The organism is Amycolatopsis suaedae (assembly GCF_004214935.1).
GTDB classification, from domain to species: domain Bacteria; phylum Actinomycetota; class Actinomycetes; order Mycobacteriales; family Pseudonocardiaceae; genus Amycolatopsis; species Amycolatopsis suaedae.
Window position 1 is genome coordinate 1 of the sequence record NZ_SFCC01000027.1, and the last position, 45889, is coordinate 45889.

Genomic DNA, 45889 nt, shown 5'->3' on the forward strand with positions numbered 1-45889 from the left:
CCGGAAGCTAAGCCCACCAGCGCCGATGGTACTGCACTCGAAGGGGTGTGGGAGAGTAGGACACCGCCGAAATCAACTTCGGAGAAGGCCCCCAACCAGCCGGTTGGGGGCCTTCTTCTGTTTATCAGCGCACCGCGGCGGCGGCGTTCACGAGACCGTGTCCGTAGAAGCTGGTCTGCTTGCCGCTGACCGTGCAGGTCGCGTTCGGCTTGCCGTCGCCATCCGGGTCATAGACCTCGGGACAGGGCAATGGCGTCGCGTCGGCGAACAGTTCACGCTTGATGCGCTCGGCGGACCAGAATGGGTGCCTGCTGACGATCAGGGCGGCGACGCCCGACGTGTGCGGCGCAGCCATGGAGGTTCCGCTGGCAGCCCGGTACTGACCGTTCGGCCACGTCGACCACACCCGCACGCCCGGAGCACCGACCGCGACCGGGCCAACCGCGTAGTTGGAGAAGCTGGCCTTCTGCAGCTTCTCGTCCACGGCGCCCGAACCGACGACGCCAGGGAGCTCGTGGGGCAGGCGGATACAGCTGTTGTCGATCTCCCGACGGACCGGCGTGCTGTCCCGTGGGCTCTCGGTGTCCACCGAGCGTTTGGTGAGGTCGATCCCGGCGTTGCCGGCAGATGCCACCACCAGCACGTCACGTCGCTGCGCGTAGGCGACGGCGCGTCCGATCGCCGTGGTGATGGCAGCCTGGTCCGGGTGGCTGGGGCAGTTGTAGTACCACGGCATCGTCCGGTAGCTGTTGCTGGTGATCTGGAAGCCGTGTTCCGCGGCCCAGACGAAACCGCACACCACCGCGTCGGCGGTCTCGGTGTCGTCCCGCTCAGCCAGCTTGACCGCGGCGAGGCGGACGTCCGGTGCGATGCCCAGCACGCCGGCGCCGTTGCGAGCCGCGGCGATCGTTCCGGCCACGTGCGTGCCGTGGCCGTCCAGCGACGGCCGCCACGCACCCGGGCTGCGGTCGGCCCAGCCGGACAGGCAGGACACGGATTGCCTGCGGTCGACGGCCCGGGTGAGGTCGGGGTGGGTGTCGTCGACCCCGGTGTCCAGTACGCCGACGGTGACGTGCCTGCTGCCGGTACTGGTCTGGTGCGCTTTGTCGACGCCGATCGCCGGAACGTCCCACGCGGTGCCCTCGGGCGGCACGTCACCACTGCCTGGCGAGCCCGGCCCGGTGTACTGGACGTCGCGGCGCGGAGCGAAGAACTCGACAGGGACCTTCGCGGTGCGGGTCGCGCCGACGGAGTCGATGCCGCGGGCCTGGCGGAGCCGGTCCGCGAACCCGTCGTCGGGTGAGAACGCCACCAGCACACCGATCTGCGGGTATGCCGACACCACCGTGCCGCCCGCGCGGCGGATGGCGTGCTCGGCCAGCCACGCCCGCAGCCGCCCGGTACCGGTGACCACGACGTACGGGGTCACCAGCTGGCCGGGTGGCGCGGTGATGGCCGGGGCGCTGGTCAGTTGAAGTGTTTCCTCGTCCGGTTGCGCGGCCTGCGCGGGCGGTGCGAGGAGTGCGGCAATCGCCGCCGTCGTGCAGATCGCCGAGATCCACCGTGTTCTGTGCATCGGCTCAGCCTAAGCAGCGGCCGCCGCTCCGGCTGCCGACGAATGGCCCTACCGTGGACGTATGTCCGCGACACGTCTGCTCGTCATCCAGCCCGACGTCACCGACCCGGTCGGCCCGCTCGGTGACTGGCTCGTGGGGGCGGGCGCCGAACTCGACATCCGGCTTCCGCCGAGCGACGACCTGCCCGGCTCGCTCGACGGTTACGCCGGCCTGGTGTGCCTCGGCGGTGGGATGGACGCCGAGGACGACGGCAACCACCCGTGGCTGCGTGACGTCCGCCGCCTGCTCGCCGTCGCGACGACCGCGTCACTGCCGACCCTAGGCATCTGCCTCGGGGCCCAGCTGCTGGCGGTGGCGACCGGCGGTGACGTGGCCAGGGGCGACAGCGGTCCCGAGGTGGGTGGCTCGCTCGTGTCCAAGAAGGACGTCGCGTGGACCGACCCGCTGTTCGCCGACCTGCCGCTGGTGCCGGACGTCATGCACTTCCACCAGGACTCCATCACGCGGCTGCCGCCCGGTGCCGAACTGCTCGCGTCCGCTCCGCTGTACCCCAACCAGGCGTTCCGGCTGAACCGCTGCGTCTACGGCGTGCAGTTCCACATCGAGACGACCACGGAGGTGGTTCAGCGCTGGGCAGCCGAAGAGCCGGCTCTCGCCGAGTTCGCCCGCCCCGGAGCGCTGGACTCCGACACCCTCACCAAGGTCCACGCCGACATGGCCGAAACCTGGCAGCCCTTCGCGGCCCGCTTCGTCCAGCTGGCCGCCGGCAAGATCACCCCGCCCCCGGACCCCCGCCGCTCCCTCCCCCTGGCCTGACCCGCACCCGAAGTGAGAGCAAGGGAGCTTTACTACCCTTCTTCGCTAGTAAAGCTCCCTTGCTCCCAGCTGCGGCGCGGCGAGAGGGAGGCGGCTACGGTGAGGCGTGATGGTTGAGCGATCCCGGCCGACGGCCTCAGTCGCGCGGTTCGGCCTCACCGACGACCGTGCCGCACAACAGCTGCGCGACGCCGGCTGGTGGTCACAGACGGGCCCCGCCGACGGCGTCGCCGACCTGCTGATCGCCCTGTCCCGCACCCCCGACCCCGACCTCGCCCTGCACGGCGTCGACCGGCTCAGGGAAGCCGATCCAGCCGGCTGGGCCGAGCTCGACGCCGAGCTGCGGCAGAACGCTGGCCTTCGCGGCCGTCTGCTCGCCGTTCTGGGCACGTCCACCGCCCTTGGCGACTACCTGGTCGGCGGCCCCGGCAGGTGGCGCCACCTCGACGGCGACGGCCAGGTGCCGGACCACTACACCGAGACCCTGCGTGAGGCCGTGACGGCCGAGGACAGCACCGGTCCGGCCACGCAGCGGCTCCGGACCGCCTACCGCGGCCTGCTCATGGAGATCGCGGCCGCCGATCTCGGCCACGTCGTCGAACCCTCCCTCGAACCGCTTCCCTACACCGAGATCGCCGGTCGTCTCACCACCCTCGCCGAAGCGGCCCTGCGAGCGGGGCTCGTCGTCGCCGAACGGGAGGTCTCCTCCTCGGCCGAGGCGCGGCTCGCCGTGATCGCGATGGGCAAGTGCGGTGGCCGCGAGCTGAACTACGTCAGCGACGTGGATGTCATCTTCGTCGGCGACGGCGATCTTCAGGTGGCCACTCGCATGGCGACCTCGATGATGAACGTGGTCGGCACGGCGTGCTTCGAAGTCGATGCCGCACTGCGTCCCGAGGGCAAGGCCGGCGCGCTCGTCCGGACCCTCGACGGGCACGCGGGTTACTACCGCCGTTGGGCACGCACCTGGGAGTTCCAGGCGCTGCTGAAGGCGCGGCCGATCGCGGGCGACGCCGAACTCGGCCGTCAGTACACCGAGCTGGTCGGGCCGATGGTGTGGGCCGCGGCGGAGCGGGAGAACTTCGTACCCGACGTCCAGCGGATGCGCCGCAAGGTGGAGGGCCACCTGCCTCCCGAGCTCGTCGAGCGGGAGCTGAAGCTGGGCCGCGGCGGGCTGCGCGACGTGGAGTTCGCGGTTCAGCTGCTGCAGCTCGTCCACGGCCGGGCGGACACGGCATTGCGGTCGGGATCGACCATGGAGGCGCTGACCGCGCTGGGAGCCGGCGGCTATGTCGGCCGTGCCGACGCCGCCGAGCTCAGCGCGTCCTACGAGTTCCTGCGCACGATCGAGCACAGGCTCCAGCTGCGGCGGCTGCGGCGCACGCACCTGTTTCCCGAGGACAGTGACACCGCCGAGCTCCGGTCGCTGGCCAGGGCCTGCGACATCCGGCCGGTGCGCGGTCGGCCGGAAGCGGAGATCCTGCAGGCCGAGTTCCGGCGCCACGTCCAGCGCATCCGCCGGCTGCACGAGAAGCTGTTCTACCGGCCGTTGCTCGACGCCGTCGCCAGGGTGCCGACCGCCGCGCTGCGGCTCACGACCGAACAGGCCGCCAGCAGGCTCAACGCACTCGGCTACGCCGCCCCGGACGGCGCGCTGCAGCACATCAAGGCGCTGACCTCGGGGGTGTCCCGGCGGGCGTCCATCCAGCAGGCGTTGTTGCCGGTGTTGCTCGACCTGTTCGCCGACACACCGGACCCGGACAGGGGGCTGCTCGCCTACCGGAAGGTGTCGGAGGCACTTGCCGACACACCGTGGTACCTGCGGGTGCTCCGCGACGAGGGTGCCGTCGTCGAGCGGCTCGCGTTCCTGCTGGGTACCTCGAAACTCGTGCCCGACCTGCTGGTGCGCGCGCCCGAGGTGCTGCAGTTGCTCGGCGACCCGGACCGGCTGGCGGGCAAGTCGCCCCGGGAGGTGGCGACGTCGCTGCGGGCGACCGTGCGGCGCCAGCCAGGGCTCACCGCCGCGGTCGCGGCCGCGCGGTCGTTGCGCCGGCACGAGTTGTTGCGGGTGGCGTGCGCCGACCTGCTCGGGCTGCTCGACGTGCCCACCGTGTGCGCAGCACTGTCGAGCGTGTGGGCGGCGGTCCTGCAGGGGGCGCTGGCTGCCGCCGTGCGCAAGCGGGTGGCCGACACCGGTGCCGAGCCCGCCGCCATCGCGGTCATCGGGATGGGCAAACTCGGCGGCGAGGAACTCGGGTACGGATCCGACGCCGACGTTCTGTTCGTCTGTGAGCCCCGGGACGGCGTGTCCGATCACGACGCCGTCAAGTTCGCGTCCGGTGTCGCCGAGAACGTGCGGCAGATGCTGGGGGCGCCGAGCCAGGACCCCGCGCTGGAGGTGGACGCGAACCTTCGGCCCGAGGGGCGCAACGGTCCGCTGGTGCGGACGTTCGAGTCCTACCGGGCCTACTACCAGCGCTGGGGTGAGGTGTGGGAGGCGCAGGCGCTGCTGCGGGCGCGGTTCGTCGCCGGGGACGGGGATCTGGGGGACCGGTTCGTCGAGATGATCGCGCCCATCCGCTACCCGGAGGGCGGCCTCGACGCCGGCCGGGTGCGTGAGGTGCGCCGGATCAAGGCCCGGGTCGACACGGAGAGGATGCCGAAGGGTGCCGACCCCACCACCCACACCAAGTTGGGCCGCGGCGGGCTGGCCGACATCGAGTGGACGGCGCAGCTGATGCAGCTGCGGTACGCCCACGAGTATCCGCAACTGCGCACCACCTCGACCACCGGTGCGCTGGCGGCGCTGGTCGACACCGGCCTGGCTGACGCCGGTGACGTCGATACGCTGTGCGAGGCGTGGTCGCTGGCGACCCGGGTGCGCAACGCCACGATGCTGGTGCGGGGGAAGTCCCACGACCAGGTGCCCGGGTCGGGCCGGGAGCTGGCTGCCGTGGCGCGGGTCCTGGGTCACCCCGCCGACGACGATCCGGGGGAGTTCCTCGACGCCTACCGCCGTACCACCCGCCGCGCCCACGCCGTGGTCGAGCGCCTCTTCTACGCCGACCCAGCCCACCCATGAGGGAGCAAGGGAGCTTTGCTACCGAAGAAGGGTAGTAAAGCTCCCTTGCTCTCACTTTGGCGGCGGCGCGGCGGCGGGCACCTAGAGTGGGGGACGTGAGTGATCGTGAACCGTTCCAGGTGCGGATCAAGGTGCGGCATTACGAGCTGGACACCCTCGGCCACCTGAACCACGCCGTCTACCACTCGTACGGGGAAGTGTCCCGGCTGGAGCTGGTCGAGAAGGCCGGCGGCTACGGCTTGGAGGAGACCGGGCTCGGGCCGGTCCTGCTCGAGTCGCACATCCGCTACCGCAGGGAGCTGCGGGGCGGCGACGTCGTGGACGTCAGCTGCGACACCACCTTCGGCGAGGGCAAGATTTTCCACATGCGCTCGGTGATCACCAAGGTGGACGGCACCGTCGCCGCCGAGATCGACTGCACGCTGGGGCTGATGGATCTGCGGCGGCGCAAGCTGGTCGACGACCCGCGCGGCCACTTCGAACGCGCGGGGATGGATCTCAAGATTCTCTCGACATCCGAGTAGGACCGCGTGAGTCAGCAGCTGCGGTCACACTGAGCTGAAGTTGCTATACAGGAACCGGGGTGGCCCTGCGGATCGCCGTATCGTCCGTGCCGAAGAACAGCCCACCCGCCCGTCCGGATCTGTGTCGGGCAGGGGACAGGGTGCAGGTCATGGGTGCCCGGCGCCACGGTCGCACGCGAACATCGGCACCACCTAGTGGAGTGCCATCATGGGTGGATGAGCCCCGTTAGCAAGGGACGGAAGCGAAAGCCCGGTAATAGGGCGCGGAAGACCGGAACACGCCGCGAGCGTCCAGGTGTGTCCGCCTCGCCGTTAGAGATGAAACTTCCGGAACACGGCGTCGACGTGGCGGCCTACCTCGAAGATCTGCCGCCGCAGGCGTCTGTGGACGAGATCCAGGAGGTTCTGGACCGCCGTATGTTCGTCATGCCCTATTACGGCACGACTATTCGCGGCGAGGATTACCCGAGACTCAACCCAGCCGATCCGGACGAGCGTCGTCTGCTCATCGAGGGCGAACATCCTGAATACCATGATGCGCTGGCGGACCCGGCCTGGGATGGTGAGATTGACGGTGTCAATCCTCGCCTGCACCTGGCGATGCACGAGGTGATTGCGAACCAGCTGTGGGCTGACGATCCACCCGAGGCGTGGCGGGCCGCGCGTCGGCTGCGCGGGCAGGGGACGGACCGGCACGATGTGCTGCATGAACTGATGGGTGTGATGGTTGAGCATATGCATCCCACCGTGGTGCGGCATGAGCCGTTCGATCCGGAGGCTTACCGGCGCGCGCTGAACGGGCTCGGCGGTGATTCCGCGGCGGTCGCTGGGCGGCCGCCGAGTCACAAGACCTACCGGATCAAGGTCAGTATCGCGGGCAGTGAACCGATGATTTGGCGACGCCTGTCGTTGCCCGGTGACACGACACTGGACGTGCTGCATCGTGTTATCCAGGTCGCGTTCGGCTGGGAGGATTGCCATCTGCATGCGTTCGAGGCGAAGGGCAGGCGCTACGCCGCCATGACCTACGAGCCGTTGGAGGGTGCGTTGGACGAACGCGCTGTGACGCTGGCCGAGCTCGCTCCCCGCAAGAGCAGCCGGCTGCGTTACACCTACGACTTCGGGGATGACTGGGTACACGACATCGTCGTGGAAGCCACCGAGCCGATGCGTGGTGAACCGACGGTGGTGTGCCTGGATGCCGGGCGAGCCGGGCCGCCTGAGGACAGCGGTGGTGTCTGGGGCTACCTGGATCTCCTGGAAGCGGTCGCCGACCCCGCCCATCCGGAACACGACGACCGCCTGGAGTGGCTTGGCGAGGGGTTCGATCCGGCCGCAGTTGACCGCGACGCGATCAACGCGATGCTGGCCGCGTGCGGGTCATCCATGACCGGAACAGCGCTCTGACCTGCGTTCCAGCAAAATCAGAGCCGCGCTCCTGTGCAACTGCTCAGCGAGTCCGGAAGCAGAGCTACGTGATTGCTGACTGATCGCCGGCACCGCAAGCTGCGCCGTCATCGCGGCTTGGTGAACACCTTCCGGGCGAATCGCTCCTGCGGCCAGAAGGTGTCTCCCAGCATCAGCTGATCGAAAAGCACGCAGACGGTTCCGGGAGTGTCCTCGGAATCCCACACGGCCGACACGTCTCGGCCGCGTTCGTTCCCGTGCCTGCTCAGCCAGTAGATCCTGTCTCCCGGCCTGAGCATGTAGGCCATTACGATCTCCCGGTTTGACGACATGCGAGTACTCGGTTTTCCGACCCGCGCGTCAAAACCGTATTCCGCCGTAGGCCGCGGGCATCGCCAGACGATCCGGAACTGCTCGTCGATCGGCAGCGCAGGCGCACCTACGTGTACTTCTTTGATCAGGTAGAATGTGACGAGCTGACGTCCCTTGTCCGACATGTCGTGCCACGGTTTCGAGAGTGCTTCGGCATATGCCTCGGCATCCGACTCCAACTCCGTGGCGGTGGTAGCCAGGCTGTGGTCGGTCGCGGTTTCGGTACGAAGCTTCTGGATCGACCGGGGCAACGCGTCGGGTTCGACCCAGAGACGGTGTGCAACCCGTCTTGCCACGTAATTGTCACGTGCATCGAGGTTGGTTCGAAGTGGCGGATCGCCGGCGGCGGGTTCGCGAGCCCACCGAGCCGCGTCGAAGCAGGCCGCCAGCCACATCGCCTCGGCCATGTCCAATATTGTGTTCGCCACTACAGGCGTGCCAGGAAACAGGTCCGGTAGACCATCGAGATGGAGATGCTCAGGACCGATGTGCTCCGGATGCCAGTCGAGATCGCTGTGGAGCAGGGTTGCGAACCCCTCACCACGGCGCTGCCAGAAGATCAGATCTTCGCCGTGCACGTTCACATAGTGTTGCACGATGTCCGACGGGCCGAATTCTACGCCCGCCATTTCGCCCAACTGGGCCTGGATGGTCCGGTTGCCGCGGTAGCGGCCCAGGTAACCTCTGACCTTGGCGACGAAGTCCGCCATGGACCCGTCGTCCAACTGCTGGTCCCGGCTGATGGTGATCGTCTTGAGCACCTTGCCGTCACGCCTCGCCGCCAGCAGTTGCTTGGTGGCATTGGCCCAGTAGAGACCGTCGGTATCCGGGTCGTGCACAACACAGAGCACCGGGATGTTGCCATCTGCCCAGGTGCTGCCGTGGTCACCGACCGGCACGGCGTACCCGCCGGCCCGGCGCCATGAACGACCGCCCTTGACCTGGATCTTGACCACGTCGCCGGTGACCTCGCCGTCCTCGGTGAACGTGACGTGCTGGTCCTCACCGAAGTCGTTCTGGCCGTCCACCTCTTGGACGATGTGATTGTGTCGCTCCAGGAGCGTCCGCAGCACGTTGACTGCCGCACGGCTGGGTCTGCGAGCGTCAGGCACCTTCGGCAACGGCCCCTCCATCATGGTACGCGGCGACCGGGCGGATGGTTCGCGGCGATTGGGGATGTTCGGAGGGTAGCGGTTACTGACTCATTTCAGTACGTCGGCCGTTGTTTGGGGTGCGGTAGGAATAACCATGGCCCGCCAGCGAGATCGGTGGCGGGCCATGATCTTTGATTCAGGGGCCTGGGGACCTGACCTGCGCTAACGCGGGTCAGGCCACTGTGGCCGTACGCAACCCTTACACGTCGTAGTAGAGCGCGAACTCGTACGGGTGCGGCCGCAGGCGCAGCGGGTCGATCTCGTGCTCCCGCTTGAACGCGATCCAGGTCTCGATGACGTCCGGGGTGAACACGCCGCCCTCGAGCAGGTAGTCGTGGTCGGCCTCCAGCGTGTCGAGCACGGTGCCCAGATCACCAGGGACGAGCTTGACGTCCTTGGCCTCCTCGGGCGGCAGCTCGTACAGGTCCTTGTCAATCGGCTCCGGCGGCTCGATCTTGTTCTTGATGCCGTCGAGGCCGGCCATCGTCATCGCGGCGAACGCCAGGTACGGGTTGCCCGACGAGTCCGGGCAGCGGAACTCGACGCGCTTGGCCTTCGGGTTGTTGCCGGTGATCGGGATGCGAACACAGGCCGACCGGTTGCGCTGCGAGTACACCAGGCTCACCGGCGCCTCGTAGCCCGGAACCAGGCGGTGGTACGAGTTGATCGTCGGGTTCGTGAACGCCAGCAGGCTGGGCGCGTGCGTCAGCAGACCGCCGATGTAGTGCCGCGCGGTGTCGGACAGACCGGCGTAGCCGGACTCGTCGTGGAAGAGCGGCGCGCCGTCCTTCCACAGCGACTGGTGGCAGTGCATGCCCGAGCCGTTGTCACCGAACAGCGGCTTCGGCATGAACGTCGCAGTCTTGCCCGCGCCCCACACGGTGTTCTTCACGATGTACTTGAACAGCTGCAGGTCGTCCGCGGCGTGCAGGAGCGTGTTGAACTTGTAGTTGATCTCGGTCTGGCCCGCGGTACCCACTTCGTGGTGCGCGCGCTCGAGTTCGAAGCCCGAACCCATCAGGTTCAGGGAGATCTCGTCCCGCAGGTCGGCGAAGTGGTCGACCGGCGGCACCGGGAAGTAGCCGCCCTTGAACTTGGTCTTGTAACCGCGGTTGCCGCCCTCCTCGTCGGCACCGGTGTTCCACCAGCCCTCGACCGAGTCGATCTCGTGGAACGAACCGTTCTCGGCGGAGTCGAAGCGGATCGAGTCGAAGATGTAGAACTCGGCCTCCGGGCCGAAGTACGCCGTGTCGGCGACACCCGACTCGGTGATGTACTGCTCGGCCTTGCGGGCGATGTTGCGCGGGTCGCGGCTGTAGGGCTCACGCGTGAACGGGTCGTGCACGAAGAAGTTGATCGACAGCGTCTTCTGCTTGCGGAACGGGTCGATCCGGGCCGTCGCGGCGTCCGGCAGCAGGAGCATGTCGGACTCGTGAATCGACTGGAACCCGCGCACCGAGGAGCCGTCGAAAGCCAGACCCTCCTCGAAGGCATCGTTGTCGAAGGCCTTCGCAGGGAGGGTGAAGTGCTGCATCACGCCCGGCAGGTCGCAGAACCTGACGTCGACGAACTGAACGTCCTCGTCGGCGATGATGCGCTGGACATCGTCTGGAGTAGTGGACACCCTCGGTAACTCCTTCGTGTTCGTTCTCCGCGGCATGACCTGGCGCGCGTTAGGCTGTTCGGTCACGCTAAGAGCGCGGTGTTGCCCGACCGTCACCCGTATGTTTCGCGGGTGTTAACGGGTCGTCCGTCGGCGGACAGTCGACCAGGGCGAACGGGTCGCGCGCCAGCGGCATACCCTGGACGGGTGGCTAGATGGACCGGTGAGTGGCTGCCCGGAACGCGTGAGCAGGAGGGCGACGCGCGAGCGGACCGTTGGCGCGGGGAGCGGTTCGGCCTTCCCGAGTCCGGGGTCGGCGCGATCGCGGCTGGCGGTCGCCGGCTGCTGGGGCTGCTGGTCGACCTGGTGCTCGCCTCGCTGGTGACCTCGTTGTTCTACCCGCCGAAGTTCGACCAGCCCGAGGTCATGCAGACCTTCAACCTGTGGAGCGTCGTCACCTGGGCGGCGATCACCATGATTCCCGTGGCGCTGTTCAGCTTCACACCGGGAATGGCCGTCGTGGGGATCCGGGTGGCGCGGCTGGACGGCGGCGTCATGGTGGGGCTGTGGCGTGCGGTGGTTCGTGGCGTGCTGACCTTTGTGATCATCCCCGCCGCCGTCCGCAACGCGGACGGCCGCAGCCTCCTCGACCGCGCCACCCGCACCGTCGTCATCCGCATGCGCTGACCACGTCACCTCCCGAAGCGCGAGCAGGGGAGCTTTGCTTCCCTTCTTCGCTAGCAAAGCTCCCTTGCTCGCGGCTCGGGGTCAGGCGGCGCGGCGCCAGGGGCGGGCGTGGACCGGCGGAGGTGGGCGGCCTGCCGCCTGCTGGTACGCGGCACGCAGGGCGCGGATGACGCCGAGCGGGTCGTTGCGCAGTTGCTTCGGCAGGATGTGCACGACCAGGATGCCGGCCGCCGCCATGGCCGTGTGTTTGCGCATCGTCCGCTCGTAGCCCTCCGGGTTGAGGTGCCAGTCGAGCGAATCGACCTCGAGCGCGAGTGCGACTTCCTCCCAGTACGCGTCGGTGATGCCGAGAGACTTGCCGTTCGCGTCGCGGATCTCGACGTTCCACTGCGGCGCGGGCAGCTTCGCGCGGCGGACGACGGGCACGGCCCAGGCCTCGGCCGCGGACCGGATTCCCCGCTCCATCTCGCTGATCACCCGGCGGGGCAGCGCCGAACCGATGGTGGTTCCCTGCTCCAGCTCCTTGCGCAGGTCAGCGGGCTCGCACAGCCCGCGTTGAACGGCCTCGGCGATCATGGCGCGGATGTCGTCGAGGCGTTCCATCCGGTGGGCCGCGTCGATGAGGGCTCTGGCCAGCGGTGCGACAGGGACGCCGTCGATGACGGCGGGGTCGGGCGGGTAGATGGTGCGCTCGATGACGGCGAAGCCGCGGGTGGCGACCCGGCGGCTGTGCGGTAGGAGGACGTGAACCCGGTTGTCGGCGGGCAGCCGGCGGAGCCCGTGGAGCCGGGCGGCGGCGATGCCGGTGAGCATGGCGCCCTCGCCGGCGTGGGCGAGCGCCGCCAGGTTGAGTTCGGAGCGAGTCGGAGTCCCGTTGCTGAGCAGGACGACCCCTGGGATGAGCCGACGCCATGGGCCGCTCGGCCGGCACAGGCGGGAGATCATGGAGTGCGACATGCCCAGGGCAACAAGTCTCGCCCGGGGAGCTACGCCTCCCGGGAACAGGCTTCTGAGCGTCTCGCTCGAGTAAATAGGTCTTCGTGGCACACCGTCAGCATGACGTCACCCACCGACACTTTCCGGCGCGTGCTGAATCAAGGGAGCTTTGCTTCCCTACTTCGCTAGCAAAGCTCCCTTGCTCGCGCTTGGGAGGGTGGGTCAGCGGCGGCGGATCGTGCGCTGGACGTTGCGCATCTTTGCGCCCTGGGGCATTGGGCCCTTGGGCATGGCGGCGCCGCGGTTGCCGAGGGCGGCCAGCTTGGCCTCCAGGGCGTCGACCTGGGCGGGCTTGAGGTTGCGGGGCAGGCGCATCAGGTGGCTCTGCAGCTTGCGCAGCGGGACCTGGCCCTCGTCGTTGCCGATGATGACGTCGTAGATCGGGGTCTCGCCGACGAGCCGGGCGACCCGCTTCTTCTCCTGCGTGATCAGGCCCTTGACGCGGTGCGGGGCGCCTTCCGCCACCAGGATCACCCCGGGACCGCCCAGCACGCGGTGCACGGCGTCGAGGTGCGTCGTGGCCGCGACGGTCTGCGTGACCCGCCAGCGACCCCGCAGGTTGTCCAGCGCCCAGGCGGCGGCTCCAGGCTGTCCGTCCGCCTTCGTGTAGACGGTCTTCTGCACGCGACGGCCGAAGATGATCATGGCTGCCAGCACGCCGAACAGGACGCCGATCGGCAGCAGGATCCACTGCATGTCGAAGAGGAAGCCGACCCCGAAGAAGGCTCCGGCGACGACGAGGATGGCGCCGACCATCCACGGGATGAGCGCCTTGTCCTCCTTGCGCTGCATCTTGAACGCCTGGAACAGCTGGCCACGGCGAGCCTTGCTCGCGGCGCGCCGCTCCTTCTTCGCCTGCTTGAGGGCTTCCTTGTCCTGCTTCCCGGCCATATCGACCAGGATACGGGCATGGCTGTCCGAGCCATCTGCGAGGATGCGCGACGTGCGTACCGCAGCCGACTCCCGAACCGACACCGGCCTGCTGGACGGACTGGACCCGGAGCAGCGGGCGGCAGCCACCGCGCCCAGGGGCCCGGTGTGTGTGCTGGCCGGAGCCGGCACCGGCAAGACCCGCACGATCACCCACCGCATCGCTCACCTGGTCCGAGGTGGCCACGTCGCCGCCGGCCAGGTCCTCGCCGTCACCTTCACCTCCCGGGCCGCCGGCGAGCTGCGCAGCCGGCTGCGGGCACTCGGGGTCGAGGGAGCCCAGGCCCGCACCTTCCACGCCGCCGCGCTGCGCCAGCTGCGGTACTTCTGGCCCCGGGTGGTCGGCGGACCGCAGTGGGACCTCATCGAGAACAACAAGCTGCGCCTGATCGGCCAGGCCGCACACCGCACCGGCCTGAGCACCGAGGTCGAGGTACTGCGTGACCTCGCCGGCGAGATCGAGTGGGCGAAAGCGTCGCTGATCGTGCCGGACGACTACCCGGCCGCGGCCGCGCGGCGGCAGCGGGACACACCCGAGCCGCCCACCCGGGTCGCCGCCGTCTACCGGCAGTACGAGGAGCTGAAGAACTCCGCGCGGCTGCTCGACTTCGACGATCTCCTGCTGCACACGATCGCGGCGCTGGAGGAACATCGCGCGGTGGCGGAGGAGTTCCGCGACCGCTACCGCTGCTTCGTCGTCGACGAGTACCAGGACGTCACCCCGCTACAGCAACGCCTGCTCGACGCCTGGCTGGGCGAGCGCGACGACCTCACCGTGGTCGGTGACGCCAACCAGACCATCTACTCCTTCGGCGGGGCCTCCCCGCGTCCGCTGCTCGAGTTCCCCCGCCGCTTCCCGGAGGCGACGGTGATCCGGCTTGAACGGGACTACCGCTCGACACCCCAGGTGGTGGCCCTGGCGAACTCCGCGATCGGCGCTGCCCGCGGCCGCCCGGCCGGCTCGCGGTTGCGACTGGTCGGCCAGCGCCCCGACGGCCCGCCGCCCCGGTTCGTCGAGTTCGACGACGAACCGGCCGAGGCCGCGGCGACGGCCGCCCGTATCCGCGACCTGCTCGACGCCGGAGTGGCCGCCAGCGAGATCGCCGTCCTCTACCGGGTCAACGCCCAGTCCGAGGCGTACGAGCAGGCACTCGCCGAGCAGGACATCCCCTACCTGGTCCGCGGCGGCGAACGCTTCTTCGCCAGGACGGAGGTTCGGCAGGCCATGGTGGCCCTGCGCACCGCGGCGAGCCGTGCGGAGCCGGGCGAGCTGGTTCCCGCCGTCGGCGCGGTGCTGGGCCAGGTCGGTCTCACCGAGCAGCCACCGGCAGGCGGGTCCGCCCGCGAGCGGTGGGACGCGCTGGCCGCGCTGCGTGACCTGGCCGACGAGCTGAGCCGGACGGTCCCCGACATGGACCTGCCGGGATTCGTGGCCGAACTCGACCAGCGGGCTGCGGCCCAGCATCCGCCGACCGTCGCCGGCGTCACCCTGGCGTCCCTGCACGCGGCGAAGGGCCTCGAGTGGGACGCCGTCTTCCTGGTCGGGCTCGCCGAGGGCACCGTGCCGATCCAGCGGGCGGACGGCGACGAGCAGGCGATCGAGGAGGAACGCCGGCTCTTCTACGTCGGGCTCACCCGGGCTCGTGAGCACCTGACCCTGAGCTGGTCGCTGTCCCGAACCGCGGGTGGCAGGAGGCACCGCAGGCGCAGCCGCTTCCTCTACGGCCTGCTGCCGGAGAACCACCCCGCGAGCCGTGTCGCCAGGGCATCCGGCTCGTCCGGGCCCCGCGCCAAGGTGCGGTGCCGGGTCTGCGGGAGTTCGCTGATGGCGACGATCGAGATCAAGCTGGGCCGGTGCGAAGGCTGCCCGTCCACCGTGGACGAGGAACTGCTCGAACGCCTGCGTGGCTGGCGTGGTGCCCGGGCCCGCGAGCTCAAGGTGCCGGTCTACGTGGTGTTCACCGACGCGACGCTGATGGCGATCGCCGAGCAGCGGCCCACCGACGAGCGTGAACTGGTGGCCATCGCCGGTATCGGCGCGACGAAGCTGGAACGCTTCGGCTCGGAGGTGCTCGCCATGGTCAACTCCGGCACGCCTGCGTAGCCGGGCGGGTACGCCCTGTCGTGCGTATCCCCAGTTCAGGGACTATTTTCGAAGATCTTCGGACTTTCGGGGAAAATAAGTTGCCCCCTCCGTGTGGAGGGCAATAACCTGCAAGCACTGGGTGGTAGCGCCTGGGGAGGTTCCCCGCTCGCCGATCGGCGAGACGGGTCGCGGCGAGAGGAGGTGTCAGGGCATGAAGATCTTCACGATGAAGGATAACCCTGGCACCGGTCTGTCGACCGCCGCCGCGCGTATGCGCGATCGCCAGGGTTTCGGCGCGTCCGGTGAACTGCACGCCCGCAATGCCTTCGTGGCTTGCGGTGAGCGCGTGTTCGAGGGGACCGCTGTGGCCGGTGTCGCCGGCCTGGACACGCTCCAGGTTCGCGATGGCGTCCCAGCTCTGTACGCGCCGACCTTCAAGCCGGTCCAGATCCCGGTCCACGTTCCGTCGTCTCCAAGTGAGCGCAGCCCCTGACGCCAGGTCAGGACAGCAGGCTCACGAAGGCCGCGGAACCGTACATCGGATCCGCGGCCTTCGTGTTTTTTCAGTGAGAAACAACCGGAAATCCATCAAAACCGTTACGACACAAGGGAGAACGGGAATGTCTTCGGCATTCGCCTTCGCGTCAGAGAAGGCGGTTTCCGACGAGCTGAACGCCGTTGCCGGCGTCAGTGACCTGCTCGACGCCGTCGCGGCGCCCGAGCTGGACCTGCCGTGCCGGACCGGGGACGCGGACCTGTGGTTCGCCGAGGCCCCGGCCGAGCTGGAGCAGGCGAAGAGCCTGTGCGTCGACTGCCCGGTGCGTGCCGCGTGCCTGGCCGGCGCTCTGGCCCGTCGGGAGCCGTGGGGCGTCTGGGGCGGGGAGATCTTCGAGCGCGGGGCCGTCGTGCCCAGGAAGCGGCCGCGTGGCCGTCCGCGCAAGAACCCCGTCGTCGAGCCCGCCGCTGTCCCCGCGGCCGAGAAGCGTCCGGCCGCCCAGCCGGTCCGGCAGGGGAGCGCGGCCGCATGACCGCCTTCGAGAACGGCCCGATCGCACTGATCGGCACGCACGACAGCAACCACACGCCGGCCGGCCGGCCGAGCGGAGCACCGAACATGTCCAGGGAGATGGCTGAGATGTTGCTTTACGAAGAGCTGGCGCGGGCACGAATACGTGACCTGCACGAGTCCGTCCACGGCCGGCGGCCGTGGGTGCGGGCGCGGTCCCGCGGGCGGAGGTTGAGCCTGCGGGGGCGACGGTCGCACCGGACGCGGTAGCGGCGACCAGTGGCGGGACATGGCTCGGGGGCCATGTCCCGCTTCGTCGTATCCGGGCTGTTCGCGCCCGTCTCGCCCCGGCGGCGCCGGCCTGGGACGCTGGTGGGGTGAGCGAGCAGACCGCCGGACGACCGGACGACACGTGCGGGCGCTGCGGTGCCCGCCGGCCGGCGGATCCGGATTCCACGCTGTCGGCGCTGGCGTGGTCGGCCCAGCACGAGCGCGGCACCGTTCGCTGGCTGTGCCCGGACTGCGCGCGCAAGCACGTCCGCGACATCGAGGCGAAGCTGCCGGACGAGTTCTGGTGACACCCGCGGTCATGCCGCCACCAGGGCCCTGCTGTTGGTGCGGACCCGCGGCCGCCCCCGGCGTGCCGCTCTGCCGAACGCTCTGACCAGCTCGGTGCCGATCAGGTAGGCGTCCTCGTCCTGATCACTGGTCAGCTGGCGAGGCGACGTGGTGACGACGATGACGTCGGCGCCCGCCAGCGCCATGCTGCTGCGTGATCCGTTCCCGGCCGGCTCGGTGCCGAAGCGCCAGCCCATCGCCACCTCGTCCCACCAGGCATCGACCTCGCCGAGCGGCCTGCCCTCGAGGTCCTCGACCTCGACGTTCCACCTCGGCGGCGGCAGTGGGAGGTTCCGCAGCAGCCGCCTGGCCGCGGCGTAGAGGAACGTGCCGGCGGTGCTGCTGAGACCGCGCAGCAGCCGCCGGACCTCCCGCGTGCCACGCTGACAGCCGCGGTCGAGCTCGGCACGGAGCTGGTCGGCCGAGCACAGGCCGTAGTAGATGGGGACGGTCAGCAGTTCCTGCAGCCTGCCGGGGTCGGTTTCGCGGCGCGCGGCGTCCACGACGGCACGCGCGACCGGTGCGACCGGAAGGCCCTCGACGTACACCGGCCGGGGCAGCAGGGTGGTGCGCTCGAGCAGCATGGGATGGGGCAGTACGGCTCGCCGGTACTCGGGCACGAGCAGGTGGGGAAGGGGCGGTGGAGGCAGCCCCAGACCGTGGGCCTGCAACGCGTCGACCCCGGTGACGATCGTGTCGCGCCCGAGGTGGACGACCGCCGCCCTGACGAGCTGTGCCCTGGTCGGTTCGCTGTTGTGCAGCAGGACCGCGCGGGGAAACAGCTTCCGCCACGGCCCACCGGGGCGGCATCGCCGGTCGATGTCGTGTCTGGACATGCCTCCTGCCCGCAGGTCGGCGGGGGAGACGATCTTGTCGATCGCGGTACCGAAGGTGGCGATCGTGTTGACGGTGCTGAGTTGGGTCATGCCACCGAGAGTGGTGGTCGGGTGGCGGTGGGGAAACCTGTTGGCGGAAATGTGGATGGATCGGTGGCGCGAGTGGCGAACTCGTTCACGAGGACGCCGAGGCTGTGGACAACTCGGCGTCAGCGCGGGTTCACGCCGCGAAACCGGGTTGCCATTGCTGCACAATCGAGCGCAGTTCCAGCTCCGCGTCGAGCTGGCACAGAATGCCCACGGCACCGGCGGTGACCCGGTGGATCATCAACCACTGCGGAGGGAGGTTCAATGAGCGAGCGGTACGGAAATCCTGGCCACGGGTGTCGCCGAGCCTGAGCGCCTGCTTCTGCGCCCACCTGCGCGTGAAGTGGAACCTCTCCCGGGTGAGCGGCACGGTGAACGGCGCGAGGTATGCCTGGATGTCCTCGGCGTCGACCGTCGTGCCCGGCCGCACGAACCCCTCCCGCTTGAGTACGTCCAGCAGCTCGTCGGACCGGCCTTCGAGGGCGAGCCGCATGATGACTCCGAGTGCGGAAGGGGCGCCGTGTGGCAGGCGGGCCACCGCGCCGAAGTCGATCACGCACAGCCGGCCGTCCTCGAGCAGCATGAAGTTGCCCGGGTGCGGATCGGAGTGGAGCAGGTTGGCTCGCGCGGGTGAGGAGTAGTGGAACTCGGCCAGCAGGCGGCCGGCCTCGTTGCGTTGCCCGACGGTGCCGTCGGAGATGATCTTGGCCAGTGGGGTCCCCGTCACCCACTCGGTCACGACCACCTTCGGAGCGCTGGCGACAACCCTCGGGACTAGCACTTGCTGATCACCGGCGAACGCCTTGGCGAACTGGCGCTGGTTCTCGGCCTCGGTCCGGTAGTCGAGCTCCTCGTTCATCCGGTCGCTGAGTTCGGCCAGCAGTGGCTTGATCTCGGTGCCCGGGGCGAGCGCCTGCAACAGCCGGCTGAAGCGCTGGAGCTGACGCAGGTCGCTGCGCAGGGCCTGGTCGGCGCCCGGGTACTGCACCTTGACGGCGACCTCGCGGCCGTCGTGCCACACGGCGTGGTGCACCTGGCCGATGCTGGCGGCCGCGGCTGGCTCGTCGCTGAACTCGGCGAAGCGGTCCTTCCAGGACCGGCCGAGCTGCTCGGCGAGTACCCGGTGCGTCTGCCGGGTCGGCATCGGTGGCGCCGCGGACTGGAGCTTGGTGAGGGCCTCCCGGTACGGGCCGGCGAACTCGTCGGGCACGGCGGCCTCGAACACGCTCAGGGCCTGGCCGAACTTCATGGCGCCGCCCTTCAGGGTGCCGAGCACCTCGAAGAGCTGTTCCGCGGCCTTGGCCGAGAGCGTGGCGTTGACCTGCTCGGCGCTCTGGCCGGTGAGGCGGCGGCCCCACCCGCTCACCGCCCGGCCGGCGATGCCCAGCGGCAGGCTCGCCAGCTTCGCGGTGCGCGCGGCCGTGCGGTGAGGCATGGCGGTCTCGTCGTCGGCGGGGTCGTGGGCGCTGCTGGCGGTGTCGGCTTCGCGGTTCTCCCTCACCCCAGCGATTCTGCCTTGGGGACGCCGAGGCACGCAGCCGTTTGCGGGCGTCTTCGGGTGCTACGTCACACGGCGTACGACGCTGGGTGGCGTACCGGTCACCAGCCCGGTGGAGCGCCGCAGCCACAGGCCGGGTGCGGGGCCCACGCTCGGCGGAACACGGTGGCGTCGAAGTTGTCGATCTCCAGCGTCGCGTTCCACGCCGGCGGCTCCTCGTCGCCGGGGGTGAGCGCGCGCAGGACCTGGCTGGCCGCCAGCGAGGCGGTCGCCTGCGCGGTGGTGAGGTCGGTCCGCTGTTCGCGCCCGGCGAGCTGGCTGGCCACCCGGGGCCACGACCGGTCCCGGTCGGACCGGTGCAGGTCGGCACACCGCAGGCAGCTGCTGCGGCCGGGCATGACCAGCGGGCCGACGATGCCGATGCCCTCGCGGACCCTGACCGGCAGGTGGGGCAGCCCGTCCTGGGTCAGCTCGTGCACGATCTCCGGCGCGGGAACGACCGAGTCGGCCAGCACCACGAGGTCGGGCGACTGCCGCTCGGGAGGGTGCGCGAGCTTGCTGTGCGGGTTGACGCGGTGGATCAGCTCGGCAGCCGCGCGCCGCCGCGGTATGCCGACGTCGGCCCGGGTGTACCCGGAGCCGATGTCGCAGGGCGTGACCAGGCCGGTGGTCCGCAGGTCGAGATAGCCGACGCCGGCCGCGGCGAGGTGGGAGACGACGGCGATGGCCAGCCTGCTGCCCCCGTAGATCCGCACGGCGCAGTGCGCCCTGAGCTCGTGCAGGTCCTCGCTGCTGCACCGGACCCGCAACGGCCACGTGCCGGTCTCCCCGCGCGGCGCGTGCCGGCCGGCGCTCGAGGCGTCCTCGACCAGACCGAGTGCGGTGAGCCGGGTCAGCACCGTCCGCAGCTGCTCGACCCGTTCGCTGCCGGCGAGCGCGAACAGCGACGTCGCCGTACGGGTCCCGTCCAGCTCACGCAGGAGCGGCACCAGCTGCCGCGGCACGCCGCGCGCCAGGACCCCGTGCCGTGGATCGAGGCCCACCTGGACCTCGTCCGCGCCACGTTCGAACACCTCGATCCCAGGTACCAGGCAGGGCCGCCGGGGGATCGACACCGTGTGTGCTGACATGGACACGATCATGACCCAGGCCTGCTAACCAGCTGCTAAGAAGCTCGCTTGTTATCCACATTTTCACAGCCCTGTGGACAACCTGCCGTCATCCGGGCGCTGTGACTTTCTGCCTCTCGGCGATGTCGGTCGGGGGTCGTACGGTGGTCTCGTGGCCGAAGCACGGGTGCCCTCGCAGAGGGGCCGTAACGATGTCGGACAAGAGAAGATCGAGGTGCGCCGGAGCAAGCGACGCAAGCGCACCGTGACCGCGTACCGGGACGGAGACACGCTCGTCGTGCTCATCCCGGCCAGGATGACCAGGGCCGAGGAGGCGCACTGGGTCGCCGAGATGCAGCGCAAGCTGCAGCGGACCGAGAGCAAGCGGGCGGCGCCGTCCAGGCAGTCCGACGCGGCACTCGTCGCGCGGTGTGCGGTGCTGAGCGCCCGCTACTTCGACGGCAAGGCGAACCCGGCCACCGTGCGCTGGGTGCCGCCGATGCGGACCAGGTGGGCTTCGTGCACGCCGGTCGACGCGAGCATCCGGGTCAGCGAACGGCTGCGGGACGTGCCGTCATGGGTACTCGACTACGTGCTCGTCCACGAGCTGGCCCACCTGGACATCCCCGAGCACAACGCCCGCTTCTGGGCACGGGTACGCAAGTACCCGAAGACCGAGCGGGCCATCGGGTACCTGGAGGGACTGTCCGCTGCGGCGGGGTGGGGGATCGACATGGAGGAAGGCTGACGCCGGGAGCTGGCTGACCCGTCCGGGCTGCGGGTCAGCCGTCCCGGCGGTCGTCCTTCGGCTCATCGGACTTGCCGGACTCCTCCGCACGCTGGGTTCGCTCCAGCTCGGCGATCGGGTCGAGGCCCTCCAGCTCGTCGCCGGAACCGTCGCCGAGGCGCTCGGAGAACTCCATCGGGTCGTCGAGGTCCTCGGCCCTCGGCATGAGGTCCGGGTGCGACCACAGACTGTCACGCTTGTCGATACCGTGCGTGTCGCCGACCAGCTTCCACAGCGCGGCGGCCGCCCGCATGCGCCGGGGGCGCAGTTCCAGCCCGACGAGCGTGGCGAACGTCTGCTCCGCGGGACCGCCGCTGGCACGTCGGCGGCGCAGCGTCTCCCGCAGGGCGTCGGCACCGGGCAGCCGGTCGCCGACCGCTTCCGCCACCACGACGTCCACCCAGCCCTCGACCAGCGCGAGCAGGGTCTCCAGGCGGGACAGCGCGGCCTGCTGCTCCGGGCTGTTCTGCGGTTCCAGCATCCCGGACGACAGCGCCTCCTGGATACTCTCCGGGTTGCTCGGGTCCACCTGGCCGGCCAGCTGCTCGAGAGCGGCGGTGTCGACGGTGATGCCGCTGGCGAACTCCTCGACCGTGGCCAGCAGCCGCTGGCGCAGCCACGGGACGTGGGCGAACAGCCGCTGGTGAGCCGCCTCGCGGGCGGCGAGGAAGACCAGCACCTCGCTGCTCGGGCGCTCGAGCCCCTCGGTGAACTTCTCGATGTTCGCCGGCAGCAGAGCCGAGGTCGTCGCCGGGCCCAGCGGCAGGCCGACCTCGGTCGAGGTCAGCACCTCCGACGCCAGCTGCGCCAGCGCGCTGCCGAGCTGCGAGCCGAACGCCATGCCGCCCATCTGTCCCACCATCGACAGCAGCGGGCCCGCGGCCTGCTTGGCCTCGGCGGGCAGCGCCTCGACCCAGGCACCGGAGATCCGCTGGGCGACCGGGTCGCACAGCCGCTGCCAGGTCGGCAGCGTCTTCTCCACCCAGTCGCGGGCGGACCACGCGACCGAGGTGGTGGCGCCGGCGGGCAGGATGGTTGCCGCGTCCAGCCACAGTTCCGCGAGGTGGGCGGCGTCGCGCACCGCCGTACCGGACTTGCCGCCGTCGGGGGCGAAGCCCAGCTCGCTCTTGCCGGAGGCGCTGAGCTGCTGGAGCGCGATCTGCTTGGCCAGGTCGTAGTTGACCGGTCCGGACGAGCTGCCTGCCTGGCTGAGCATCTGGCCCAGCTGGCTGAGCATCTGACCCAGCTGGTTGAAGGCGTCGGCGCCCGAGGGCTGCTCGCCGCCGGAGCCGGACGGCTCGTTGTCACGACGTTTGTCGGGATCGGGTATCCCGAAGCCGAACGGGGGGTTGCTCATAACACCACCGTACGCGGCCGACGCGACGCGCACCGCGCCAGCGGACGCCTCCTGCCTCGTGCCCCCGGGTGGTGACCGTACGCTGTCGGGTTGTGAGCGAGTCCCGTGACGAAACCACCGCCCAGAAGACCCCGGCCGGCACGGTGACCAGCGGCCGGAAGGCCCCGGCCGCCGAGCCGGAGGACACCGACGACCGGCGACTGAGCAGGCGCGGCTGGACGGTACTGCTGAGCGGGGTACTGGTGGCGGTGTTCGCCGTGCTCGGCGCCGTCGTGCAGGTGCCCTACGTCGCGCTCGGTCCCGGGCCGACCTACGACACGCTGGGCAGCGCCGACGGCAGCCCGGTCATCCGGATCAAGGGGCAGCAGACCTTCCCGACCGGAGGTCAGCTGCGGATGACCACGGTGTCGCTCACCGACGAGGTCACCCTGTTCGGCGCCCTGGGCCTGTGGGTGAGCGGGCGGTACGCGCTCGCGCCACGCGAGGAGTACTTCAAGCCCGGCGAGACCGACGAGCAGGTGAAGCAGCAGAACGTCCAGCAGTTCCAGGACTCGCAGAGCAACGCCGAGGTGGCGGCGCTGCGCAGGCTCGGCTACCCGGTGAAGGTGCTGGCCAAGGAGGTCGTCTCCGGCAGCCCGGCCGACCACGTCCTCGAGCCCGGCGACCGTCTGCTCGTGGTGAACGGGAAGAAGATCACGCAGGAGGAAGACGTCCGGGCCGCGCTGGCCGGCACCAGGCCGGGGGAGACGATCTCGCTCACGTTCCAGCACGAGGGGCAGCCGGAGCGAACCCAGACGCTGACCCTCGCGCAGAACCCGGAGCCGTCGCGGACCGAGGGCTTCATCGGGCTGCAGCCCATCGACCGCGCGGATGTCCCTTTCGACGTCGACATCACCCTGCAGGAGGTCGGCGGGCCGTCGGCGGGGCTGATGTTCGCGCTGGCCATCGTCGACCAGCTGACTCCCGGCGAGATGGTCGCCGGTGAGCACATCGCGGGCACCGGCCAGATCACCCAGAAGGGCACGGTCGAGGCGATCGGCGGCATCTCGTTCAAGGTGGTCGCCGCCAGGGAGGCGGGGGCGACCGTGTTCCTGGTGCCCGAGCGCAACTGCGCCGAGGCCGCCTCCGCCGCGCCGGACGGCCTGAAGCTGATCAAGGTGGCTGACCTGGGCGGCGCCATCACCGCTCTGGAGGACCTCAAGGCCGGCCGCCCCACCCCGACCTGCTCCGGAAGCTGAAGCAAGGGAGCTTTACTAGCGAAGAAGGGTAGTAAAGCTCCCTTGCTCCCACTTCGGGTCAGGGGGCGAGGGTGGCTTTCAGGGCCTCGAGCAGGTTGGGGGCCAGGTCGGGGTGCTCGACGATCTCGTCAACCTCGCCGGAGGGGTTCTCGGCGTCCGCCGCGCCGCGCAGGCGCATGACGCACGCCGTCGTGCCGTCCCGCAGCACCGCCGCGACCAGCCGGGCCTCCGTCCGGCGCGGGTGGTCGGCCGCCGCCTGCCGCAGGCGCTCGGCGTCGGCGCCGCCGTCGGTCACGTCGGGCAGCTCCGCCTCGGCCTCCGGCGGCAGCACGATGATCTCCTGCGTCAGCGCACAGCCGGTCACGGCGTCCGGCCACGCGATCGTCGCCAGCGCGTCGGCGAGGTCGCCGTCGGGCAACTGGTCCTGCGCCACCGGCGTCAGCTCGGTCTCCGGGTCGAGCTGCCCGGCGAGCTCGGGCTGCTGCCGGAGCAACTCGGCCGTCGGCACCAGCGCGAACAGCTGCGGACCCTGGTCCCATCCCGCCGCGGCCACGAATTCCTCGACCTCGCGCGCCACCGCGCCGACACTCGTACTCTCAGCCATGCGCACATCGTCGCAGCCCCGGCGCGGGCCGCTACGACGCGTCCGCTTTGGGTGGTTCGGGGAACTCGGAAGGCCATCCGTAGAGTTAGGTAACCAGGGGCGGCCGGCGCCCCGCGGAAGTTACGACAACAGGAGCGTGTGCAGTGGCCACTCGGCCCGTGAGCCTGCCGAAACTGTCCAAACGCAGCCGGATACTGCTGATCATCGCGGCGGTTGTCGTGCTGGCCCTGCTAGTCGGCGCCAGACTGCTGGGGACCTACGTCGACTGGCTGTGGTTCGGCGAGGTGGGCGCCCGCAGCGTCTTCACCACCGAGATCGTGACCCGCATCGTGCTGTTCCTCGGCGTCGCGCTGCTGGTCGGCGGCGCGCTGGCGGTGAGCCTGACGATCGCCTACCGGACGCGGCCGGTATTCGTTCCCATCTCGGGCAACGACGACCCGCTCGCCCGGTACCGCGCCGCGGTCACCGCGCGCATCCGGCTGTTCGGCATCGGCCTGCCGCTGCTCGCCGGTGTCATCGCCGGCGCGAGCGTGGAGAGTGACTGGCAGCGGGTCCAGCTGTTCCTCAACGCCACCGACTTCGGCCAGGTCGACCCCGAGTTCGGCAACGACATCGGCTTCTACGCCTTCGACCTGCCGTTCTACAACTGGCTGCTCGGCCAGGTGTTCCTGGCCATCGCCGTCGCGTTCGTCGGCGGCCTGCTCGCCCATTACCTGTTCGGCGGCATCCGGCTCGCCGGCAAGGGCGGTCAGATCGCCGGCCCGGCCCGGGTCCAGCTCGCCGTCACCGCCGGCCTGTTCGTGCTGTTCAAGGCGCTCGAGTACTTCCTCGACCGGTACAACCTGCTGTTCTCCGACCGGAACATGCCGCTGTTCACCGGTGCGACCTACACCGACCTGAACGCCGTGCTGCCCGCGAAGCTGATCCTGCTGTGCATCTCGGTCTTCTGCGCCATCGCGTTCTTCGTCGGCGCGTTCATGCGCAACGTCCAGCTGCCTGCCATCGCGCTCGTGCTGCTGATCCTGTCCGGCGTCCTGGTCGGCGCGGCCTGGCCGGCCGTGCTCGAACAGTTCTCGGTGCGCCCGAACGCCAACGAGAAGGAAGCGGTGTCGATCCAGCGCAACATGGACGCCACCCGCAACGCGTTCGGCCTGACACCGGACAAGGTCGAATACCAGCCCTACACCGGCAAGCCGGAGGCGACGCCCGCCGAGATCCGCGCGGACAAGGGCACCATCCCCAACATCCGCCTGCTCGACCCGAACGTCCTGACGCCGACCTTCACCCAGCGCGTCGGCCGGGAGAACTTCTACGGCTTCCCGGACAAGCTCGACGTCGACCGGTACACCGTCGACGGCAAGCGGCAGGACTACATCGTCGCCGCCAAGGAGATCCGCACCGAGGGGCTGCAGGAGAACCAGCGGACCTGGATCAACCGGCACCTGGTGTACACCCACGGCAACGGCTTCGTCGCCGCTCCGGCCAACACCATCGACCGCGCCGTGCAGGGCACCGACTCCGACGGCGGTTACCCGATCGCGCGTACCAGCGACACGCAGAACCCCAAGGGGGCCGGCATCGAGGTGACCGAGCCGCGGATCTACTACGGCGAGCTGGCCACCGACTACGCCATCGTCGGTGGACAGCCGGGCAAGGCACCCGGCGAGTGGGACACCGCCACCGACCGCAGTTACCTCTACAAGGGCAGCGGCGGTGTCCCGATCGACAACTGGTTCAACCGGCTGGTCTTCGCGGCGAACGAGGGAGAGCGCAACATCCTCTTCTCCGACGCCATCAGTGAAGGCTCGAAGATCATGTACAACCGCGACCCGCGGCAGCGGGTCAGCAAGGTCGCCCCGTGGCTGACCGTCGACGGTGACCCGTACCCGGCGGTCGTCGGCGGCAAGGTGGTGTGGATCGTCGACGGCTACACGACGATGAACAACTACCCGTACGCCCAGCAGACCCAGCTTGGCGACGCCACGCAGGACTCGCTGTCCGGCGTCGCCAGGCAGGCCAACAGTTCCATCAACTACATCCGCAACTCGGTGAAGGCCACCGTCGACGCCTTCAACGGCACCGTGACGCTGTACTCCATCGACGACAACGAGCCGGTGCTCAACGCTTGGAAGAACGTCTTCCCCGGCATGGTGAAGCCCAGTTCGGAGATCTCCCAGGAACTGCGGGAACACTTCCGGTACCCGGAGGACATGTTCAAGGTGCAGCGGGAGCTGCTCACCAAGTACCACGTCGAGAAGCCGCAGGACTTCTACACCACCCAGACGTTCTGGAGCGTTCCGCCCGACCCGACCGCGGAGGGCGGCCTCGACCCGAACAACTCGGGCCCGAAGCAACCCGCCTACTACGTCATGGCGCAGGTTCCGGGCGACGACCGGCCGAAGTTCCAGCTGACCAGCTCGCTCACCGCGCTCCAGCGGCAATACCTCGCCGCGTGGGTCTCGGTGTCGTCCGAACCCGAGGACTACGGCAAGATCAGAGTCCTCCGGCTGCCGACCGACGGGTCGAACCAGAACGACGGCCCGGTGCAGGTGCAGAACCGGTTCCAGAGTGACCAGGGCTTCGCCCAGCAGCGAACACTGCTCGGCAACCAGAGCGTCAGCATCATCAACGGCAACCTGCTGACGTTGCCCGTTGCCAACGGCTTCCTCTACGTCGAACCGATCTACATCCAGCAACGCAACGCCAACAGCTATCCGCAGCTGGCCCGCGTTCTGGTGGCTTTCGGGCCCAAGGTCGGCTTCGCACCGACCCTGGAGGAAGCGCTCGACAAGGTGTTCGGCGAAGGCACCGGCGACACGGCGACGCAACCCAACCAGCCGCCGCCCACACCGGGGGCCCCGCCGCCGACCGCTCCGCCGCCGACCACGCCGGCGCCTCCCGCCGGCAACGCGGGCATCGACCAGGCCATCGCCGCGATGGACGCCGCCGCGGCGAAGCTGGAGACGGCGCAGCGCAATGGGGACTTCGCCGGCTACGGCGCGGCGCTCGCCGAGCTCCACGCCGCGCTCCAGAAGTACCGGGAGGCCAAGGGCGGGGCCGCCCCGACCTCGGCACCCCCGGTGCCACCGGCTGGAGGGTGACCTTCGCTACCTGAAGGGCACCCGCTTTGCCCCCGTCGGTAACCGACGCGTACAGTAGACGTTACCGACGCGGGGTGGAGCAGCTCGGTAGCTCGCTGGGCTCATAACCCAGAGGTCGCAGGTTCAAATCCTGTCCCCGCTACAGAGTGGGAGGCCCGTGCTTGCGGAACGCGCAAGCCGGGCCTCTTTCGCTTTCGCCCTGGGGGTCGAACCCCCCAGACCCCCGCCAGGGAGGGCTTCGCCCCCTGGACCCCCCTTCGCGGTGCCGGTTTCGTTGTTGGGTTGCGGTGGGTTTTGCATCAAGGGAGCTTTACTACCCTTCTTCGCTCGTAAAGCTCCCTTGCTTCACGGGTGGTGGGGGAGCAGGCCGGCCGACCAGGCCCAGCCCGCTATCCCGACGCGGTTGCGCACGCCGAGCTTGCGCTGGATGTTCGCCACGTGGTTCTTCGCCGTCCCGGCGCTGATGAACAACTCCGCGGCCACCTCGGCGTTGCTGAAACCACGGGCCACCAGACGGGCGATCTCCAGCTCCCGGTCGGTGAGCGGCTCCGACGGCTCACTCACCCCCGGCTCCGTCAGATGCCGCAGCAGCCGCACCGTGATCTGCGGACTGATCAGCGTGTCCCCGGCCATCGCCGCCCGCACCGCCTCCACCAGCAACGTCGGCCCCGACCGCTTCAGCAGGAAGCCGCACGCCCCGTTGCGCAGCGCCGAATGCACGTACGAATCCAGGTCGAACGTCGTCACCACGACCACCCGAACCGAATCCGGCAGCCGTCGCGTCAGTTCAAGACCGTCCATTCTCGGCATCCGGATGTCCGCCAGCACCACGTCCGGGCTCAGCTGCTCCACCAGATCCAGCGCAGCCAGCCCGTCCGCCGCCTCGCCGACCACCCGCATGTCCGGCTGAGCGTCCAGCACCATCCGGAACGCCCCGCGAATCGCCTCCTGGTCGTCGGCCAGCACGATCCGGATCGTCACGACGACACCGGCAACCGCGCCAGCACCCGCCAGCCGTTCCCATGCGGCCCCGCACGCAACGTCCCCGCCAGCGCCTCCACCCGCTCCGTCAGCCCCGGCAGCCCCAGCCCGCCCGACCGGCCCAGCTCACCAGGCGGCGCGTCACTCGCGTCGTTGGCCACCGACACCTCCACCGAACGGTCCACCTCCCGCACACACACCTCCACCCACTCCGCGCGCGGCGCGTGCCTGCGCACGTTCGTCAGCGCCTCCACCACGATCCGGTGCACCGTCGACGTCAGCTCCCGCGGAATCCGCTCCGCCAGACCGGACTCCAACTCCAGCCGCACCCGCGCCGGGCTCGCCGCCGCGAACCGCTCCACCAGCTCCGGCAACTCCGCCACCCCCTGCTGGGACCGGGCCTCGTCCGGATCGTCGTGCAACATCCGCACCGTCCGGTCCATCGCCGCCATCGCCCGCAGCCCCGCCGTCTCGATGTGCCGCAACGCCCCGAGCACCGGACCGTCCGCCGCCAGCTGCGCGGCCTGCGCCTGCGCGATCATCTCGCTGACGTCGTGCGCCACATAGTCGTGCAGGTCCCTCGCCAGCTCCAGCCGCTGCTCCCGCCTGGCCTCCTCGACCGCCCGCACCCGGCGGGTGTGCTGCATCCGCAGCAGACCCCCACCCGCCGCCGCCAGCACCGGGCCGAACGCCCAGAACGCCACGCCGTACACCGCCTCCGTGCCGGACATCTGCTCGCCGACCCGCAGGATCGCCACCGCCGACGGCAGCCCCGCCGCGAAACCACCCGCCACCGCCGCCCGCACCGGCGACCACCTGGCCACCGCCGCCACCAGCAGGCACAGCAGGAACAGCTCGATGATCGTCCAGTTCGGAAACGGCAGCCACGACCACAGCAGGCTGCCCGCCGTCGCCGCACCCGACACGGCACCCGCGCCGCCCGCCAGCCACGGCAGCCAGGCCCGCGAGCGCGGCCACCACACCAGACCGGTCACCAGCGCCAGCGCGGCCGCGACCAGCGGAATCCCCGCGGGCTCCGCCACACAGGCCGCGACCGCGGACGCGGCGGCCACCACCTGGGCCGCCGCCCGCGACGCGGCAACCACGGCGGAACGCACGACACCGATCGTAGAAACCCCGCCGGCGTGGCGCCCGTGCCGATCGGCACACCCGGCCGGATCCGGTGACCCCGATCGGTGCGCCACGGCACCTGCCGCCGCCGCACGTCACCGGCCAGCCTCGGAAAGTGCACACCACCCCGAGGAGGAGGCCATGATCGAACCGCTGCGCCGCACGCTGCGCGCCTGGCCACGCTGGACCGGCTACGCCGCGGCCGCCTGGTCCTTCGGCTACGGAACACTGGGTCTGCTGTGGACACTGGGCGTCCCCGGCTTCCCGTTCGGCGAGGGTGACGTGCCCGACGCCAGGGGCGAATCCCTGTTCGGAACCACCACGGCCGCCGGATTCGGCCCGGTGCTGGCCGCCATCGGGTACACCGGCGCCGTCGTGGCGTTCCTGCTGGCCAGGACCCGGTCGCGGATACTGGTGGCACTGGGCGCCTGCTACACCGCGCTGCTGCTCGTCGCCGCCGCCGACTTCCGCGTCCTGCTGGCCATCGCCTACGCGCCGATCGCCCTCGTCTCGATCTTCGGCTGGCCACCGGTCGACTACTTCACCACCGCCCTGCCCTGGCCCGTGCTGAACATGCTGCTGTGCCAGGCCGGCGGCCTGCTGTGGCTCGGCGCCACCCTGACCGCGCTGCGCCGCGGCCGCGACGCCTGCGCCCACTGCGGCCGTGCCGAGCACACCGCGGCGTGGACGACACCGGCCGCGGCCGCCCGCTGGGGCCGGGTCGCCGCCTACATCGCCTTCCTCGTGCCGCTGTTCTACGCCCTGCTGCGGGCGTCCTGGGTGCTGCGCATCCCGCTGGGAATGTCCGCCGGGGAACTGGACGAGCTGCACGCGAACGGACTGGTCTGGGCCGGCCTCTACCTGGCCTGCTTCGCCACCCTGGGCGGCGTTCTCACCCTCGGACTGGTGTACCGCTGGGGCGAGATCTGGCCCCGCTGGATCCCCGGGCTGCGGGGAAAACCGGTGCCACGGGGGTTCCCGCTCGTGTTCGCCTCCGTCGTCACCGCCGCGCTGCTGCCCACCGTCGCCGGAGTCGTCCGGATCGGCGGCTCCGACCTGACCACCCTGCTGACCAGCCCCATGACCTACTGGCCACTGTGGGCGGTCTGCCTCGGCGCGGCCACGCTCGCCTACCACTACCGCACCCGGCGCGCCTGCCGGGTCTGCGGTCGTGGCACCCCGGTCGTCGAACTGCCCGGACCGGTGCCCGCATGACCACCCCATGGGTCACGCGCGGGGCACACGCTGGGGCAGGTGGGCCGCGTGGACCGCCTTCGCCATCCCCTTCGCCTACGCCCTCTCCCGGTGGCTGTGGGCACTCGGCATTCCCTCGGAATCGACGACGCCTCGTTCGCCGAAGGCCGCCGCAACGGCCTCTGGGCGTTCGGCGCGCTGCTGGCAGGCGTCGCCGCCGCCTCCGGCGTGCGGACCCTCGGGCTGACCCGGCGGTGGGGCGAACGCTGGCCCCGCTGGGGCCTCGCGCTCGCCGCCGCCACCTGGGCCTACCACCTGTGCCGCCGCGGGCCGTGCGCCACCTGCGCGACTCAGCCGGTGCCCGCGTGAAACAACTCCCGCACCGCGGGCAGCAGCGGCACCTTCGTCCAGCCCGCCGTCGACACCTGCACGTACCGGCCCGACGCCAGCGCCACGCGCCTGCCGTCCACGTCCATGCCGAACTCCACCGTCACCGCGGTGGTACCCACCCGCGTCGCCCGCACCCCGACGGCCAGCACGTCGTCGAACCGGGCAGGCGCGAGATAGCGGATCGTGAACTCGGCCAGCACGAAATCCACGCCGGCCCGCTCCAGCGCGGCATAGTCGCCCAGCCCGTGCCGCAACGCCTCGATCATCGCCGCCTCGCAGAACACCGCGTACCGCGAGGCATGCACCACGCCCTGCCGGTCGCAGTCCACCGGCCGCACCCGCACGACGTGCCGGAACACCACCTGATCACCTGACATGCGCCCGAAGCTACCCCGCCCGGAACCCCCCTCCCAGCACGTGTAAACTCATAACTACCGACGCGGGGTGGAGCAGCTCGGTAGCTCGCTGGGCTCATAACCCAGAGGTCGCAGGTTCAAATCCTGTCCCCGCTACAGAGGCAGGGGTCGTGTGTCTGCGGAAAGCGCAGACCGCGGCCCCTTTCGCCTTTCCTGGGGGTCGAACCCCCAGACCCCCGCCAGGGAGGGCTTCGCCCCCCTGGACCCCCCTTCGGCGGTGCCGGTTCCGCTGTTTGGCCTCATCGGGCACAGTGTGTAGTGGTCCTTTGTGGACGTGGGCTTGGGGTTAGGCCGAACGAGGGGCGATGCACTAGCCACTGTGGACGGATATCTTCTCCACTGTGGACAGAATGGTGATTTAGTGGGAACGTAGAGGGGTGTCCGATTTGAACGCAACAGCCGCAGCCCTGCTCGGCCTGCTGCACGACGGCCCCGCTACCGGCGGGCAGCTCGTCGCCAGCGCCGGGGAACGTTTTGGTGCCTTCTTCAGCGTCACCAGGAGCCAGGTGTACCGGGAGCTCCCGGCACTGGAGAAGGAAGGCCTAGTGCGCCTGGGCAAGCAGGGCCCGCGCTCCAGCCAGCAATACGTCATCACCGCGGCCGGGAAGAAGGCCTTCAAGGCCTGGCTCATCGACACCCCCGGCCCCGACCACCTGCGCAGCCCGCTCATCCTGCGCCTGGTGCACGCCGGCACGCTGACGGTCAAGCAGCGCGCCACGCTCATCGAGAACGCGCGTGCCACCTACACCGAGGAACTCGACGCGGCGAAGGCGGCGTCGAAGGCCGCGGCAGGCGACCCGTACGCCAAGGCCGTCGCGGACTTCGGTCAGGCTCACGCCAAGGCGGCGCTGAAGCTGATCGACGCCATTCCGGCGTCTTGACCGCAGACGGCAGGGCGGTGGCCGGTGAACGCAACCGGTCACCGCGCTTGCCGTAACCTTGGTAGGCGTGAGTGCTGAGTTCGAAGCAGACCTGAAGGACCTCGCCGGCAAGCTGACGCAGGTCGAGTCGGTGATGGGCCTCGACGATCTGCGTGCCCAGGTCGCCGACCTGGAGCAACAGGCCGCCAGCCCGACCCTGTGGGACAACCCGGAGAAGGCGCAGCAGGTCACCAGCCAGCTCTCGCACCGGCAGGCCGACCTGCGGCGGGTCACCGGCCTGCGCCAGCGGGTCGACGACCTCGAGGTTCTCCACGAACTGGCCCAGGCCGAGGGCGATCAGGCCAGCCTCACCGAGGCGCAGAACGAGCTCGCGGCGCTGGTCGCCGAGGTCGACGCGCTCGAGGTGCGGACCCTGCTGTCCGGCGAGTACGACGACCGCAACGCCATGATCACCATCCGCTCCGAGGCCGGCGGCGTCGACGCGGCCGACTGGGCCGAGATGCTCATGCGTATGTACCTGCGCTGGGCCGAGCGGCACGACTACCCAACCCAGGTCTACGACATCTCCTACGCCGAAGAGGCCGGGATCAAGTCCGCGACCTTCAAGATCAGCGCCTCCTACGTCTACGGGACGCTGTCGGTCGAGCAGGGCACCCACCGGCTGGTGCGCATCTCGCCGTTCGACAACCAGGGACGCAGGCAGACCTCGTTCGCCCACGTCGAGGTGCTGCCCGAGGTGGAGGAGGTCGACCACGTCGACGTCCCGGAGAAGGACATCCGGGTCGACGTGTACCGCTCGTCCGGCCCCGGTGGGCAGAGCGTGAACACCACCGACTCGGCCGTGCGCATCACCCACCTGCCCACCGGCATCGTGGTGTCCTGCCAGAACGAGAAGTCGCAGCTGCAGAACAAGGCCGCGGCGCTGAAGGTCCTGCAGGCCAAGCTGCTGCAGCGCAAGAAGGAGGAGGAGCGCGCCGAGATGGACGCGCTCAAGGACGGCGGCTCCAGCTGGGGCAACCAGATGCGCTCCTACGTGCTGCACCCGTACCAGATGGTCAAGGACCTGCGTACCGACTTCGAGGTCGGCAACCCCTCCGCCGTGCTCGACGGCGACATCGACGGATTCCTCGAGGCAGGCATCCGCTGGCGCAAGCAGGCCGCCAACAGCTGATCCCAGCGCGCAGGGGGGCGTACTCCGGACGGGTGACGTACGGGCTACCACGGCTTAACGAGGGCCATGAGTAGGATGACGGACCGTGATCCGGCTCGAAGAGGTATCCAAGGTCTACAAGACCTCGACCCGCCCCGCTCTCGAACAGGTGTCGGTCGAGATCGACAAGGGCGAGTTCGTCTTCCTGATCGGACCGTCCGGATCGGGCAAGTCCACGTTCCTGCGGTTGCTGCTGCGCGAGGAGGTGCCCACCCGCGGCCGGGTGTACGTCTCCAACTTCGACGTGGCCAAACTGGCCCGGCGCAGGGTCCCCCGCCTGCGCCAGACCATCGGCTGCGTGTTCCAGGACTTCCGGCTGCTCAACAACAAGACCGTGGCCGAGAACGTCGCGTTCGCGCTGGAGGTCATCGGCAAGCCGGCGCAGACGATCCGCAAGGTCGTCCCCGAGGTCCTCGAACTGGTGGGCCTCGACGGCAAGGCCGACCGGCTGCCCAACGAGCTGTCCGGCGGTGAGCAGCAGCGCGTCGCCATCGCGCGCGCGTTCGTCAACCGGCCGCTGGTGCTGCTGGCCGACGAGCCCACCGGGAACCTCGACCCCGACACCAGCCAGGACATCATGCTCCTGCTGGAGCGCATCAACCGCACCGGCACCACCGTCCTGATGGCCACCCACGACCACTCGATCGTCGACTCCATGCGGCGGCGTGTCGTCGAGCTGCAGCTCGGCCGGGTCGTGCGTGACGACGCCCGCGGGGTGTACGGCGTCGGCCGCTGAGCCGGCCCGACGCGCCCCGCCCGAGTAAGCCCCCGACCCCCAAGGGACAGTCACCCCGATGCGTGCCAGCTTCGTGTTCAGTGAGGTCATCAACGGCCTCCGCCGCAACATCACGATGACCATCGCGATGATCATCACCACCGCGGTGTCGCTCGCCATGCTCGGCGGCGGCGTCCTCATCGTGAACACGATCGACAAGATGAAGACCAACTACCTCGAAGACGTCGAGGTGTCGGTCAACCTCACCAACGACATCAGCGCGGCCGACAAGAGCTGCTCGACGCCGCAGTGCACGTCGCTGCGTGCCGAGCTGGAGGCCAACCCCGGTGTCGAGTCGGTCGTCTTCGAGAACCGCGACCAGGCGTTCGAGCGCTTCAAGCGCATCTTCGCCGGGCAGCCGGAGCTGCTCGAACTGGCCCGGCCCGAGTCCCTGCCCGCGTCGCTGCAGGTGAAGATGAAGGACCCCACCCGCAGTGACGTGATCCAGCAGGAGTTCGGCGCGAAACCCGGGGTCGACAAGATCACCGACCAGAACCAGTTCCTCGAACGGTTCTTCGGCATCCTCAACAGCGGCCGCAACCTGACGTTCGTCGGCGCGTTGCTGATGGCTGTCGCCGCGTTGCTGCTGATCTCCAACACCATCCAGGTGTCCGCGTTCACCCGCCGGACGGAAGTCGGCATCATGCGCCTGGTCGGCGCCACCCGCTGGTACACCCAGCTGCCGTTCCTCCTGGAGGCGGTGGTCGCCGGAGTCGTCGGCGCGGCCGTCGCCGTCGGGATCCTGCTCGGCGTGAAGTACGCCTTCCTCGACGAGGCGCTGGCGACCACCGGGGACGTCATCCCGATGGTGTCCGCACTGGACATCCTGGTGTGGGCGGCGCCGGTCATGTTCGGTGTGTCGGTGCTGATCTCGGCCGTCACCGGATACGTCACGCTGCGTCTCTACGTCCGCCACTAAACCACCTGCTACACGCCTGGAAATCACGTAGAGTCGCCGTTATGCCCAAGGAACGTGGCCGCAAGGTCATCGTCTCGAACCGCCGCGCGCGGCACGACTACGCGATCCTCGACACCTACGAGGCGGGGATCGTGCTGGTCGGCACCGAGGTCAAGAGCCTGCGGGAAGGCAGGGCCTCGCTGGCCGACGCGTTCGCGACCGTCGACGACGGCGAGGTGTTCCTGCGCAACCTGCACATCCCCGAGTACGTGCAGGGAACCTGGACCAACCACACCCCCCGGCGCACCCGCAAGCTGCTGCTCCACCGGGGCGAGATCGAGAAGCTGATCGGCAAGACCAAGGAGAGCGGGCTCGCACTCGTCCCGCTGGCGCTGTACTTCAGTGACGGCAAGGTCAAGGTCGAGCTCGCGCTCGCCAAGGGCAAGAAGTCCTGGGACAAGCGCCAGGACATCGCCAAGCGGGACGCCAACCGCGAGGTCGCCAAGGCCATGGGACGGGCGCTCAAGGGCCGGTACTGAGCTCACCGGGCGACCGCCACGGCCGGCCGCGGCGCGGTGAGGCGGGCACCGCCCAGCGCGAACCCGGCCAGCACCAGCGCCACCCACGGCAGGACACCCGCCAGGTCACCGAAGCCGGTGGCGGCCAGCCCCAGCAGGCCCGCCGACCCGGCGACGCCCGCGGCGACCAGCTGCGCTGTCGGCGCCGTGCTGGGCCTGGTACCCAGGGTCTCGAACCGGCCGAACACCCTGAGCAGGACGACCAGCACGACGCCGGTGGCGGCCAGCCAGGTGGGTGCCGCGAGCAGCCACTGCACCGAACCTGGTTCCGGGGTGGCGTAGCCGAGGCCCACCACGGCGACGCCGCCGACGACGGTCAGCGCGGGCATGTGCCACAGGTACACGCTCATGAACCGCGGGCCGAGCCAGCCGAGCACCGCCGACGGCCCGCGCCGCGACGCCCAGCCGACCAGGGCGTCCCTGGCGGCCAGCAGCAGGCCTACCTGGCCGACCGCGACCGCCAGCAGCACGGCGCTGGGCGGGCTCATGTTCGACGTCGGTGCGCCCGGCATGCCGATCATGCTGGCCGGGTACGGCCCGAACGCCACCATCAACGCGGTCACCCCGAATCCGCCCGCGGACAGCCACAGCGCGCCACGGCGGGTCAGCCGGCGCAGGGTGCCGTCGGCGTAGGCGAAGCCGAGCTGGTGCACCGCGAGCCAGACGAACACCGCGTTGGCGTAGCCGATCAGGCCGAGATCGTTGAAGCGGGCGAGGTCGACCAGCAGCGCCGCCGCACCCAGCACGGCGGGAACCGCCAGGCCCCACCGGCGGTGGGCCGCGGCCATCAGTGGCGTGGCGAGGACCGTCAGCAGGTACACCGACAGGAACCACAGCAGCTGGGCGGCGATCGCGCCGGCGACGCCCACCGGCTGTTCCGGCACGCCGAGCACGCGCAGCAGGGACGGTGCCAGCAGCCAGACCCCGATCAGTGGCAGCACGGGCAGCAGGAGCCGGCGTACCCGGGCGCCCAGCCAGTCCCGGGGCGACGTGGCGCGCCGCAGGGAAAGCAGGTTGGCCGCGCCGCCGGCGAAGAACACCAGCGGCATCACCTGCGACAGCCAGGTCAGGATCCACCAGCCCGGTGTGCTGAGCGCGTTGCCGGTGGCCAGCTGCTCGCCGTCGAAGGCCAGTACCGGCATCAGCCAGTGCTGGCCGACGACGCCGACGATCGCGCCCGCGCGTACGACGTCGAGGAAGATGTCCCTGCGTTGCCCTGTCTGCATGACGACCAGCCTGGCCGAGACGGGGTTCCGGCACAGCCAGGTGCGCAGGTCTATCGGTGTTCGGGTTCAGCCCCGTGGCGTGGTGGGGCGTTCCCTACCCCTCGACCGGCCGGGTCGGCCGGACCCGGTACTCCCAGCCGGTCTCGGTGAGGTCGAGCTCGTAGTGGGTCTCGATCTTCGGGCCGTCGTGCAGGTGGACGTGCCGGACGACGCTGCCGCGCACCGGCTCCGTGTCGCCGAGTTCCTGCACCCTGCCGTCCAGCGGGCCGCCGAAGAAGCGGGCGCTCTGCCGGGGTCGCACAGACATCCGCTTCTCCTCACGCCGGTTCACCCGATTCCGGCCATGGTAAGTGAGCGGCAGGCGGCGTGGTGCCGTCCTCTTGGGTGAGCCGGATTCACCACACTGGGCGTAGCGTGACCGGCCGGCGGGTGGCGGCGTCCCGGACGAAGGCCGTCAGGCAGTCACGCAGACCGTCCAGCGCGCCGTCGCCGACGAGCGTGGCCCAGTGCTGTTCGACCTGCTGGGACCGCGCCACCACCCGTTCGATGCAGTCCCAGCCGCGGGTGGTGAGCGCGACCAGCCTGCTGCGCCGGTCGGTGGGGTGTGCGCGGCGGTGGACGTAGCCGCGCCGTTCCAGCTCGTCGATCAGCTGGACCGCGGCCTGTTTGGTGACCCCGAGGTGCTCGGCCAGCTCGACCGCGGTGGCGCCGTCGCGGTGGGAGAGGAACTGGAACGCGAAGCCGTGGGCCGGCCGCACGTCGCCGAATCCCTCCGCGGCCAGCTGCTCGTGGACGTCGTCCATGACCGCGCGGAAGGTCAGGGCCAGCAGGCCGGGCAGATCGCTCAACGCCGCTCCTCAATTGGACAAGTAACTTGACTGGATGGTCAGGTGTCTTTACCGTATTGCTCGTCAAGCAGGTTGACTACTTGGAGGTTCGGTGACGACGTTCGAACGTGGGGAATTCCGGTTCCGGCCGCTGGCGGTGCCCAGCACGGGGTCCACGGAGCTGGCCGTCTGGGAGATCGAGGCGGGGCCGGGTGCCGCGGGTGAGACGCACAGCGTCAGCCGGGAGGAGATCTTCGTCGTGCGGGCCGGGGAGGTGGTCGCCACGATCGGCGGTGAGCAGCGGCGGCTGGCCGAGGGGCAGGTGCTGGTCGTCCAGCCGCGGGAGGAGTTCGCGCTGGCCAACCCGGGGGAGCGGACGGCGTTGCTGACCGCCTGCAGCTCGCGTGGCGTGCGGGCCCACCTCGGCGGCAACACGATCGACCCGCCCTGGGCGCGCTGACCCCTTACGGGAGTCAGCGGCCCAGGTAGGTGAGCACGGCGCGGACCCGGCGGTGCTCCACCGAGCTGGCCTCCAGGCCGAGCTTGGCGAAGATGTTGCCGATGTGCTTCTCCACCGCGCCGTGCGAGACCACCAGCGAGTTCGCGATCGCCGTGTTCGACAGGCCCTGCGCCATCAGGCCCAGCACCTCCGACTCCCTGGCCGTCAGCGAGTCCAGCGGGTTCTTCCGCCCGCGTGCCATCAGCTGCGCGATCACGTCCGGGTCGATCGCCGTGCCGCCGCCGGCCACCCGGCGCACCGCGTCGAGGAACTCCGCCACGTCGGCCACGCGCTCCTTGAGCAGGTAACCCACCCCGCCGGCGCCGCCGGACAGCAGCTCCACCGCGTAGCTCTCCTCGACGTACTGGGACAGCACCAGCACCGGCAGGCCGTCGACGATCTCCCGCGCGCCCAGCGCCGCCCGCAGCCCCTCGTCGGTGAACGTCGGCGGCATGCGGACGTCGACGATCGCCAGATCCGGCCGGTGCTCCTTCACCGCGACCAGCAGGTCGTCGCCGTTGTCCACCGCGGCGACGGTCTCGATTCCCTCGTCGGCGAGCAGCCGCTGCACCCCGGCCCGCAGCAGAACGGCGTCTTCGGCGATCACGACCCGCATGGTTCCCCCAGGAAGGCGGTGTCAGCTCACCATGTGCACGGCAGGTCCGCGCGAAGCACCGTGGGACCACCCGGCGGGCTGACGACGGTTACGACACCGTCAATCGTGGCAGCCCGGTCGGCCAGGCCCGCAAGCCCACCCCCCGGACGGAACTCCGCGCCGCCCTGGCCGTTGTCGGTGACCTCGACGACGACCTCGTTGTCCGTGCGCCACACCTTCACCGAGGCGGCCGTCGCCTTCGCGTACTTGGCGACGTTGGTCAGCGCCTCGCCCACGATGAAGTACGCCGTGCTCTCCACCGCCGCCGGCGGCCGCGGCTCGACGTCCACCGACACGTCCACCGGCACCGGCGACTTCGCCGCCTGCGCCGACAGTGCCGCGTCCAGGCCGCGGTCGCCCAGCACCGCCGGGTAGATCCCGCGGGCCAGGTCGCGCAGCTCGGACACCGCAAGCTTCGCGTCGCTGTGTGCCTCGTCGATCAGGTCGCGTACCGCGTTCGGGTCGTTGTCCAGCTTCGACTTGGCCCGGCCCAGGCTCATCGCCACCGCCACCAGCCGCTGCTGCGCGCCGTCGTGCAGGTCGCGCTCGATGCGCCTGCGCTCGGCCTCCGCCGCGTCGACACCCCGCGCCCGCGACGCCTGCAGCCGCTCCGCCTTGACCTCCAGCGCCTCGCTGCGCGGCGGCCCCAGCAGTGCCCCGGCCAGCTTGCCGTGCAGCCAGCCCAGCGTGGGGATCACCCAGAGCATCACCGGGAACAGGACGAAGCTGACGATCGAGAGGGCGAACTCGAAGACCCCCAGCGGCAGCATCAGCATCACGTAGGCGAAGTCGCGCCAGGTCGTGGCGTCGGTCAGCCGGGTGCGCCAGCGGGTCAGCCAGTTGCCCTCCAGCGGACGGCGGTGCGGGTCGTCCACCGGCATGCGCAGCCCGACGCGGACCCACCGCCGCTCGACGTCGCCGAACCAGCGGGCCAGCCCGGTCGCCATCGCCAGCAGCGGCACCCCGATCCAGATGATCGTCGTGGCGATGCCGACCGCCGTCAGCACCACCAGCAGCACGAACTGCAGAAGCCGCAGCGGGAAGCTGACGAACATGAACGCCGCCGCCTTGAGCGGATGCGGCCGCAGCCGCTGATCCGCGGGCGAGCCGGCGACGGGCTCGTTCCCGCCGCCGACCTGCACGGCGGCACTCACCACGTGGTCACCGGTTTCCCCGCCCCCATCTCGCGTGCCTCCGGTCCGGAGGCCAGTGCTTTTCCCAGGAGGTCGTCCTCCCGCTCGGCGGCCTCCGCCAGCCGCATCGAGCGCCGCGTCGGACCGAGCAGCGCCCTGGCGAACCGGGCGTGCGTCGCGGCCAGCGCCTTCGTCAGCGCCACCGACAACGCCGCGGCCAGCACGCCCAGCGCCGCCCAGGGCAGGGCCTCCAGCGTCGAGTCTACGGTGATCCAGCGCACCTCGTAGCCGGGGAAGTGGTACGCGCCGCCGGGCAGGAACCGGAAGTAGATCGGCAGGGCGAGCAGCGACAGGCTGGTCGCCCAGAACGTCACCGTCAGGCAGAACTCGATCACACCGATCGGGAACAGCAGGAAGAAGTACGCCACGTCGCGCCAGGTCGCCCCGTCGGCGACGCGGGCCTTCCAGCGCTGCGCCACCGTGCCCTCGGGCAGCGGCCGGTACGGCAGCGCGATGTAGGTGTCCAGCATGGCGTAGATCCGGGCCCGTTCCACCTTCGCCGCGCCGCGGGAGAGCAGCAGGGCCAGTGCCAGGATCGGCAGACCGGCCCACACGATCACGGTGCCGACACCCGCCGAGAACAGCGCCAGCAGCAGCGACATGCCCACCACGCCGATGGGCAGGTTCAGCAGGAGGTAGGCGACCGACCCGCCGAGGCGGGGGCGCGGGCTGTTGCCCTCGTGCTCGACGCGGACCGTTTCCATGGCCGGATCCTTCCAGGCGGGTCGGGGTGTGACGGACTCCAGCATCGCCCGTGACCTGCGGCGCGGCCATGGTGTGCACGGCCGTCTGCCAGGTAGGGCCAGCCCCACCCCGCCCGACGGGAATTATCTCGCTTGCCGGGCGCGTTATGATGGACAGGTTGTGATACCCAGCAAGGGGGTGAACGGTTTCGACTCTGGACGTCGATTCAAGGGAAGCGTGCCGGTGCAGGCGAGAGACCACCGTAAGCGTCGTCGCAAACCAATAAGCGCCAAGGCCAATAGCCAGCGCGACTTCGCTCTTGCCGCCTAGGTAAGACCGAAGTCTGTCGGCCCGGGATCGCCTCCGACCCGGTCGCCGGCATCAGCTAGGAGGCTCACCGGTCAGCCCCGGCCACGGGGGCCGATCGGGACACTCACAGTGGCTGGGCCCGTCACACCGGCTTGTTCGCGTGACCGGTGGGGCCGAGTAGAGACACAGCGGACTGCGCACGGAGAAGTCTTGGAGAGCCGCCAGAGGACCCGGGTTCAATTCCCGGCACCTCCACTCTTGTTCGCGGGGCCCGGCTGCGCCGGGCCCCGCTTCCCTTTGTCCTCATCATGTTGGGGGGCCGAGCCCCCAAACCCCCCACGGTGCCTGCTCCTCGTCCTGACTGCGTGGGTGCGTTGGGTGTTGACCAGCTTGCGCGTGGGGTGGGGTGCGTTCAAAATGTGAGCATGTTCAATTTGAATGAACATGCCGAGTCGCTGAACGCGACTGGCTGGCCCGCGGAAGCGCGTCTCCGGCTTGAGGAGCTGGGCTTCCGGGTCGAGGTGCTCGGCACCGAAGCGCGGGTTCCCGGTGATGTGCCGGATAGCCGGGTGGACGTCATGGTGCGGCTCACCACGAAATCCGGTGCCACCCGGACGTACGGGGTGGAGATCAAGCGGCGGATGACGGCAGAACTGGCCACGGCTGTCCACTTTCCGTCGGCTCCCCCGCCGTTGCTGCTCACCACGTATCTAGGCGACCCGGTCGCCGGGCGGCTGCGTGCCCGGGGAATCGACTACGTGGACACCGCGGGCAATGCTCATCTCGCCTGGGACGACGTCCTGGTTGACATCCGCGGCCGGCGAAAGCCCGCCACGCCCGCCGGAAGAGCCTCGTCGCGGGGCGCGGGAGCCTTCGGCCGGGCCGGTCTGCGAGTCCTTTTCGTCCTGCTCAGCTGGCCGGAGACGGCCGCCTATCCGTACCGCCGGCTGGCTGAGGCAAGCGGAGTGTCGCTCGGCACGGTCAAGACAGTGATCGACGAGCTCGGCGACGCCGGCTATCTGTACGGACGTGGGGGTGAGCGACGGCTTGCTCGCGGAGCTGAACTGCTCGACCGGTGGTCCGAGGCATACTCGATCACCTTGGACTCCGCGCTCACCCTCGGTGAGTTCGATGCCGCGGACCTCTCGTGGTGGCGCGACGCGGAAAGCGATCTGCTCGCCCTGGGAGTTCAGGTGGGCGGGGAAGCCGGGGCGAGCCTCATCGACCCGCACCTGCGGCCGTCCTCCCTCACGCTCTACGCCGACCGGGTGCCCGTCCGCCTCATCAGCCGGTATCGCCTCGCTCGGGCGGAAAACAAAGGCAACGTGCACGTTCGAACCAAGTTCTGGCAGGCACCCGAACCCGAGTCCTGGATCGTGCCGTCCCCCTTGATCTACGCCGACCTGCTGGCTTCCGGGGATCCGCGCCAGCGCGATCATGGCGACCGGATTCGGAGGATCGATGCTCGACTTGAGCGCATCGACCGAACCTGATCTCCTGCTTGCCGCGAAAGTGCTGGCTCGGGTGGATGAGGTTGCCCGCGCAGCGGGAGTCGACTACCTCGTTGTCGGGGCAACGGCACGCACAATGCTGTCGATCGGGCTGGTCGGTGGGCCGCCTGACCGGGCCACTCGAGACATCGACATCGCCGCCGCGATGGGAACCTGGGAGGACTTCGACCGGTTCGTCAGCCGGCTGGAACGGCGCGGCAAGAGCGTGCATTCGTTTCTCGTGGAAGGCGTCGAGGTCGATGTGCTGCCTTATGGGGGCGTCGAGGAGGAAGACCGGACCATCCTCTGGCCCGACGACCACCGGATGAACGTTCGAGGGCTGAGTGAAGCGGTGGCATCGGCCGAGCTGGTGCGGCTACCTGGCGGGCTTGTCATCAAGGTGCCCACGGTGCCTGCGTTGGCGCTACTCAAGCTCCTGGCCTGGTGGGATCGGCGCGCCAGGACCACGCGCGACGCCATCGACCTCGGGACAATGATCGGCTGGTATTCGTCGGGACCGTATTTGGACCGGCTCTACGGCGAGGAAATCGACATCCTCGAGCGGCACGGCTACGACCCCGCGCTGGCGGGAGCCTGGCTCCTTGGGTCGCACATGCCGGGCCTGCTTGATCCTGCGGGCGTCGCGGTGCTGCTCGACATGGTCGGTAACACCGATGTACTGGCCCGGCTGGTCGGCGACGTTCGCCTCCCTCGAGGTGCGGCCCTTGTTCCGGCCCTGGCCGAGGGCATCAGGGAGGCGCACGTCTAACCGGGTTCTGTCACCTCAAGGTGCTGAAGAAGCTTCTGATGTCGTTGACCAGGTCTTCTGGGGATTCCATGGCGGGGAAGTGGCCTCCGGTCTGGTGCTCGGTCCAGTGGGTGATCTCGTTCGCGGGGTCGACCAGGGGTTTGATGCTGTGGTCGGCCGCGAAGACCGCGACGCCGGTGGGCGCGGCGACGCCGCCGGTGGGGTTGCCACCCGCCTGCCGGACGAACTCCCGGAACGCCCGCATGCCCTCGTAGGTGAAGTGCGCCGACGAGGCACCCGAGCCGGTGAACCAGTAGATGCTCACGGCCGTCAGCAACTGGTCGATGTCCACGGCGTCCTCCGGCAGCGTCGCGGCCGGGTCGGTCCACTCGGCGAACTTCTCCACGATCCACGCCAGCTGCATCGCCGGTGAGTCCGACAACCCGTAGGACAGGGTCTGCGGCCGGGTCGCCTGCAGGTGCAGGTAACCCATGCCGGTCTCGCGCCACTGCTCGAACCGCTCCGCCCGCTCCCGGTCCGCGCCGGACAGAGCGTCCAGCTCCAGCGGCGGGCCGAACGGCGCAGGCGCCGGGCCGTTCAGGTGCACGCCCAGCACCCGGCCGGGAGCCACCATCGGCAACATGCCCGACACGCCGGCGCCGACGTCGCCGCCCTGCGCCGCGAACCGTTCGTAGCCCAGCCGGCTCATCAGCTCGGCGAACGCCGCCGCGACGCGGAACAGGTTGCCCCACCCCTCACCGGACACCGGGGTCGAGAACCCGAAACCGGGCAGCGACGGGATGACCACGTGGAACGCGTCGGCGGGGTCGCCGCCGTGTGCGGCGGGGTCGGTGAGCGGGCCGATCACCCGCAGGAAGTCGACGAACGACCCCGGCCAGCCGTGGGTCAGCAGCAGCGGCACCGCGTCCGGCTCCGCCGAGCGGACGTGCACGAAGTGGATGGTCTGGCCGTCGATCTCGGTGGTGAACTGCGGCAGCTCGTTGAGCTTCGCCTCCTGCTCCCGCCAGTCGAACTCGCCGCCCCAGTAACCGGCCAGGCCCCGCAGGTAGTCCAGCGGGACGCCACGCGACCAGCCGGTGCCCACGGCCGCCGGCCAGCGGGTACCGGCCAGCCGGGCACGCAGCCCGTCGACCTCGGCCTGCGGGATCTCGATGCGGAAGGGGCGGATGTCGGTGCTGTTCTGAGTCATGAACCCACGGTAGAAAGCATTGAGGAAAGGTTCGTTCCGCGATTGCGGGGAGGGTGCAAGAATGCTGGAAACCTCCGCGCGACTGCTGCGCCTGCTGTCCCTGCTGCAGACCCACCGCGACTGGTCCGGGCCGGACCTCGCCGAGCGGCTCGGCGTCACCACCCGGACCGTGCGCAACGACGTGGAACGGTTGCGGGCCCTGGGCTACCCGGTGCACGCCACCCCCGGCGTCTCCGGTGGTTACCGGCTGGGTGCCGGCGCCCAGCTCCCGCCGCTGCTGCTCGACGACGAGGAGGCGGTGGCCGTCGCGGTCGGCCTGCGCACGGCGGCGAGCGGGACGGTCGCCGGTATCGAGGAGACGTCCGTGCGGGCCCTGGCGAAACTGGAGCAGATCCTGCCCGGCAGGCTGCGGCGGCGGGTGAACGCGGTGCAGGCCTACACGGTGCCGGTGCCCGGCAGGGGGCCGACCGTCGACGCCGACCTGCTGACCACGCTCGCCACCACCTGCCGCGACGCGCAGCGGCTGCGGTTCGACTACCGCTCCCACGACGGCGCCGCGACCCGGCGCGAGGTGGAGCCGCACCGGCTGGTCCACCTGCGGGGACGGTGGTACCTGCTGGCCTGGGACCTGGGGCGCGACGACTGGCGGACGTTCCGCGCCGACCGGATCGAGCCGAAGATCCCGGCCGGCCCCCGGTTCACCCCGCGGGAACCGCCCGAGGAGGGAGTGGGGGAGTTCGTCGAGCGGGGCGCGGCGCAGGCCCCGTGGCGGTTCCGCGCCCGGGTCCGGGTGCACGCGCCGCGCGACGTGGTGGCGGCGCGGGTGCCGGTGCTGGCCGGACAGCTGGAGGCGATCGACGACAACAGCTGCCTGCTCACCGCCGGCTCGGACAACCCGCACCAGCTGCTGGTCTGGCTCGGCATGCTGGACGTCGACTTCGAGATCGTCGACTCACCCGCGCTCGCGGACGCCGTCACCACCCTGATCGCCCGCTACCACCGCGCCTTGAAGCGGGAGCAAGGGAGCTTTACTAGCGAAGAACCTGGATCCACCGATGTGGTTTGTCGGTGGATCCAGGTGGTAGTTGTTGATCTTGTGTTGGTGGGTGGGCGTGCGGG

At 70.0% G+C, this 45889-nt stretch carries 42 protein-coding genes, 2 tRNA genes, 1 other RNA gene and 1 pseudogene; 26 read left to right on the forward strand and 20 right to left on the reverse strand.

What is annotated here, in order from left to right; all coding sequences use genetic code 11:
- Nucleotides 1-124: 124 nt before the first annotated feature.
- Nucleotides 125-1576: a S8 family peptidase gene (locus tag EWH70_RS34915; protein ID WP_130479884.1), complete on the reverse strand. Its 1452-nt coding sequence runs from the start codon at nucleotides 1574-1576 to the stop codon at nucleotides 125-127.
- 61 nt (nucleotides 1577-1637) lie between these two features.
- Here EWH70_RS34915 and EWH70_RS34920 point away from each other — a divergent pair, with 61 nt between their 5' ends.
- From EWH70_RS34920 to EWH70_RS34935, 4 genes are all read left to right on the forward strand, one after another.
- The gene (locus EWH70_RS34920) at nucleotides 1638-2393 is read left to right on the forward strand and encodes a type 1 glutamine amidotransferase (RefSeq protein WP_130479885.1); all 756 of its coding nucleotides are present in this window, start codon (nucleotides 1638-1640) and stop codon (nucleotides 2391-2393) included.
- Between the two features lie 109 nt (nucleotides 2394-2502).
- Nucleotides 2503-5475 (forward strand): bifunctional [glutamine synthetase] adenylyltransferase/[glutamine synthetase]-adenylyl-L-tyrosine phosphorylase, encoded by a 2973-nt coding sequence (locus EWH70_RS34925; protein ID WP_130479886.1) that lies wholly within the window; start codon nucleotides 2503-2505, stop codon nucleotides 5473-5475.
- A gap of 95 nt (nucleotides 5476-5570) precedes the next feature.
- Entirely contained in the window at nucleotides 5571-5999 is a 429-nt protein-coding gene (locus tag EWH70_RS34930; protein WP_165436550.1) for an acyl-CoA thioesterase, read from the forward strand.
- A gap of 297 nt (nucleotides 6000-6296) precedes the next feature.
- The gene (locus EWH70_RS34935; RefSeq protein WP_165436551.1) at nucleotides 6297-7406 is read left to right on the forward strand and encodes a DUF1841 family protein; all 1110 of its coding nucleotides are present in this window, start codon (nucleotides 6297-6299) and stop codon (nucleotides 7404-7406) included.
- A 107-nt stretch (nucleotides 7407-7513) separates the two neighbouring features.
- On the opposite strand, the gene EWH70_RS34940 is transcribed toward EWH70_RS34935, so the two are convergent.
- Nucleotides 7514-8851 (reverse strand): DUF4365 domain-containing protein, encoded by a 1338-nt coding sequence (locus EWH70_RS34940; protein WP_205669396.1) that lies wholly within the window; start codon nucleotides 8849-8851, stop codon nucleotides 7514-7516.
- A 280-nt stretch (nucleotides 8852-9131) separates the two neighbouring features.
- The gene (gene glnA / locus EWH70_RS34945; protein ID WP_130479888.1) at nucleotides 9132-10556 is read right to left on the reverse strand and encodes a type I glutamate--ammonia ligase; all 1425 of its coding nucleotides are present in this window, start codon (nucleotides 10554-10556) and stop codon (nucleotides 9132-9134) included.
- Between the two features lie 186 nt (nucleotides 10557-10742).
- On the opposite strand from glnA, the gene EWH70_RS34950 reads away from it, so the two are divergent.
- Complete coding sequence (locus EWH70_RS34950) at nucleotides 10743-11222, forward strand: RDD family protein (protein ID WP_205669398.1); 480 nt, start codon at nucleotides 10743-10745, stop codon at nucleotides 11220-11222.
- 81 nt (nucleotides 11223-11303) lie between these two features.
- Here the strand turns inward: EWH70_RS34950 and EWH70_RS34955 are convergent, their stop codons facing one another.
- On the reverse strand, nucleotides 11304-12179 hold the full coding sequence (locus EWH70_RS34955; RefSeq protein ID WP_240687392.1) for a type IV toxin-antitoxin system AbiEi family antitoxin: 876 nt from the start codon (nucleotides 12177-12179) through the stop codon (nucleotides 11304-11306).
- A 201-nt stretch (nucleotides 12180-12380) separates the two neighbouring features.
- Nucleotides 12381-13109 (reverse strand): DUF4191 domain-containing protein, encoded by a 729-nt coding sequence (locus EWH70_RS34960; RefSeq protein WP_130479889.1) that lies wholly within the window; start codon nucleotides 13107-13109, stop codon nucleotides 12381-12383.
- A gap of 52 nt (nucleotides 13110-13161) precedes the next feature.
- Here EWH70_RS34960 and EWH70_RS34965 point away from each other — a divergent pair, with 52 nt between their 5' ends.
- The 4 genes from EWH70_RS34965 (at nucleotide 13162) to EWH70_RS34980 (ending at nucleotide 16818) form a co-directional block, all read left to right on the forward strand.
- Nucleotides 13162-15252, forward strand: a complete 2091-nt coding sequence (locus EWH70_RS34965; RefSeq protein ID WP_240687393.1) for an ATP-dependent DNA helicase UvrD2 — start codon at nucleotides 13162-13164, stop codon at nucleotides 15250-15252.
- 193 nt (nucleotides 15253-15445) lie between these two features.
- Entirely contained in the window at nucleotides 15446-15727 is a 282-nt protein-coding gene (locus EWH70_RS34970; RefSeq protein WP_130479891.1) for a hypothetical protein, read from the forward strand.
- Nucleotides 15728-15854: 127 nt separating this feature from the next.
- Complete coding sequence (locus tag EWH70_RS34975; protein ID WP_130479892.1) at nucleotides 15855-16262, forward strand: WhiB family transcriptional regulator; 408 nt, start codon at nucleotides 15855-15857, stop codon at nucleotides 16260-16262.
- 355 nt (nucleotides 16263-16617) lie between these two features.
- Nucleotides 16618-16818 (forward strand): hypothetical protein, encoded by a 201-nt coding sequence (locus EWH70_RS34980; RefSeq protein ID WP_130479893.1) that lies wholly within the window; start codon nucleotides 16618-16620, stop codon nucleotides 16816-16818.
- Between the two features lie 9 nt (nucleotides 16819-16827).
- On the opposite strand, the gene EWH70_RS34985 is transcribed toward EWH70_RS34980, so the two are convergent.
- The 3 genes from EWH70_RS34985 to EWH70_RS34995 all read right to left on the reverse strand — a co-directional run bounded on the left by EWH70_RS34985 (nucleotide 16828) and on the right by EWH70_RS34995 (nucleotide 20409).
- Complete coding sequence (locus tag EWH70_RS34985; protein WP_240687394.1) at nucleotides 16828-17784, reverse strand: hypothetical protein; 957 nt, start codon at nucleotides 17782-17784, stop codon at nucleotides 16828-16830.
- 130 nt (nucleotides 17785-17914) lie between these two features.
- Nucleotides 17915-19216, reverse strand: coding sequence for an ABC1 kinase family protein (locus EWH70_RS34990; protein ID WP_130479923.1), 1302 nt, complete (start codon nucleotides 19214-19216; stop codon nucleotides 17915-17917).
- Between the two features lie 164 nt (nucleotides 19217-19380).
- Nucleotides 19381-20409, reverse strand: a complete 1029-nt coding sequence (locus tag EWH70_RS34995) for a TOMM precursor leader peptide-binding protein (RefSeq protein ID WP_240687395.1) — start codon at nucleotides 20407-20409, stop codon at nucleotides 19381-19383.
- Nucleotides 20410-20617: 208 nt separating this feature from the next.
- On the opposite strand from EWH70_RS34995, the gene EWH70_RS35000 reads away from it, so the two are divergent.
- A complete protein-coding gene (locus EWH70_RS35000; protein WP_205669399.1) occupies nucleotides 20618-21136 on the forward strand; it encodes a M48 metallopeptidase family protein in 519 nt (172 codons plus the stop codon).
- Between the two features lie 34 nt (nucleotides 21137-21170).
- Here EWH70_RS35000 and EWH70_RS35005 read toward each other — a convergent pair whose 3' ends face one another.
- Nucleotides 21171-22532, reverse strand: coding sequence for a zinc-dependent metalloprotease (locus EWH70_RS35005; RefSeq protein WP_130479895.1), 1362 nt, complete (start codon nucleotides 22530-22532; stop codon nucleotides 21171-21173).
- 92 nt (nucleotides 22533-22624) lie between these two features.
- On the opposite strand from EWH70_RS35005, the gene EWH70_RS35010 reads away from it, so the two are divergent.
- The gene (locus tag EWH70_RS35010) at nucleotides 22625-23770 is read left to right on the forward strand and encodes a YlbL family protein (protein WP_130479896.1); all 1146 of its coding nucleotides are present in this window, start codon (nucleotides 22625-22627) and stop codon (nucleotides 23768-23770) included.
- Between the two features lie 58 nt (nucleotides 23771-23828).
- Here EWH70_RS35010 and EWH70_RS35015 read toward each other — a convergent pair whose 3' ends face one another.
- Nucleotides 23829-24374, reverse strand: coding sequence for a PPA1309 family protein (locus EWH70_RS35015; protein ID WP_130479897.1), 546 nt, complete (start codon nucleotides 24372-24374; stop codon nucleotides 23829-23831).
- Between the two features lie 143 nt (nucleotides 24375-24517).
- Here EWH70_RS35015 and EWH70_RS35020 point away from each other — a divergent pair, with 143 nt between their 5' ends.
- Together EWH70_RS35020 and EWH70_RS35025 are read left to right on the forward strand one after the other, a co-directional pair.
- Nucleotides 24518-27475 (forward strand): UPF0182 family protein, encoded by a 2958-nt coding sequence (locus EWH70_RS35020; RefSeq protein WP_130479898.1) that lies wholly within the window; start codon nucleotides 24518-24520, stop codon nucleotides 27473-27475.
- Nucleotides 27476-27543: 68 nt separating this feature from the next.
- Nucleotides 27544-27617, forward strand: a tRNA-Met gene (locus EWH70_RS35025).
- Nucleotides 27618-27820: 203 nt separating this feature from the next.
- Here EWH70_RS35025 and EWH70_RS35030 read toward each other — a convergent pair.
- Together EWH70_RS35030 and EWH70_RS36565 are read right to left on the reverse strand one after the other, a co-directional pair.
- Nucleotides 27821-28456 (reverse strand): response regulator, encoded by a 636-nt coding sequence (locus EWH70_RS35030; protein WP_130479899.1) that lies wholly within the window; start codon nucleotides 28454-28456, stop codon nucleotides 27821-27823.
- The gene (locus EWH70_RS36565) at nucleotides 28453-29574 is read right to left on the reverse strand and encodes a sensor histidine kinase (RefSeq protein WP_130479900.1); all 1122 of its coding nucleotides are present in this window, start codon (nucleotides 29572-29574) and stop codon (nucleotides 28453-28455) included. The genes EWH70_RS35030 and EWH70_RS36565 overlap by 4 nt, the downstream gene beginning before the upstream one ends.
- Before the next feature lie 154 nt (nucleotides 29575-29728).
- Between EWH70_RS36565 and EWH70_RS35040 the strand changes: the two genes are divergently transcribed.
- Entirely contained in the window at nucleotides 29729-30802 is a 1074-nt protein-coding gene (locus EWH70_RS35040; protein WP_130479901.1) for a hypothetical protein, read from the forward strand.
- 90 nt (nucleotides 30803-30892) lie between these two features.
- Nucleotides 30893-31150, forward strand: a complete 258-nt coding sequence (locus EWH70_RS35045) for a hypothetical protein (RefSeq protein ID WP_130479902.1) — start codon at nucleotides 30893-30895, stop codon at nucleotides 31148-31150.
- Here the strand turns inward: EWH70_RS35045 and EWH70_RS35050 are convergent.
- Nucleotides 31132-31548 carry an acyl-CoA thioesterase gene (locus EWH70_RS35050; RefSeq protein WP_130479903.1) on the reverse strand — a complete coding sequence of 139 codons (417 nt, stop codon included), beginning with the start codon at nucleotides 31546-31548 and terminating at the stop codon, nucleotides 31132-31134. The two genes, EWH70_RS35045 and EWH70_RS35050, sit on opposite strands and share 19 nt — an antisense overlap.
- A 61-nt stretch (nucleotides 31549-31609) precedes the next feature.
- Between EWH70_RS35050 and EWH70_RS35055 the strand changes: the two genes are divergently transcribed.
- From EWH70_RS35055 to smpB, 6 genes are all read left to right on the forward strand, one after another.
- A tRNA-Met gene (locus tag EWH70_RS35055) sits at nucleotides 31610-31683 on the forward strand.
- Between the two features lie 281 nt (nucleotides 31684-31964).
- On the forward strand, nucleotides 31965-32468 hold the full coding sequence (locus EWH70_RS35060; protein ID WP_130479904.1) for a PadR family transcriptional regulator: 504 nt from the start codon (nucleotides 31965-31967) through the stop codon (nucleotides 32466-32468).
- A gap of 67 nt (nucleotides 32469-32535) precedes the next feature.
- Nucleotides 32536-33639, forward strand: coding sequence for a peptide chain release factor 2 (gene prfB / locus EWH70_RS35065; protein WP_130479905.1), 1104 nt, complete (start codon nucleotides 32536-32538; stop codon nucleotides 33637-33639).
- Between the two features lie 85 nt (nucleotides 33640-33724).
- Nucleotides 33725-34414: a cell division ATP-binding protein FtsE gene (gene ftsE, locus EWH70_RS35070; RefSeq protein ID WP_130479906.1), complete on the forward strand. Its 690-nt coding sequence runs from the start codon at nucleotides 33725-33727 to the stop codon at nucleotides 34412-34414.
- A 58-nt stretch (nucleotides 34415-34472) separates the two neighbouring features.
- Nucleotides 34473-35372, forward strand: coding sequence for a permease-like cell division protein FtsX (gene ftsX / locus EWH70_RS35075; RefSeq protein WP_130479907.1), 900 nt, complete (start codon nucleotides 34473-34475; stop codon nucleotides 35370-35372).
- Between the two features lie 41 nt (nucleotides 35373-35413).
- Nucleotides 35414-35890 (forward strand): SsrA-binding protein SmpB, encoded by a 477-nt coding sequence (smpB, locus tag EWH70_RS35080; protein WP_130479908.1) that lies wholly within the window; start codon nucleotides 35414-35416, stop codon nucleotides 35888-35890.
- Nucleotides 35891-35892: 2 nt separating this feature from the next.
- Here smpB and EWH70_RS35085 read toward each other — a convergent pair whose 3' ends face one another.
- The 3 genes from EWH70_RS35085 to EWH70_RS35095 form a co-directional block, all read right to left on the reverse strand.
- Nucleotides 35893-37155: an acyltransferase family protein gene (locus EWH70_RS35085; protein WP_130479909.1), complete on the reverse strand. Its 1263-nt coding sequence runs from the start codon at nucleotides 37153-37155 to the stop codon at nucleotides 35893-35895.
- A gap of 94 nt (nucleotides 37156-37249) precedes the next feature.
- Complete coding sequence (locus tag EWH70_RS35090) at nucleotides 37250-37462, reverse strand: hypothetical protein (protein WP_130479910.1); 213 nt, start codon at nucleotides 37460-37462, stop codon at nucleotides 37250-37252.
- Nucleotides 37463-37550: 88 nt separating this feature from the next.
- Nucleotides 37551-38003, reverse strand: a complete 453-nt coding sequence (locus tag EWH70_RS35095; protein WP_240687396.1) for a MarR family winged helix-turn-helix transcriptional regulator — start codon at nucleotides 38001-38003, stop codon at nucleotides 37551-37553.
- Nucleotides 38004-38094: 91 nt separating this feature from the next.
- Between EWH70_RS35095 and EWH70_RS35100 the strand changes: the two genes are divergently transcribed.
- Entirely contained in the window at nucleotides 38095-38442 is a 348-nt protein-coding gene (locus EWH70_RS35100) for a cupin domain-containing protein (protein WP_130479911.1), read from the forward strand.
- A 13-nt stretch (nucleotides 38443-38455) separates the two neighbouring features.
- On the opposite strand, the gene EWH70_RS35105 is transcribed toward EWH70_RS35100, so the two are convergent.
- From EWH70_RS35105 to EWH70_RS35115, 3 genes are all read right to left on the reverse strand, one after another.
- Nucleotides 38456-39097, reverse strand: a complete 642-nt coding sequence (locus EWH70_RS35105; RefSeq protein ID WP_130479912.1) for a response regulator transcription factor — start codon at nucleotides 39095-39097, stop codon at nucleotides 38456-38458.
- Between the two features lie 26 nt (nucleotides 39098-39123).
- Nucleotides 39124-40191 (reverse strand): sensor histidine kinase, encoded by a 1068-nt coding sequence (locus EWH70_RS35110; protein ID WP_130479926.1) that lies wholly within the window; start codon nucleotides 40189-40191, stop codon nucleotides 39124-39126.
- A gap of 95 nt (nucleotides 40192-40286) precedes the next feature.
- Nucleotides 40287-41033, reverse strand: a complete 747-nt coding sequence (locus EWH70_RS35115; RefSeq protein ID WP_130479913.1) for a sensor domain-containing protein — start codon at nucleotides 41031-41033, stop codon at nucleotides 40287-40289.
- A 174-nt stretch (nucleotides 41034-41207) separates the two neighbouring features.
- On the opposite strand from EWH70_RS35115, the gene ssrA reads away from it, so the two are divergent.
- The 3 genes from ssrA (at nucleotide 41208) to EWH70_RS35130 (ending at nucleotide 43581) form a co-directional block, all read left to right on the forward strand.
- Nucleotides 41208-41580: a transfer-messenger RNA gene (gene ssrA, locus EWH70_RS35120) on the forward strand.
- Nucleotides 41581-41747: 167 nt separating this feature from the next.
- Nucleotides 41748-42815, forward strand: coding sequence for a type IV toxin-antitoxin system AbiEi family antitoxin (locus tag EWH70_RS35125; protein WP_165436552.1), 1068 nt, complete (start codon nucleotides 41748-41750; stop codon nucleotides 42813-42815).
- A complete protein-coding gene (locus tag EWH70_RS35130; RefSeq protein WP_165436553.1) occupies nucleotides 42784-43581 on the forward strand; it encodes a nucleotidyl transferase AbiEii/AbiGii toxin family protein in 798 nt (265 codons plus the stop codon). The genes EWH70_RS35125 and EWH70_RS35130 overlap by 32 nt, the downstream gene beginning before the upstream one ends.
- 10 nt (nucleotides 43582-43591) lie before the next feature.
- Here EWH70_RS35130 and EWH70_RS35135 read toward each other — a convergent pair whose 3' ends face one another.
- Nucleotides 43592-44770, reverse strand: coding sequence for an epoxide hydrolase family protein (locus tag EWH70_RS35135; protein ID WP_130479916.1), 1179 nt, complete (start codon nucleotides 44768-44770; stop codon nucleotides 43592-43594).
- A 61-nt stretch (nucleotides 44771-44831) separates the two neighbouring features.
- On the opposite strand from EWH70_RS35135, the pseudogene EWH70_RS35140 reads away from it, so the two are divergent.
- A pseudogene (locus EWH70_RS35140) lies at nucleotides 44832-45776 on the forward strand (helix-turn-helix transcriptional regulator); the annotation flags it as partial.
- Between the last annotated feature and the right edge of the window lie 113 nt (nucleotides 45777-45889).

Bases quoted from the DNA above. Each gene is read 5' to 3' on its own strand.
- EWH70_RS34915 (WP_130479884.1), bottom strand. From the start codon at position 1,576: ATGCACAGAACACGGTGGATCTCGGCGATCTGCACGACGGCGGCGATT.
- EWH70_RS34920 (WP_130479885.1), top strand. From the start codon at position 1,638: ATGTCCGCGACACGTCTGCTCGTCATCCAGCCCGACGTCACCGACCCG.
- EWH70_RS34925 (WP_130479886.1), top strand. From the start codon at position 2,503: ATGGTTGAGCGATCCCGGCCGACGGCCTCAGTCGCGCGGTTCGGCCTC.
- EWH70_RS34955 (WP_240687392.1), bottom strand. From the start codon at position 12,179: ATGTCGCACTCCATGATCTCCCGCCTGTGCCGGCCGAGCGGCCCATGG.
- EWH70_RS34960 (WP_130479889.1), bottom strand. From the start codon at position 13,109: ATGGCCGGGAAGCAGGACAAGGAAGCCCTCAAGCAGGCGAAGAAGGAG.
- EWH70_RS34970 (WP_130479891.1), top strand. From the start codon at position 15,446: ATGAAGATCTTCACGATGAAGGATAACCCTGGCACCGGTCTGTCGACC.
- EWH70_RS34975 (WP_130479892.1), top strand. From the start codon at position 15,855: ATGTCTTCGGCATTCGCCTTCGCGTCAGAGAAGGCGGTTTCCGACGAG.
- EWH70_RS34985 (WP_240687394.1), bottom strand. From the start codon at position 17,784: ATGACCCAACTCAGCACCGTCAACACGATCGCCACCTTCGGTACCGCG.
- EWH70_RS34990 (WP_130479923.1), bottom strand. From the start codon at position 19,216: ATGCCTCACCGCACGGCCGCGCGCACCGCGAAGCTGGCGAGCCTGCCG.
- EWH70_RS34995 (WP_240687395.1), bottom strand. From the start codon at position 20,409: ATGTCAGCACACACGGTGTCGATCCCCCGGCGGCCCTGCCTGGTACCT.
- EWH70_RS35005 (WP_130479895.1), bottom strand. From the start codon at position 22,532: ATGAGCAACCCCCCGTTCGGCTTCGGGATACCCGATCCCGACAAACGT.
- EWH70_RS35015 (WP_130479897.1), bottom strand. From the start codon at position 24,374: ATGGCTGAGAGTACGAGTGTCGGCGCGGTGGCGCGCGAGGTCGAGGAA.
- EWH70_RS35040 (WP_130479901.1), top strand. From the start codon at position 29,729: ATGATCGAACCGCTGCGCCGCACGCTGCGCGCCTGGCCACGCTGGACC.
- EWH70_RS35050 (WP_130479903.1), bottom strand. From the start codon at position 31,548: ATGTCAGGTGATCAGGTGGTGTTCCGGCACGTCGTGCGGGTGCGGCCG.
- ftsX (WP_130479907.1), top strand. From the start codon at position 34,473: ATGCGTGCCAGCTTCGTGTTCAGTGAGGTCATCAACGGCCTCCGCCGC.
- smpB (WP_130479908.1), top strand. From the start codon at position 35,414: ATGCCCAAGGAACGTGGCCGCAAGGTCATCGTCTCGAACCGCCGCGCG.
- EWH70_RS35085 (WP_130479909.1), bottom strand. From the start codon at position 37,155: ATGCAGACAGGGCAACGCAGGGACATCTTCCTCGACGTCGTACGCGCG.
- EWH70_RS35090 (WP_130479910.1), bottom strand. From the start codon at position 37,462: ATGTCTGTGCGACCCCGGCAGAGCGCCCGCTTCTTCGGCGGCCCGCTG.
- EWH70_RS35105 (WP_130479912.1), bottom strand. From the start codon at position 39,097: ATGCGGGTCGTGATCGCCGAAGACGCCGTTCTGCTGCGGGCCGGGGTG.
- EWH70_RS35110 (WP_130479926.1), bottom strand. From the start codon at position 40,191: ATGTTCGTCAGCTTCCCGCTGCGGCTTCTGCAGTTCGTGCTGCTGGTG.
- EWH70_RS35115 (WP_130479913.1), bottom strand. From the start codon at position 41,033: ATGGAAACGGTCCGCGTCGAGCACGAGGGCAACAGCCCGCGCCCCCGC.
- EWH70_RS35125 (WP_165436552.1), top strand. From the start codon at position 41,748: ATGTTCAATTTGAATGAACATGCCGAGTCGCTGAACGCGACTGGCTGG.
- EWH70_RS35130 (WP_165436553.1), top strand. From the start codon at position 42,784: ATGCTCGACTTGAGCGCATCGACCGAACCTGATCTCCTGCTTGCCGCG.
- EWH70_RS35135 (WP_130479916.1), bottom strand. From the start codon at position 44,770: ATGACTCAGAACAGCACCGACATCCGCCCCTTCCGCATCGAGATCCCG.